Source organism: Alistipes sp. AF14-19, from assembly GCF_003461645.1.
Lineage (GTDB): Bacteria > Bacteroidota > Bacteroidia > Bacteroidales > Rikenellaceae > Alistipes > Alistipes shahii.
In genome coordinates, this window is the sequence record NZ_QTXM01000001.1 from 454083 (window position 1) to 511753 (window position 57671).

Here is a 57671-nt window from a genome sequence, read left to right on the forward strand (position 1 = left end):
AAAGTCCCCGCCAAGGCGGATGGTTTTCGGGCTGAAATTCCGGCCGCATGCGATAAGCCCCTCCCGAGGGAGGGGTTTGGGGTGGGGTCAGACTTGCAAACGACGCCAAAGGCGGCGACAAGGCGGCAAGGATTTCAGAGAGCGGGATTAAAAAAGAACAAACATACTTAATAAAAACAAACATTATGTCAAAAGTTACTGTCGTAGGTGCAGGCGCCGTAGGTGCAACCTGTGCAAACGTGATGGCTTGCCGCGAGGTGGCGAGCGAAGTGGTCCTCATCGACATCAAGGAGGGTCTCTCGGAAGGCAAGATGCTGGACATGTACCAGTGCTCGACGCTGATGGATTTCGACACGAAGGTCGTAGGCGCAACCAACGACTACAAGACGACGGCCAATTCGGACGTGGTGGTCATCACCTCGGGCATTCCCCGCAAGCCGGGCATGACCCGCGAGGAGCTGATCGGCACGAACGCCGGCATTATGAAGGGCGTGATCGAGAACGTCATCAAGTACTCGCCCCGCGCCATCATCATCGTGGTTGCCAACCCGATGGACACGCTGACCTACCTGGCCCTGAAGGCTTCGGGACTCCCGAAGAACCGTATCATCGGCATGGGCGGCGCATTGGACTCGGCCCGCTTCAAGTGCTACCTGGCCAAGGCCACGGGCGCTAACATCAACAACGTCGACGGCATGGTCATCGGCGGCCACGGCGACACGACGATGATTCCGCTCGTATCGAAAGCCACGGTCAACGGCGTTCCCGTTTCGCAGTTCGCTTCGAAGAAGAAACTCGAAGAGGCTGTCGCCAACACGATGGTCGGCGGAGCCACGCTGACCAAACTCATCGGCACTTCGGCATGGTACGCTCCCGGCGCAGGCGCAGCGATGATGGTCGAGGCTATCCTCAACGACCAGAAGAAGATGGTTCCCTGCTGCTGCTACCTCGACGGCGAGTACGGCCAGAAGGACATCTGCATCGGCGTTCCCGCGATCATCGGCCGCAAGGGCATCGAGAAGATCGTGAAGATCGACCTCACGAAGGAAGAGGCCGAGAAGTTCGCCGCTTCGGCCGAGGCCGTCCGCAAGACGAACAACATCCTGCACGAGATCAAGGCGCTCTAAACCGGGGGTGGGTGGCGGACCGGAATACGGAAAGCCTGTCCCGCAAAACCCAGGGAACTCCTTTACAAAAGCCGCTCCGACGATTCGGAGCGGCTTTTTCGTATCCGGAAAGGAGCGTCTATCAGAAGCTGACCTTCGCGCCGATGAACCAGCTGCGGGGCAACGAAGGTCCGTAAATGTAGCCCGAATCGCGGTCCACGCCCTTGTCGAAATCCTTCTGGTAAGCGTTGAACAGATTCTGCACGCCGCCGTAAAGCTGGAGGGTGATCTCCTTGTAGACCCGCAGGTCGTAGGCCAGACGCAGGTTCACGTCGCAGAACGCAGGCGTCGTGACGGCCACATCCCGCTCCACGCCCGATCCGGCCATGTGCTGCACGAGCATCTCGCCCGTGCAGGTTCCCGTCACGTCGGCCGTGAAATTGCGCAAGGGCTTCAGCGACGCCGTGAAATAACCGTACAGATCGGGCGTGCGAAACATCCGGCGCACGGGAGGCACCGTTTTGTCCTCGCTCCAGTATTCAGGCTCGACATAGCGGCTCCGCTGCCACGTCACGCCCGCCTGCAACTCGAACCAGCGGGTGAAAACCGCCCGGCCTTCGGCGTTCAGGCCCCTCACCGTGGCGCCCGAACCGTTGTAACGCTCCTTGATTTTGCCGCCGTCGGCCGTGTCCTCGATGTCGCGCAGGGCGAACACGTCGTCGAGACGGGTGTAGAATCCCTCGACGAGCAGGTTGGTCTGCACCCGGCCGAAAGTGTGGTAGAGGTCGGCCGAGAGGCTCACGCTGTGCGAGCGTTCCTCCTTCAGATCGTCGGCAAGCCGGATGCGGACCCGCTTGCCGCCCACGATGGCGATGTGCATGTCCTCGTCGAAGGCCTGCGGGGCGCGGTAGCCCCCGGCATAGCTCACACGCAGGTTCACCGACTCCGAAGGATTGAAGCGGACATTGGCCCGGGGGCTGAAGATCGCATGGTCCACGAGGCTGTGCTTGTCGAGGCGGCCGCCGATGAGCAGCGACCATTTCCGGGTCTTCCATTCGTTCTGGAGATAGGCCCCGACGATGTGCACCGTCTGGTCAGTGCGGATGTCATAGCCGATCGAACGGTCCGAAAGGTCGTCGTAGCTGTACTCCGTGCCGAGCGTCAGCTCCGAGGGCATGAAGAGCAGTTTGCGGAAGGCATGGACATACTGCATGCCCGCGGCGAGGGTCAGATCGTGCGTCGTGCCGTAGGCGTCGAGGTCCTGCTTGCTGCCGTAATAACTCTTGCGGGCCGTGTTCTGGAACGAGGCGTAGGCATTGAAGTGGTTGCTGCGGTCGGCCGACGAGATGTCGAACGAAAGGCTTCCGCCGTCGATGGCATGGTCGGTCTGCTCGGCGACGAAGGCTTCGTGGGGCGGCTGCTTCAGCAGGTCGCCGCCCCGGCGGTACTCGTCGATGTGGTGGTACTGCGCCGTGATGCGCGAATAGGCCCCCGTGCGGAAGAACGAGCGCATGCCCACGGACTGGCTGCTGATGACGGGCAGTTCGGTGAATCCGTCGCCGTCGTGGTCGTAGCCCGAACGGTGGCGGCTCTGGCCGAAGACGCTGATGCCCGCACGGCCGCTTTCGGAGACGATCGAAGCGTTGAGCATCGTGTTGTTGTCGTAGGAGTTGCTGCCTCCGAGCGAGGTCAGCGTATGCGACAGCTGAGCCGAACTGCGCGTCGGCTCACGGGTGATGATGTTAATCGTGCCGCCGATGGCCGACGAGCCGTAGAGCGCCGACCCGCCGCCGCGCAGCACCTCGACCCGCTCGATCATATTGGCCGGAATCTGCTCCAGCCCGTAGACACCCGTCAGGGAGGAGAAAACCGGATGCGAGTCGACCAGAATCTGCGAATAGTGGCCGTCGAGACCGTTGATGCGGACCTGCGTGAAGCCGCAGTTCTGGCAGTCGTCCTCGACGCGCACCCCGGGCTGGAACGAAAGGCCCTGGGCCAGGCACGAGGCGTTGGCCCGTTCGAACAGGCCGGCGTCCAGCACGCTCACCAGCGCCGGAGCTTCGCGCCGCAGCGTCTCCGAACGGCTGGCCGAGACGACCACTTCGTCCATCGAAATGCCGCTCTGCGCCACCTCGAAGTTGAGTTCCCGGGTCTCGCCCCGTTCGAGAGCGACGGTCATCCGACCGGAGGCATAGCCCAGCGCACGGACTTCGAGCGTCAGTTCGCCGACAGGGAGGTTTTTCAGGAAATAGTGGCCCGAAGCGTCGGTCGTCGTACCGAAAGCCGTGCCGACGACGGCCACCGAGGCGTAGGGAATGTGTTCATGGGTTTCACGGTCCACGACGTGGCCGAAAAGATTCGCGTCCGTGCTTTTGCGCGGCGCTTCGGCCGCGAGCACGACAAGGCTCTGGCACACGGACAGCGCCAACAAAATATATCGTTTCATACGAAAGTATTGAATAATGGTGAAAGTAAGTCCGCTCCGGCATGCGGATGATTGCGGCTTCCGGCCGCGTTTACAAATCCGGTCCACCCCTGAATCCCCTCCTCGGAAGGGACTTACGGCGTAAAAACACACGCCGCTTCCGCTTTGACGGCTCGGCAAACGATAAATCGTCGGCCCTCGCCTGTCGCCGCAGTTGTCGCGATGCAGCCGGACATGCCGATATTACGAAACGCAATTACGCCGCCGGAGGCGCCCGCAGGGAGAAACGCCGGACCTCGACCGCACATTTGCAGCGCGTGGCTTCGGGTTGCAGCACGGCCAGCACCTCGGCGTAGAATTCATGCGGAGGCTGGGTCTCGGCCAGGTAGGGGAAGAAATAGAAATCGTCGACGACACAGAATTCGACGACCTGTTCGGCAGCGCCGTTGTCGGGAACCAGATCGCCGCTGAAAGCCGCGAAATGGGCATGGTCCTCCAAATAGATATGCACCTTCTGACCCGCATGGGCTGCGAGCAGAACGGCCAGCATAAAGGCCGCGAGGCATTGTTTGAGGCGGAGGTGCATTGTCTTCACGGTGGCGAAGATACGAAAAAAAGGGACCGCGACAAGCGGCCCCTGCAAAAATACCTACAAATGAGGGTGTATGTCCTGTCCGGCACTCCCCGGGGGAAGCGGACACCCCCGGAAAAAGCCGGGCGGTTCAAATGCTGATGTCGAGGATCTCGAAATGGATCGTGCCGGCCGGAACCTCCACGTCCACACGGTCGCCCTTCTTGCGGCCCAGCAGCGCCTTCGCGATAGGCGTGCCGATCGCCAGTTTGCCTTCGCGCAGATTCGCCTCGTGCTCGGCGACGATCGTGTAGGTCATCTGCTTCTGATTGTTGTGGTTCAGAAGCGTCACCTTGCTCAAAATCTGCACTTTGCCCTTGTCGATCTTCGACTCGTCGATCACGCGGGCGTTGGCCATCGTATCCTCCAGTTTGGCGATACGCATCTCCAGCAACCCCTGTGCCTCACGGGCGGCATCGTACTCCGCATTCTCCGAAAGGTCGCCCTTGTCGCGCGCTTCGGCGATCGCCGCCGAAATCGCCGGACGCTCGACGGAACGCATGTGCTCGAGTTCGTCCTTGATTTTCTTGTAGCCCTCCGCTGTCAGATAAATAATCTCTTGTGCCATAATCCAATAACTCTCCGGAATCTCCCGCCGGAAGCCGGAAATTCCAAAAACCGAATAAAACGTAAAAAATAAGAATCCTGACCCGAAAAGGCCAGAACCCCGTTGCTATTGCATAGACAAAGATAGGAAGTAAAATCCATATTTCCAAATCTTTTTTCGCGCCTCGTGGCACGGATCGTGCCCGCCGTGCGGGGTATGTACATCGCCCTTACGCTTCATCTGCTGTGGACGCTCGGCGCGGCCGCCGTCATCACGCGTCGCCAACGGATACCGGCCTCGGCGGCCGCCTGGCTGGCGCTGGTCTTCCTGCTTCCCGTCGCCGGCACGCTGCTTTACGTGCTGGCCGGATACCGCCGCGCGGTCCCGGCGGCAGAACCCTACGACTGCCGGGGCGACGCCGTGGAGCAGATCGTCGCCCGCGGCTGCGGAACCCGCCCCGCGCCCCGCAACAGCGTCAGCCTGCTGCACAACGGCAGCAACGCCTTCACGGCGCTGATCGCCGCCCTGCAACACGCCGTCCGCTCGATCCACATGGAGTACTACATCATCCGCGACGACCGCATCGGGCGCACCATCGCCGAAATCCTGATCCGCAAAGCCCGCGCCGGACTCGAAGTGCGCGTCATCTACGACGCCGTAGGCTCGTGGCGGCTGAGCCGCACGACATTGCGCCGCATGCACGACGCCGGGGTACGCACGGCCGCCTTCGAGCCGGTGCGCTTCCCGTGGTTCACCACGCGCGTCTCGCGCCGCAACCACCGCAAAATAGTCGTCACGGACGGCCGTGTCGCCTTTCTGGGTGGCATAAATATTGCGAAATACTACCTCGACGGAGATTACATGGGCAAGTGGCGCGACGAGCACCTCCGCATCGAGGGCGACGCCGTGAAGGACTTGCAGCGGCTCTTCATCGCCGACTGGGCGCGGGTCACGGACGAATGTCTCGACCTGCGCCGTTACGTCGCCCCGCACGGCATCCGGCAGCGCCTGCCGATCCAGCTGGCCTGGTCCGAAGAAGGCCCCTCGCGGCTGACCATCGCCGAGGCTTTCGCAGCGGCCGTCGTCCGGGCCAGACAGCGGGTGCGCATCTGCTCACCCTACTTCCTGCCCCCGACGCTGATCCTCGACGCGCTGCGCCTTGCGGCGCGGGGCGGCATCCGGGTCGAAGTGATGATCCCGACGTGCAGCGACTCGCCGTTCTCGGACCTCGTGTCCGACTCCTACGTCGCGGACCTGCTCGACGCCGGAGTCGAGCTCTACCGCTACGACAACGGATTCCTGCACGCCAAACTGGTGATCGTCGACGACACGCTGGCGTCGGTCGGAACCGCGAACATGGACTACCGCAGTCTGACGGACAACCTCGAAGTCACGGCCTTCATCCGCGACCGCGAGACGGTCCGGCAGCTGGCGGCGACCTTCGACGACGACCTCGCCTCGTGCCGCCGCATCACGCGCGCCGAATGGAGGCCGCCGCTGTGGCGCCGGACGCTGGGCGACGTGCTCCGGCTCGTGTCACCCCTGATGTGATCCCGTCCTAAACATCAACGTCTTATGAAACACCTGGTCTTCACCCTCCTCGCCGCGCTCGTCTTCTCCGGCGCGGCCTCCGCCCAACGCCTGATGGTCGGCGTACGCGGCGGCGTCAACTTCGCCGACTACTCGTTCGTCCCGACCCGCATCGGCGACACCCGCTTCACGCCCGGCGCCGTCCGGGCCGGTTACGACGTGGGCTTCGTCCTGCGGCTCAACCTTTCGAAACACCTCCACCTGCAATCGGAACTGAACTACGCCTTCGTCAATTACAACGTGCTGGCCGAGAACTCCGGGAGCCGCCGCATCGCGCTGCGCACCGAGCGGTTCGAAATCCCCGTCCAGCTGGGCTTCCAGTTCGGCGTGCTGCGCCTGTTCGGCGGCGCGCTGTTCCGCGTCACGGAATCCGAGCGGAGCAGCGTCCCGCAGCTGCTCAAGGTCCGCTTCAACAACGGCGACGTGGGCGTCATGGGCGGACTGGGCTTCAACGTCCGCAAATTCTTCATCGACTTCCGCATCTCGGGCTACCCGCGTTCGCGCGTCTGGCACGATTTCACCTCCGAAGGAATCGCCCGGCGCGTCAAAGTGCCCCACGACATCGTCTACGGCGGGTCCCTGGGATTTTTCTTCTGACACCGTCGCCGAAAACGTCCCGGCACGGCGCGCCCCACCGCAACAAGCTGCAAATCGGGCATTTATCCACACCCCGAAACATCGTTCCGGCACCTTCGCCCCGCCCTCAAGCCCCCGCCCCGGCAGGGGCTTTTTCACGCGCCGCCGGAAAAAACGCCCCGCACGGCATCTTCGCAGCCTCCGCGAGCAATATTTTTTTTTGCAAATCGTTAATTTATGCATAACTTTGCGCGATAAAGCGCCGTAAAAGATTCATAAATGAAGCAGACTTTTTTATACGCCCTTTGCGGAGTGGCGGCAGCGATCATCCTCGGAGGATGCTCCGGGATGAACGCCCTTCTGAAAAGCGGGCAGCCCGAACTGATTTACAGCAAGGCGCTGGAGTACTACCAGAAGGAGAAATGGCAGCGCGCCTCGACCCTTTTCGAAGGCGTGCAGCACTACTACACGGGCTCGTCGCGCGAAGACAGCATCTCGTTCTTCAACGCCCGCTGCAAGTACAAGAACCGCGATTTCGACACGGCTTCGACCCTGCTGGACGACTTCCGCCGCAAATTCGGCCGCAGCGCCTTCATCGAAGACGCCGAGGGCATGTACGCGCTCTGCTTCTACTACCTCTCGCCGGGTCCCTCGCGCGACCAGACGATGACCGGGCACGCGCTGATCGCCATCAACGAATTCATGTCGCGCTATCCGCAGAGTGACCGCGTCGAGAACTTCCGCAAGATCAACACCGAGCTGACCGAACGGCTCCACGAGAAAGCCTACCTGAACGCCTACACCTATTATAAGACGGGCAAATACAAATCGGCGATCGTGGCGTTCAAGAACGCGCTGAAACAATACCCCGAGAGCAAGCGCCGCGAAGAGATCATGTACCTGATCGTCGATTCGGGCTACCGCCTGGCCAGCAACTCGATCTCCGAAAAGCAGACCGACCGCTACCTGTCGATGCTCGACTCCTACCTCTCGTTCAAGGAGGAGTTCCCCGAATCGACGCACATCAAGAGCCTCGACCGCATGGCCCAGCAGGCACGCGACTACCTCGACCGCAATAACAAAGACAACAACATATAAGATGGAAATCAAGAAGAACATTCCCAACAACACCATCACGCGCAAGCTGGTGGATCTGGACCGGGAGACGGGCAACGTCTACAAAAGCATCAACATCATCGCCCGCCGCGCCAACCAGATCTCGACCGAACTCAAGACGGAGCTTAACCGCAAGCTCGCCGATTTCTCGTCGCCCACCGACACCATGGAGGAGACCTTCGAGAACCGCGAGCAGATCGAGATTTCGCGTTACTACGAACGCCTGCCCAAACCGGTGATCATCGCCACCGAGGAGTTCCTCGACCACGAGCTGGTCTACAAGGAGGGCAAGGACGGCGTGATGAAGGAGATTTAAAATCCGCACGCAATGGCATCCCCGGGCACGCGTCCCCCGCTGGCGGGACGCCACATACTGCTGGGTATCACGGGTAGCATAGCGGCCTACAAGGCTGCCGTGCTTTGTCGTTTATTGAAGACGGCCGGCGCCGACGTGCGCGTGGTGATGACTCCGCTGGCGAAGCAGTTCATCACGCCCCTGACGATGGCCACGCTCTCGAAGAACCCGATTCTGGTGGAGTTCTTCGACCCCGAAAACGGCGCGTGGAACTCCCACGTGTCGTTGGGCGAATGGGCCGACTGCTACCTAATCGCCCCCGCCACGGCCAACACCCTGGCCAAAATGGCCTCCGGCATCGCCGACAACCTGCTGCTGACCACCTACCTCTCGGCCCGCTGCCCGGTCGCCGTGGCTCCCGCCATGGACCTGGACATGTACGCCCACGAGGCCACGCAGCAGAACCTCCGGACACTCGCCCGGCGCGGCGTGCACATCGTCGAGCCGGGCGAAGGCGAACTGGCCAGCGGTCTTCAGGGCAAGGGCCGCATGGCCGAACCCGATGCGATCGCCGCATTCGTCGGCGGTCTTCTCCGTGAAAAAAAAAAGAACCTGCAAGGTAAACGGCTGATCGTCACGGCAGGAGCCACGATCGAAGCCATCGACCCCGTGCGGTTCATCTCGAACCACTCCTCGGGCAAGATGGGCTATGCCATTGCCGGGGAGCTGGCCGACAGAGGGGCCTGCGTGACGCTTGTCACGGGCCGCACGGAGCTGCCGACGCCCGCGGGCGTGGAGCGCGTGGACGTGCTCTCGGCCACCGAGATGTACGACGCCGCGGTCCGGGCTTTCGAAGGGTCCGACGGGGCCGTGATGTGCGCCGCCGTGGCCGACTACACCCCCGACCGGGTTTCGGACACCAAAATCAAGAAATGCGACGGCGACATGTGCATCACCCTGCGCCGCACGCGCGACATCGCCGCCGAGCTTGGAGCGCACAAGGGCGGCCGCCTGCTGGTGGGATTCGCCCTGGAAACCCACGACGAACAGGCGCACGCCGAAGCCAAACTCGAAAAGAAGAATTTCGACTTCATCGTCCTCAACTCGCTGCGCGACGCCGGAGCCGGCTTCCGCGGCGACACGAACAAGGTGACCTTCATCGACCGCACGGGCCGCGAAGAGCTTCCCCTGCTGTCGAAGCGCGAAGTCGCCGAACGCATCGCCGAACGTATCGAAGAGTTTTTCGCCGAATAGCGCGCAATCGCACCCGGTTTTCGTTTTTTCATTTTTAATTCTTAATTTTGAATTCTTAATTCCGAATTGGTATGCTACGCCGTCTGTCGGTCGAAAACTACGCGCTCATCGACAAGCTCGAAATGGAGCTGGACCCCCACCTGAACATCATCACGGGTGAGACCGGGGCCGGAAAATCCATTCTGCTCGGCGCGCTGGGCCTGCTGCTCGGAGCCAAGAACGACGGGCAGGCGATGAAGGACGCAACGCGCAACTGCACGGTGGAGGGGACCTTCGACCTCGCGGGAAGCAGTCTGGAAGCGTTTTTCGCCGAGAACGACCTCGACTATGCCCCCGAAACGACCCTGACGCGCATGATCACCCCTGCGGGCAAGAGCCGCGCCTTCGTCAACGACGTACCCGTGCAGCTGGCGCAACTGCGCGAACTGGGCGCACGCCTGCTGGACATCCACTCGCAGCACCAGAACCTGATCCTCTCGTCGGAGGAGTTCAGGACTTCGGCGCTCGACACCGTGGCTGCGAACGGGGAACTGCTGACGCAGTACGCCGCGCAGTATGCCCGGCTTACGGAGCTGCGCCGCCGTCTCGCGGCCCTGCGCGAAGAGGCCGCCAACGGCCGCCGCGACGAAGAGTGGCTCCGGTTCCAGACCGAGGAACTCACCTCGGCCAACCTGCGCCCCGGCGAGCAGGCAGAGCTGGAGGAGGAGCTGGCGGTGCTCGAAAACGCCGACCGCATCGGCGAGGCGCTGACCTCCCTGCGCAACGCCCTCGACGCCGACGAGACCGGGGTGCTGGCGCAGCTCAAGAATTCGGAGAACGAACTCAACCATATCCGCAGCCACTACCCCGCCGCCGGGGAATATGCCGGACGGCTGCGCTCGGTGCTGGAGGAACTGAAGGACATCAACGGTTCGGCCGCCGCCGCATGCGAACGGCTCGATGCCGACCCCGAGCGGCTGGCGAAGTGCTCGGCGCGGCTCGACACGCTGATCGCCCTGCAACAGAAACACCGCGCGGCGGACGAAGCGGAGCTGATCGCCCTGCGCGACCGCTGCGCCGCACAACTCGCAGCCATCGTCCACAGCGACGAGGAGATCGCCCAAGCGGAAGCGGCCCTATCGGAAGCCGCCGAAAAGACCGCGACGCTGGCCGACCGTCTGCACAAGACGCGCGAAAAGGCCGCTGCGGGATTCGAGAAACACATCCTCTCGACCCTCGCCCGGCTGGGCATGCCCGAGACGGTTTTCCGCATCGCCCTGACACCCCTCGCAGAGCCGGGACGCACGGGCCGCGACAGCGTGCAATTCCTCTTCACGGCCAATCCGCGAATGACGCCGCAGCCCGTCGAGCGCATCGCCTCGGGCGGCGAGCTTTCGCGCGTGATGCTGGCCCTGAAAGCCCTGCTGGCCGAACGGATGCAACTGCCGACGATCATCTTCGACGAGATCGACACGGGCGTTTCGGGACGCATCGCCGACGCCATGGGCGAAATCATCGCCTCGCTCTCGGCCTCGATGCAGGTGGTGGACATCACCCACCTGCCGCAGGTCGCTTCGAAGGGCACGGCGCACTTCGTGGTCTACAAGCGCGGCGGGCGCACCGACATCACGCGCCTGGGCGACGAGGAGCGCGTGACCGAGATCGCCAAGATGCTCTCCGGCTCGGAAATCACCGACGCCGCCGTGGCCCAGGCCCGCATCCTGCTCGGCAAATAGCCGTACAAAACCGATTTCACACGTGACGGAGCGGCCGGACCGCTCCGCCCGCCGTTATAACCCCTAAAAAACACGACATGAACGACATCCTCGAAATTGCGGCCGCCAACCAGCAGCGCGCCCGCGAGGTCATCCGCGACACCGATCTGGAGGCCATCTGGCGCTCGGTGGGCGCCGAAGCGAACCTCGTAGGCTCGCTCCGCACGGGTCTGCTGATGAAGCACCGCGACATCGACTTTCACATCTACTCCTCACCGCTCCGCGTGGCCGACAGCTTCGCCGCCATGGCCCGGCTGGCCGAAAATCCCCGCATCCGTCGCATCGAGTACGGAAACCTGCTCGACGCGCAGGACCAGTGTCTCGAATGGCATGCGTGGTATGCCGACGCCGACGAACGGCTCTGGCAGATCGACATGATCCACATGCCCCGCGGCTCGGCCTGGGACGGCTATTTCGAACGCGTGGCCGACCGAATCAGCGCCGTACTGACCGACGAGACGCGCCGCGCCGTCCTGCAAATCAAGTACGACACGCCCGACGAGGTGAAGATCATGGGCATCGAATACTACCAGGCGGTCCTTCGCGACGGCGTGCGCACCTATGCCGAGTTCGAAGCATGGCGTGCGGCGAACCCCGTCGAGGGCATTCTGGAATGGATGCCGTAAGCCCGCCGGAAACACCGCTCCCCTGCACGGCCCTGCCGGCCGGCATATGGAAAGCATTGAACCGCAAATGCGGCAAGGAGAAATAACCGCCGCAGCCTCAAAGAAAACGGACCGTTCCTTTCGGGGGACGGTCCGTTTTGCGTCAATGCCGGCGCAGCCGCCACCGTTGCACGATCGTCTCGCCCCGGAAGTAGATGACCAGCGAACTGACGATGACCGCCATGCCCGCCACGGTGCTAAAATCGGGGTATTCGCCGGGCAGCATGATCCAGCTCAGCACGGCTCCCAGGACAGGATTGATCAAACGGCACATATTGATGTCGCTGACCTTCGTGCCCTCGGTGCGCAGGGCCATGAACCAGAAACTGAAGGCGAAGACCGAGATGAAGACCAGCACGCCGAGACTCGCATAAAACCCGACGGGCTTGGCCCAGAAGGGGTGGAAACCCTCCGCCGCGATGCCCACGCCGTAAATCAGCAGGCCGCCGAAAAACATCTGCACGGCATTCAGGAAGATCGGATCGACCTTGCCCTTGTCCTCCGAAACCGAAATCGCGGAATAGCCCTGGAACAGGATGCAGGCCAGCAGCAGGACGATACCCCCGATGCCGCGCCAGTCGAGCGGCGAACCGTCGCTGCCCGTGCCGACGATCAGCAGCAGTCCCGCGAGGCTCACCGCAAGACTCACGACCTTGTAACGGTTCAGGCGGTCGTTGCTGGCCACGAGGTGCGCCAGCAGCACGTTGATCAGCGGCGTGAGGCCCATGACGATCGAGCTGATGGCCCCGCTGACGAAATCGACTCCGAAATAGAAGGCCGTATAGCCCATGAACATATTGATCAGGATCAGGTTGCCGAAAAGCCGCCGGTGCTGCATGATCTCGCGCCACATGCCGCGATGCCAGGTGTAGGCGAAGAGAATGATTCCGACAACGGTGAAGCGCAGGCCCGCGAAATTCATCGGCGAGAAATCGTAGCTCAACCCCTGCTTGATGAACGGATTGACAATCGCCCACAATACCGAGGCCAGCACGGCGTAGAGTATTCCTTTTTTCATAACGTGCATCTTTCCGCCGCAAAGGTACGAAAAACGGCCGGCAAAACGAAACCGGTCCGGGCAAATGGACGGGCCGGTCCGGGAGCAGGCCGTGCATTCGCCGGAACGGCGCAGATGCCGGATACCGCGTCCCGGTCCGGGCGGATTCTGATTTTAAGCCGGATCCGTCCGGGCATCGTGAAGAACGGGACGAACGGATAGTACTTGAGGTACATTCCATTCGCCCCGTTCGAGAGATGTGCGGAAATATCCGCTTATAAATGGGAATCCGTTACATCATGCCGCCCATACCGCCTGCGGGCATCGCCGGCACGGCGGGAGCGTCGGACTTCTTCTCGGCCAGCACGCACTCCGTGGTGAGGAACATCGAGGCGATCGACGCGGCGTTCTCCAGCGCTACGCGCGACACCTTCGTCGGGTCGATGATACCGGCTTTCAGCAGGTCCTCGTACTTGTCGTCGCGGGCGTTGTAACCGAAGGCGTCCTTGCCCTCCTTCACCTTGTTGACGACCACCGAGCCTTCGCCGCCGGCGTTCTCGACGATCTGGCGGAGCGGCTCCTCGATGGCGCGTTTCACGATCTGGATACCCGTCGTCTGGTCCTCGTTCTGGCCCTTCAGGCCTTCGAGAGCCGCCGTGGCACGGATGTAAGCCACGCCGCCGCCCGGAACGATACCTTCCTCGACAGCTGCGCGCGTTGCGGCCAGCGCGTCGTCGACACGGTCCTTCTTCTCCTTCATCTCGACCTCCGTGGCGGCTCCGACGTAGAGCACGGCGACACCGCCGGCCAGCTTGGCCAGACGCTCCTGCAACTTCTCCTTGTCATAGTCCGACGTAGCCTTGTCGATCGACGAGCGGATCTGGGCCACACGGGCTGCGATCTCCTCCTTCTTGCCGGCGCCGTCGACGATGGTGGTGTTCTCCTTGTTGAGCGTCACCTTGTCGGCCGAACCCAGCATCTCCAGCGTCGTATCCTCGATCTTCATGCCCTTGTCGGCCGAGATCACGGTCGCACCCGTCAGGACGGCGATGTCTTCGAGCATCTCCTTGCGGCGGTCACCGAAGCCCGGAGCCTTGCAGGCGGCGATCTTCAGCGTGCCGCGGAGTTTGTTGACAACCAGCGCCGAAAGGGCCTCGCCGTCGACATCCTCGGCGATGATCAGCAGCGCACGGCCGCTCTGGGCCACCGGCTCCAGCACGCCCATCAGCTCCTTCATCGTCGAAACCTTCTTGTCCGTGATCAGGATATAGGGCTTTTCGAGCTGGGCCTCCATCTTTTCCGTGTCGGTGATGAAGTAAGCCGAAATGTAACCGCGGTCGAACTGCATGCCCTCGACCACCTCGACATGGGTCTCGGTTCCCTTGGCCTCCTCGACGGTGATGACACCCTCGTTGTTGACCTTGGCCATCGCCTCGGCGATCAGCTTACCGATCGTCTCGTCGTTGTTGGCCGAAATGGTGGCCACCTGCTCGATCTTGGCGAAATCCGAGCCGACCTCCTGGCTCTGCTTCCGCAGCGACTCCACGACCGTCGCAACGGCCTTGTCGATACCGCGTTTCAGGTCCATCGGGTTGGCTCCGGCCGTCACGTTCTTCAGACCGACGCCGATGATCGACTGCGCCAGCACGGTTGCGGTGGTCGTACCGTCGCCCGCATCGTCGTTGGTCTTCGAAGCGACCTCGCGGACCATCTGGGCGCCCATGTTGGCGAAAGCGTCCTCCAGTTCCACCTCCTTGGCCACCGTCACACCGTCCTTGGTGATCTGCGGAGCGCCGAATTTCTTGTCGATGATCACGTTGCGGCCTTTGGGACCGAGCGTTACCTTAACGGCGTTCGACAGCGCGTCGACACCCTCCTTGAGCAGTTCGCGCGCCTCTACGTTATATTTAATATCCTTTGCCATGACTATTTATCGAATTTAGATGATTGCCAAAATATCGTTCTGTTTCATAATGAGGTAGTCCACGCCGTCGACCTGGATTTCCTGACCGGCATACTTGCCGTAGAGCACCTGGTCGCCCTCCTTGACCTCCATCTTGACCTCCGAGGTTCCGGGACCTACTGCAACGACTTTGCCTGCCAGCGGTTTCTCCTTTGCCGTGTCGGGGATGATCAATCCGCCGGCCGTCTTCTCCTCCGCGGGATTCGGGAGAATCAGCACGCGGTCCGATAATGGTTTTACGTTCATAGCTTTGTGTTTTAAATTTGTTTGATATAATATGTTTCATTCGCTTTCGCAACCTCTATCCCATCAATAGATGTGCCAACCGTTTTTTGGCAGATTTTGCGTGACAAACGAGCAGAGGCGACTGCCATTTTGTCATTTCCGCCATTTCCGGACGATTTTTCAGCCGTTTTTTTTGCACGGACCGAAAAATCGTATTACATTTGCATCCCGATACGACGAACTCGTATCACACGGTGGATGTAGCTCAGTCGGTTAGAGCGTCGGATTGTGGTTCCGAAGGTCGAGGGTTCGAGCCCCTTCTTCCACCCGAAAAGGTCTTCTTGCGAAGACCTTTTTTCGTTGGCATGTGCAGACAGTTCAATTGGCCGACACGGAACATGCGATACGAATCCGTCGGGCGACATCGCCTCCGCGCTCCGGTTCCCGGGGCTGCATCATAAAAAAACCGGACGCCTCGCGGCATCCGGTTCTCTTTATATTCCGGCAGCAAATTACTTGCGGTAGATCTTCGTGTAGCCGTAGATAGCCTCGTCGCCGAGTTCCTCCTCGATGCGGAGCAGCTGGTTGTACTTGGCCATACGGTCCGAACGCGAAGCCGAACCGGTCTTGATCTGACCCGAGTTCGTAGCCACGGCGATGTCGGCGATGGTCGAATCCTCGGTCTCGCCCGAACGGTGCGACGTCACCGACGTATAGCCGGCGCGGTGAGCCATCTCGATGGCGTCGAGCGTCTCGGTCAGCGTACCGATCTGGTTTACCTTGATCAGGATCGAGTTGGCGCAGCCCATTTCGATACCCTTCTTCAGGAAGTCCACGTTGGTGACGAACAGGTCGTCGCCCACGAGCTGGCACTTGTCGCCGATCTCGGCGGTCAGCATCTGCCAGCCTTCCCAGTCGTTCTCCGACATGCCGTCCTCGATCGAGTCGATGGGGTATTTGGCGACGAGTCCCTTCAGGTACTCCACCTGCTCCTTCGACGTACGCTTGGCGCCCTTCTCGCCCTCGAACTTGGTGTAGTCGTAAACGCCGTCCTTGTAGAACTCCGACGAAGCGCAGTCCATGCCGATCGACACGTCGCCGCCCTCGCACTTGCGGCCGGGCTTGTAGCCGGCCATCTTGATGGCCTCGATGATCGACTCGATGGCATCCTCCGTGCCGTTGAGCGCGGGAGCGAAACCACCCTCGTCGCCTACGGCCGTCGAGAGGTTACGGTTGTGGAGCACCTTCTTCAGGTTGTGGAACACCTCGGCGCCCATGCGGATGCCCTCCTTGAACGAAGGAGCGCCCACGGGACGGATCATAAACTCCTGGAATGCGATCGGAGCGTCCGAGTGCGAACCGCCGTTGATGATGTTCATCATCGGAACGGGCAGCGTCTTGGCGTTCGCGCCGCCGATATAGCGATAGAGCGGCATGCCGAAATAGTCGGCGGCAGCGCGGGCAACGGCCAGCGACACGCCGAGGATGGCGTTTGCGCCGAGCTTCGACTTGGTGGGGGTTCCGTCGAGGGCGATCATGGCCTTGTCGATGCCCACCTGGTCGGCTACGTTCATGCCGATGACGGCCGGAGCGATCACTTCGTTAACGTTCTTCACGGCGTTCAGGACGCCTTTGCCCAGGTAACGGCTCTTGTCGCCGTCACGAAGCTCAAGGGCCTCGTTCTCGCCCGTCGACGCTCCGCTCGGAACGGCAGCGCGGCCGAATGCGCCCGATACGGTACGAACTTCGACCTCGATGGTCGGATTGCCTCGCGAGTCGAGGATTTCCCTTGCGTGAATCTCTACAATCTGCATAGTTGTAATAATTTGAATTTTATGGTGTTTGAATGCTAATTCCCTGAATCGGCACGGCAAAGGTACAAAATAATTGTGAATTGCAGTTTCATTATTGTTATTTTTTTCACGACAACAGCATTCGTTTCCGCGGATTTTTCTACAAATATCGTATCTTTGTGCCGCGGCACAGACGCATAACCTGTAAACGACTTTCAATCAATGCGAAAAGTTCTTTCGTTCTCGCTCTTTCTGATGCTGGGCCTCGTCGCCTCGCAGCTGCTTCCCGGCGCACTCGGCACGGCCTATCCGGGTTTCAAGGCGACTGCCGACACCCTGCTCTACATCTGCCTGGGATTCATTATGATCAACGTCGGACGGGAGTTCGAAATCGACAAGTCGCGCTGGCGCTCCTACACCGCCGATTACTTCATCGCCATGGCCACCGCAGCGCTGCCGTGGCTGCTGATCGTCCTCTACTATATTTTCGTACTGCTGCCCTCCGACCTCTGGACCGACTCCGCGGCGTGGAAGGAGAATCTGCTGCTGAGCCGTTTCGCGGCCCCGACCTCGGCCGGTATCCTCTTCACGATGCTCGCCGCGTTAAGCCTGAAAAACAGTTGGATATACCGTAAGATCCAGGTGCTGGCTATCTTCGACGACCTGGACACCATCCTGCTGATGATCCCGCTGCAAATCCTGATGATCGGCCTCAAATGGCAGATGTTCGCCATCGTGGGCGTGGTCGTCGTACTGCTTATCGCAGGCTGGCGGTGGCAGGCGCGGTGGAACGTCCGGCAGGACTGGAAACGCATCCTGGGGCTTTCGGCGGTGGTCTGCGCCCTGACACAGGCGCTCTACATCGTCACCGCGCGGTGGTACGGACCAGAAAACAGCATACACATCGAGGTGCTGCTTCCGGCCTTCGTGATCGGCATGCTGATGAAGCACAGGGAGATCGACACCCCGACCGAACGCCGCGCCGCAACGGGCATCTCGTTCCTGTTCATGCTGCTTGTCGGCATGAGCATGCCGCTCGTGACGGGCGCTTCGGCGGCAGACGCCGCCGCGGCCGCCACCTCCATCACGGCGTCGCAGCCGATGATGCCGTGGGGCGTGCTGATCCTGCACGTCGTGGCCGTTTCGGCGCTCTCGAACATCGGGAAGCTGGTCCCGGTCTTCTTCTACCGCGACCGGAAACTGAGCGAGCGGCTCGCACTCTCGATCGGCATGTTCACCCGCGGCGAGGTGGGCGCGGGCGTCATCTTCATCGCCCTGGGATACAGCCTCGGCGGCCCGGCGCTGATCATCTCGGTGCTGACGCTGGTGCTGAACCTGATCCTCACGGGCGGCTTCGTCGTCTGGGTCAAGAAACTGGCCCTGAAAAGCTGCACACCCGAAGCATAATTTCATCGACCTCCATGAAAAGATACGCATTCATCCTGCTCGTCCTGCTGTCGGCGGGAGCCGTCCGGGCGCAGCGGTATGAGAAGAACATCCTGGGCGTCCGCGCCGGCGTCAACGTGTCGACCTGCGACATCTCGATCGAAGACGTGCGGATAAACACCGGTTCGCGCGCGGGATTCCACTTCGCCGTGACGGACCAGATCCTGCTCCACCGCAGCCTGCCCCTCTACCTCGAAACGGGCATCGGCTTTTCGAGCCGCGGCGGCAGGGCCGCCGCTGAAATCTACGGCGACATCTACAACATGACCATGCGTCCGTTCTACATGCAGGCCCCCCTGCTCGTCAACTACCATTTCCACATCCGGGATCTCCTCACGATCCAGCCCTTCGCGGGCATATACGGCGGCGTGGGCATCCGGGGCGCGATGAAGACCGAATACGGCAACGAGGATATGTTCAGCGCCCCGGGCTTCCTCTCCCGCATGGATTTCGGCGTGCGCGCGGGCGCCGGGTTCGTCATCAGACGCATCTACCTGGGCATAAGCTACGACATCGGCTGCCGCGACCTGTTCCGGGGCGGCGAATTCTTCGGCTACGCACTCCAGCCCGAAAGCGCCGAAATACGCAACAACTGCCTGACCGTAAACATCGGTTACAATTTCTGACATCCGACAGCTATCCAGCTAAAGCAAAAGCATTTACGGATATTTTTTTTCATTATCCGTAAAAAATTTCGGGGGGGGGATTTTTCGAAAAAATTATCCTATATTTGCCACGTATACAAACCCAAACCCATTCATTATGAAAAAAGTATTGCTTATCATGGCCGCCATCCTGCTGGCAAATGCCGTTTCGGCGCAAAACTACGAAAAGAACATCCTGGGCGTCCGCGCCGGACTGAACCTGTCGAGCTACTCGATTTCGGCCGGAGGTGCGTCCATCAGCACCGACTCGCGGGCCTCGTTCCACGTCGCCGTGACCGATCAGATCCTGCTTTGCAACAAACTGCCCTTCTACCTCGAAACCGGGCTTGCCTTCTCGAGCCGCGGCGGCAAGGTCGACGGCGTGAGCTTCCGCCCCTCCTACCTGCAAATCCCCGTGCTGGTGAACTACCACTTCAACATCAAGGACATCGTTACGATCCAACCCTTCGCAGGTCTTTACTACGGGCTCGGCATCGGCGGCAAAGTGAAGGTCGGCGACGAGAAGGGCGACATCTTCGGAGACGAAGGCGGGTTGAAACGTTCCGACCTGGGCGTGCGTCTGGGCGCCGGCGTCGTCTGGAAACGCATTTACTTCGGGCTGGGCTACGACATCGGCTGCCTGAATCTGGTCAAGGAGAGCGACGGCGAGGGCACGATGCGCAACAACTGCTTCACGATCAGCGTCGGATACAATTTCTAATCCGCCCCTGCGCCAATAAAAAAGGGACGTCCTCGTCGGGCGTCCCTTTTCCGTTCCGCATAAACGGTCATTCCCGCAGCAGCACCGACGAATCGCCGTAGCTCAAAAAGCGGAAGCCGTGGCCGAGGGCGTAGTCGTAAATCCGCCGCCACCCGTCGCCCACAAAGGCCGAAACCAGCAGCAGCAGCGTCGATTTGGGCTGGTGGAAATTGGTGACGATATTGTGCACGATGCGGAACTCGTAGTCCAGCGGCGTGATCATAATCTGCGTCGAGGCTTTCAGCCGGTCCAGCCCCTCGCGCTCCATATACCCCGACAACTCCTGCAACGCCTCGCGGCCCGAAAACTCCGCGGGAATGTCGTACAGCTCCCACTGCCCCACGACCCGCCCGGCATCGGGCGTCCCGGCCGTGCGGATGCGCCACGCAAGGGCCGCAAGCGATTCCAGAGTACGCACCGAGGTGGTTCCCACGGCGGTGATATGCCCCCACTTCTCCAGCAGGCGGACCACCGTCGCACGGCGCACCTCGAAATGCTCGGTGTGCATCGGATGCCGCGCGGCGTCCTCGTCCTTGACGGGCAGGAACGTGCCCGCCCCGACATGGAGCGTCACCTCCTCGAAGGCGAATCCGCGCACCTTCATCTCCCCGATCAGCTCGGGCGTGAAATGCAGCCCGGCGGTCGGTGCGGCCACCGAACCTTCGAACTTCGAATAGACCGTCTGGTAGCGCGTGTTGTCGATCTCCTCGCTCTCGCGGTTCAGGTAGGGCGGAATCGGAATCCGCCCGAGGTATTCGAGCAGCTGCCCGAAGGTCATCGGGGCCGTCCACTCGAAACGCACGACGCACTCGCGGCCGTGGTCCTCGACGATCCATGCACGAAGGTGCTCGGCGCAGCCCCCGCGTTCGAAATTGATCTCCACGTACCCCTCTTTCCACTTCTTGCGGTTGCCCACGATGCACGACCATGTGCAGCCGCCCGTGACGGCGAACGCCCGCTCGTAGTCGGCCGGGTCGTGCGGCTCGAGACAGAAGACCTCGATGCGCGCCCCGGAGAGCTTGTGCATGACGATCCGCGCCCGGATCACCTTCGTGTTGTTGAAAACCAGCAGCTCCCCGGCCGGCAGCACGTCGCCGATGTCGGCGAAACGCTTTTCCGCGATTTCTCCGCCGCGCCAGACGAGCAGCTTCGAGGCGCTGCGCTCGGCGAGCGGGAATTTGGCGATCCGCTCGTCCGGAAGGTCGTAATCGAAGCGGCTGATGTCGATATGTCGTTCCATATTTTGCCCGAAATTATGCGGCAAAGTTACTATTTTTTGTAACTTTGCGGCGCTGCAAGGCAATAGAAAAAGGAAAAACCCATGAAAACCGACTTTCTGGTTATCGGTTCCGGCGCCGCGGGCCTTTCGTTCGCGCTGAAAGCCGCAGCCCACGGACACGTTACGATCGTCACCAAGGGCGCGATCGAAGAGTGCAACACCAATTATGCACAAGGCGGCATCTGCTCGGTAACGTACGCTCCCGACACATTCGAGAAACACATCCGCGACACGCTGGTCTGCGGCGCAGGCAAATGCGACGAGAAGGCCGTGGAACTGGTCGTGCGGCGGGCCCCGGAACTGATCGCCGACCTCATAGCCTGGGGCACGCGTTTCGACAAGACCCCCGACGGGCGTTTCGAGCTCAACCGCGAAGGCGGACACTCGGAGCACCGCATCCTCCACCACGAGGACCTCACGGGAGCCGAGATCGAACGGGCGCTCGTGCAGTCGGTGAGGGAGCATCCGAACATCACGGTTCTCGAACGCCACTTCGCCATCGACCTGCTGACGCAGCACCATCTGGGCGAATTCGTCACGCGCCACACGCGCGGACTGGCCTCGTTCGGGGCCTACGTCCTGAATCTCGACACCAACGAGATCGAGACCATGCTTTCGAAATTCACCGTCGTGGCCACGGGCGGCTGCGGCAACGTCTACTCCACGACCTCGAACCCCGTGGTCGCCACGGGCGACGGCATCGCCATGTGCCACCGCGCCAAGGCGATGACCGAGAACATGGAGTTCATCCAGTTCCACCCCACGACGCTCTACAACCCCGGCGAGAAGCCCAACTTCCTGATCACCGAAGCCATGCGCGGCTTCGGGGCCATCCTGCGGCTGCCCGACGGCAAGGAGTTCATGGACAAATACCACCCGATGAAATCCCTCGCGCCGCGCGACGTGGTGGCCCGCGCCATCTACCGCGAGATGACCAAACGGGGTTCCGACTTCGTCTACCTCGACGTGACGCACAAGGACCCCGAGGCCGTGAAGAGCCATTTCCCGAACATCTATGAAAAATGCCGCTCGATCGGCATCGACATCACCAAAGACTGGATTCCCGTGACCCCTGCGGCGCACTACTGCTGCGGCGGCGTGAAGGTCGACACCAACGGCGAAACCTCCGTGAAACGGCTCTACGCGCTGGGCGAGACCTCGTGCACGGGGCTGCACGGCGCCAACCGTCTGGCCTCGAACTCGCTGATCGAAGCGGTGGTCTACGCCGACCAGGCCGCGCGCCACACGGCGTCGCTGCTGGAGAAAGTCGATTTTCAGGAGGGCATTCCCGACTGGGATTTCGAAGGCACGCAGCACACCGAGGAGATGCTGATGATCATCCAGTCGAAGCGCGAGATGCAGACGATCATGTCCAACTACGTGGGCATCGTGCGGTCGAACCTCTCGCTCAAGCGCGCCATGCACCGGCTGGAAATTCTCTGGCAGGAGACCGAGGAACTTTACAACAAGACCAAGCCCAACCGCGAACTGTGCGAGCTGCGGAACATGATCGCCATCGCCTACCTGGTCATCAAGCAGGGCCGCGAGATCAAGGAGTCCGTAGGCTGCCACTACAACGCCGATTACCCGAAAGAATAACGCATGACACAACAGGAAGAGATAACCCGGCGGCGGACCTTCGCCGTCATCGCCCACCCCGACGCGGGCAAAACCACCCTTACGGAAAAACTGCTGCTGTTCGGCGGCGCCATCCACGTGGCCGGAGCCGTCAAGAGCAACAAGATCAAGAAGGGCGCCACGTCCGACTTCATGGAGATCGAACGCCAGCGAGGCATCTCGGTGGCCACGGCCGTGATGGGATTCGAATACCGGGGCTGCAAGATCAACATCCTCGACACCCCGGGCCACGAGGATTTCGCCGAGGACACCTACCGCACGCTGACGGCCGTCGACTCGGTGATCATCGTCATCGACGGCGCCAAGGGCGTCGAGGCCCAGACCCGCAAGCTGATGGAGGTCTGCCGCATGCGCCAAACCCCCGTGATCGTCTTCATCAACAAGCTCGACCGCCCGTCGAAAGAGCCGTTCGACCTGCTGGACGAGGTGGAGAAGGAACTGCATATCCGCGTGCGGCCGCTGGCCTTCCCGATCTCGAACGGACCCACGTTCAAGGGCGTCTACAACCTTTACGAGAAGAACCTCTCGCTCTTCACGTCGGACGAAAAGCTCACGGCCGACGCCTCGACGGCCGAAATCTCGGACCTCGCCTCGCAGGAACTCGAAGGCTACATCGGCGAGAAGTTCGCCGCCCAGCTGCGTTCCGACGTGGAACTGGTCGAGGGCGTCTACGACCAGTTCGACCGCGACGCCTACCTGCGGGGCGAACTGGCCCCGGTGTTCTTCGGCTCGGCGGTGAACAATTTCGGCGTGCGCGAACTGCTCGAATGCTTCGTGCGCATCGCCCCTTCGCCGCGCCCGGCGCCGACCGAAACCCGGCAGGTGGAGCCTGCGGAGCCGAAAATGACCGGCTTCGTCTTCAAGATCCACGCCAACATGGACCCCAACCACCGCGACCGCATCGCGTTCCTGAAGATCTGTTCCGGCACGTTCGAACGGAATAGGAACTACCTCCACGTACGCAGCGGCAAGCAGTTGAAATTCTCCTCCCCGACGGCCTTCATGGCCGAGAAAAAGTCGGTGATCGACTTCGCCTATCCGGGCGACATCGTGGGTCTGCACGACACGGGGAACTTCAAGATCGGCGACACCTTCACCGAAGGCGAGAAGCTCCGCTTCACCGGAATTCCGTCGTTCGCCCCCGAGCAGTTCCGCTACATCGAGAACGCCGACCCGCTGAAATTCAAGCAACTGGCCAAAGGCATCGACCAGCTGATGGACGAGGGCGTGGCGCAGCTGTTCACAAGCTCGCTCAACGGCCGCAAGATCATCGGCACGGTGGGCGCGCTCCAGTTCGAGGTCATCCAGTACCGTCTGGAGCACGAGTACAACGCCGCGTGCCGCTGGGAGCCGATCTCGATCTACAAGGCCTGCTGGATCGACAGCGACAACGCCGCGCAGTTGGCCGACTTCAAGCGCCGCAAGCACACCAACATGGCCGTGGACAAGCACGGCCGCGACGTTTTCCTCGCCGACACCAGCTACGGGCTGGCTCTCGCGCAGGAGAACTTCAAGGATATCCGCTTCCACTTCACCTCGGAGTTTTAGGACGCCGCCTGACACTAAAAAACCGCCGGAGCATTCGACTCCGGCGGTTTTTCACATCAGGCTGCCGCACATCAGATCATCGGGACCTCGATGACCAGCAGCCGTGCGTTTTCGGAAGCGCGGATCAGAAAATCGTCGGCGTCCGATATGCCCATGCCGTCACGGGGACCGAGCGGTTCGCCCGCGACCTCGGCCGTGCCTTCGATCACGAAAACATAGGCCCCGTTGCCGTGAAGATTCATGCGATACCGGGCTTCCCGCCCGGCGTCGAGGTCGAGCGTATGGAACCATGCCGTCTGGTGAATCCATCCCACGTGTTCCCCGCCGCGGCCTTCGGGAGCCACGATCAGCCGGAACTCGTTGCGCTTCGCGGGCGCGAGTTCGATCTGGTTGTAACGGGGCGTATGGCCCTCGGCGTCGGTGATGACCCAGATCTGCAGGAACTTCACCGGCTCCTCGCGGCTGGCGTTCATCTCGCTGTGCGTGATGCCCGTACCGGCGGTCATCACCTGCAATTCGCCCGGCTTGAGGAGCTGCATGTTGCCCATGCTGTCGCCGTGCCTCAAGGCGCCCGAGAGAACGAGCGAAACGATCTCCATATTCTCGTGGGGATGCGTTCCGAACCCCTCGCCCGGGGCCACGGTATCGTCGTTGAGCACGCGCAGGGCGCCGAAATGAATCCGCCCGGGATCGTAGTATCCGGCGAAGCTGAAAGTATGGTGGGTCCGGAGCCAGCCGTGATCGGCATACCCGCGGGTCGCGGCTCTGTGAATCGTCTTTTTCATAATTTGCATTCATTCAATAATCATTGAATACAAACGCAAATCATATGCCGGTTATTGCGTCACTCCAACTCCAGGTTGCTCACCCGGTCGGTCGTCGCGAACCCGAAATCGGGATAGACGTAAAGCCCGAAACGCGGCTCGGTCTCGCCGTGCGTATAGGCCCAGATCGAAGCGTAGTCCTCGGGGTCCTCGCCCATCTTGCCCAGCTGGCGCAGGTAGGCGGCCAGCGACTTGTTCTCGACGATGAAGATTTCGCCCATACTGTCGATGATCGGGCTGTGGCGGCGCGTCCGGTCGTGGTCGAAACGCAGCAGACGCTTGCCCTCGGCCGTGATGCCCACCAGCCGGAACGACATGCTCTTGCCGATGGCCGGAAGGTTCAGCACGCTGCGGTCCGTGGCCAGAAACGGCAGGTGGTGACGACGCATGAAGCAGCGGATTTTCGCAGCCGTATCCGTCCCGTCAGCCAGCAAATCGTCGAGTTCGGCCGCCTGCTCCGGAGTGAGCCGCCCGTAAACCTTCTCCTCGACCTGCTCCTGCATCGAGCGGCTGTTGGGGGTGAAAACGGCGTAATTCTCCTGAAACCCCTTGACCGAGAAGGTGTAGTAGCAGACCACACCGAGCGAATTTAGCACCTGGCGCAGGCGTGTGGTGTGCCCGCGGCGCGAAGCGGCCACGGTGTAGACCAGCTGGTTGGTGATGAGCCACCCCGCCGAAAGGATCTTCCGGATGGCCTCCTCGGCTTCGGGCGTCACTTCGAGCGGCGTCTGGAAATGGGTCTGGATGATGAACTGCTTCACGCCGACGGCCGAGGCCTTCTCGCGGAATTCGCGGAGGATTTCGACCAGTTCATCGTTGACGCGCATCGGCAGATAGGCCGGCAGGCGCGACCCGAGGCGCACACGCTGCAATTCGGCGTACTTCTCCCCGTCGGGGCGTCGGGCATTGGCCCGGCGCTTGCGGCCGGCCATGCGGCAGACCGCTTCGAGAATGTTACGCAGGGTTTTGTTCTGGCTCATCAGGGCGTCGCCGCCCGTGATGAGGATGTCGCGCAGCTGGGTGTCCTCCTCGAAATAATTCATCAGGCGGCGCAGCTTGTGGTCCCAGCTCTCCTTGGGGCGCAGGGTCTCGAATTCGAAATTGAGGCGTTCGCTCTGGAAGTCGTACATGCGCTGGCACGAGGCGCACAGCCCGCCGCAGGCGCGGCCCATCGTGTCGGGAATCAGGATCGCCACCTCCGGGTAACGGCGGTGGATGTTGTGTCCGTCGGGCAGCAGCCACCCGGCGGCATTGGGTCGTCCGGCCTCGACGACGTCCTCGCGCTCCCAGGCGCGGATCTGCCCGTAGGTTTCGACCAGCTGCGGCGAATAAAGAATGTAACTGCGGATGGCGGCATCGTCGTAGCCGCCGCCCGTGACGTCGAGCAGCGAAAGGTAATAGGGCGTGGCGAAGAAGGGCATTCCCTTCTTGCGGGCCTTCGAGAGCAGATACATCGTCTCCGACGAGAGCGAGCCAGCCAGAAAGCGGTTCAGTTCCGAGGGGCTTTTCACGGCCATCGCCAGCTGGAAGCGGAAATCGCCCCACCAGGCGGCCACCTGCCGGTACTTCTCCTCGTAGGTCATGCCGTCGGCGAACTGGAAGCGCGACGGAACCTTCGACTTGCGGTTCCCGATCTTCTGGATCAGCAGGTGGAGCATCCGTTCGCGGTTGTCGGCGCGGATGGCCCGCACCCCGTCGTCCTGTCCCGAGAGCCAGCGTTCGGTGCGGCTGCGCACGCGCCGGGGCGAAGGCAGCGGAATCTCCGGAGCATCCAGCAGGCGGAAGAGATGGTACAGATCGACGAACAGGTCGGAAGGCATTTCGGGGTTTTCGAGCCTTCCGGTAAGAAACTGCCACAGCAGCGTGAGGGTCCTGACTTCCAGCTGCCGGTCGGTGGATAATTCGCGGACGCTGCGTCCGTCGTAGTCGATCAACAGTCGAATCTGCTCCGCCGCTTCGCCTTCCGCCGCCCGGTGTGCGTCCACGAACTCCCGGAGGCCCATGCGAAACCGTTCGCCGTCGCCGCTGGCGTCGGCAAGGGCCGCAAGGCCGGGAAACTCCTGACGATAAAGCAGTACGAGTTGGGAAAGGGTCAGTGCAAGCATTTTCTTTTGTTTCATAAGCATTGTCTTTTTAGAAATGGAACCATTCAAAACAGGCCGGCAGGAGCGGGGATATTCCGGCCTTCGGGTTATATGCGGGGCAACAATATAGTAAAAATTTTTAAGATCACAAGAACCCTCCCTGTAAATTCCTGAACTTTCGGCCGAAAATCCGTCAAATTTTCAAAAACACGCCCTTGAAGGCCTCTTCACCGGGTAAAAACGAAAGGTTTCGTTATATAACTTGCGAAAGTTTCGTTTTTTTATTATTTTTGTTCCGACACAACATTTGCCACCCCCAAACCACCGAAAAATGAAAAGACTGCTGTTGCTCGCACTCTTCGCCGCCACGGCGGCCTCGGCGAAAGCCCCCGCCGAACGCTGGCTCGATCCCGAATGCTTCGAAGTCGGCCGCGCGCCGATGCGCACGAGTTTCATCGCCTTCCCCACGGCCGCCGAAGCCATTCCCGAGAACGACTACACCCGCTCGCCCTTCTACCGCACGCTCAACGGCGAATGGTCCTTCCTGCGCGTGGACCGACCGGGAGCCGAACCCGAAGGGTTCTTCCGCTCCGGACACGACGACTCGTCGTGGGGCACAATGCCCGTGCCGGGAATCTGGGAGCTGAACGGCTGCGGCGACCCGGTCTACACGAACAAACCCTACCCGTGGCACAAGTTCTTCGAGGTGAAACCTCCGCTGATTCCCCATGAACAGAATTACACGGGCCTCTACCGCCGCACGGTGACCGTTCCCGCCGACTGGAAGGGCCGCGACATATTCATTCACATCGGCTCGGCCACCTCGAACGTGACGCTCTGGGTCAACGGCCACGAAGCGGGTTACAGCGAAGACAGCAAACTCGAAGCCGAATTCGACATCACCCGTTACCTGACGCCGGGCAGCGACAACCTGATCGTGATGCGCGTCAACCGCTGGTGCGACGGTTCGTTCCTCGAAGACCAGGACTTCTGGCGGCTTTCGGGCATCGGCCGCGACTGCTACCTCTACGCCCGTGACAAACGCCGGCTGGCCGACGTACGGCTGACGCCCGATCTGGTCGACGATTACCGCAACGGCACGCTCCGCGCCGAAATCGCCACGACGCCGGGCATCGGCAGCGTACGGCTGACGCTCCGCGACGCGGCGGGCCGCACGCTCGACGCGCGCACGCTCCGCCCCCGCCGCAACGCAGCCGAAACGACGTTCGAAGTCGCCGCCCCGAAGCAGTGGAGCGCCGAAGCCCCGAACCTCTACACGCTCACGGCCGAAGCCCTGGCCGCCGACGGCTCGGTGACCGAAGCCGCGGCCTTCCGCGTCGGATTCCGCAAGGTCGAGATCCGCGGCGGGCAGCTGTTAGTCAACGGCAAACCGATCCTCATCAAAGGCGTCAACCGGCACGAAATGGAGCCGAACACGGGTTATTATGTCACGCGCGAAGAGATGGTGCGCGACATCCGCGAGATGAAACGCCTCAACATGAACGCCGTGCGCACGTGCCACTACCCCGACACGCCGCTGTGGTACGACCTCTGCGACGAGTACGGTCTCTACGTCGTGGACGAAGCCAACGTCGAATCGCACGGCTACCACTACCGCGACAAGTCGAAGAACCTCGCCGGCAACCCCGCCTTCGCCGCCGCGCACCTCGACCGCAACCGCCGCATGGTGCTGCGCGACTACAACCACCCTTCGATCATCGTCTGGAGCACGGGAAACGAGGCCGGAAACGGCCCCAACTTCGAACGCTGCTACGACTGGATCAAAGCCTTCGACCCGTCGCGCCCCGTGCAATACGAGCAGGCCTCCTACCACGGAGACTACAACACCGACATCGTCTGCCCGATGTACTGGAGCTACGGGCAGTGTGAGAAATACCTCGCCGAGAATCCCCAGAAACCCCTGATCCAGTGCGAATACGCCCATGCCATGGGCAACTCGATGGGCGGATTCAAGGAGTACTGGGACATGATCCGCCGCGAACCCAAATACCAGGGCGGATTCATCTGGGACTTCGCCGACCAGGCCCTTGCCTGGCGCAGTCCCGAAGGCCGGCTGACCTACCGTTACGGCGGCGACTACAACGACACGGACGCTTCGGACAGCACCTTCTGCTGCAACGGCGTGCTGGCCTCCGACCGCTCGTGGCATCCCCACGCCTACGAGGTGAAGCACCAGCACCGGCCGATTCACACCACGCCCCGCGACCTGAAAAACGGCGTCGTGAACGTCTATAACGAGAATTTCTTCACAGACCTTTCGCCCTACCGCCTGCTCTGGGAGATCACCTCCGACGGACAGCCCGTGTTGAGCGGCACGGTCGAGCGTCTCGACGTGGCTCCGCAGACCACCGCCGCCGTGACGCTGGGCTACAAACCCGAACAGGTCTATGCCTTGGGCGGCGAACTGCTGCTCACGGTGCGTTACCAGCTCCGCGAACGGCAGGGACTGCTCGACGCACTTTATGAAGTCGCCGCCGACCAGTTGACGCTGCGCGGGGACGACCCCGCGGCACGCTTCGCCGCGACCGCTCCCGCCGGGACGCTCCGCGTGGCGGACAAAACCGTTTCGGGCGAAGGATTCTCGGTCTCGTTCGATCCGAAGAGCGGCTTCATCCGTTCCTACCGCCTGCGCAACGTCGAGCTGCTGGCCGGTCCCGTGCGGCCCAACTTCTACCGCGCAGCCACGGACAACGACCTCGGCGTGCGCCAGACCGGGAAATACCCCGACAGCCAGATGTGGGCCAAAGCCGAACCGCAGCTCACAGGCTTCGCCCTTACGCCCGGCGACAGCGAAGTGAAAGCCATCGCAGACTACACGCTCCCAAACGTCGGTGCGAAACTGAATCTGACGTATTCGATCGCTGCCGACGGTTCGGTCCGCGTCAGCGAAACGATGACCGCCGACCCCGCGCGCAAGGACGTCGCCGACCTGATGCGCTTCGGCATGGCCTTCGAAACCCCGGGCATGTTCGACGCCGTGGAATATTACGGCCGCGGCCCGATGGAGAACTACGCCGACCGCTCCGGCGCCGCCTTCGTGGGGCGCTACGCCCAGCGTGTCGCCGACCAGTTCCATATGAAATACGTCAGCCCGCAGGAGTCGGGAACGCGCAGCGGACTGCGCTGGTGGCGGCTGACCGACGACTCGGGCCTGGGCGTGGAGATCTGCTCCGACCGCCACTTCTCGGCATCGGCCATCCCGTTTGCCATCCCGCAGCTCGACAACGGCTCGCCGGAATATGTCCGCCACCCGGGCGACCTCGTGCCCGACGGCCGCACGCACGTCAATATCGAGAGCGTCCAGTCCGGACTGGGTTGCGTCAACAGCTGGGGACGGCTCCCCCGCCCCGAATACCTGCTGCCCTACGGCGACTACTCATTCAACTTCCTGCTGCAGCCCGTCACCGGAGGACGGTAGCCGACGGACAACCAACGCAAAAGCCGCAACCTAAAAAGGTTGCGGCTTTTGCGTTTACATATAACGGACAAGTCCCAAAGCATGAACTCCGGGACCTGCCAATACACCGCCGTTACTATTTTTACCTTTTCGTTTGAAGATATGCTTCGTGAAGACAGTAATATTTCATTTTGAACAACACGTAGGCAATGGAAAGCAATACGACTACAATCCCGAAATAAACCCATCCGTTGACTGGCAGATAGATGGCTCCGAACGAGATCACAACCTGCAAAAGTGCATAGGCCGCAGAAACAACTACATAATGTGGCATGCTCGACAAATGGGCTGCAAAGTGAACGGACTTCCTCAAGGAGTGTACAACCGACAGCAAAACCGGTAAGACCACCTACATCCACAAACGCCTCAAAACGCCTATCTGAACTTAAAACGAAACAAGCCGCGGCTGTGGACATTTTTCCCGAATACGAACAATGCGCTCGAAGGGATATCTACGATACATTAAAACCAAATTGAGGGAGCACAGCGATATTACTAAACTACGCAGAATCAGTCTCATTCAGGAATATACAGCACGTCATTGAATGTAACCTACTTTTTTACAATTAAGCTCACAACGTACATTTGCGACACACAACAAAAAAGAAAAGCGGACGACAATTCATTGATTACCCCCCCCTCAAAACAGGGATCGGACCCAAATGTTTTTGCCCTTTATGCATCAATATGTTATAACAGTTCTTTATTTTTAAGGTCACGGGGTTGTAGCGATCGTTTTACACTTTATGACATCTCTATACTGTGATATAAAAATGCGAATTATTTTTAATATTTCCAATAGGTAGATAATTGGCAATGTTTCGGAATTTTCAGAGTTATCCTTTTTTGCAATAAATTCATCAAGCGTCTCGCAGCCACTTTCGTCTCATAAATTACTGATGATTCTATTACTTCAACCGTGTGCCATGTTCCTGCAAGTATTACACAACCGAAGTTACATACTGATGGGGCAAGATGAAAGCGTTTTATCTCTATTGTCCATTTTTTAAAGACGCAAGGTATTCTTCATGCAAATGATAATACTTCTTTTTAAACAACACATATATCAATGCAAGCACAATAATTGCGCTTATCAAATAAATCCAATGCGCTACGACCGTATCAGGACACAAGTACACAAAGCCAAGCGAAATCACCAATTGCAGCAACGCATAGAAACTCGAAACCTTAACGTGACCTATCTTCAACTCATTCGCCATAAGTTGGTACACATGCTTACGATGCGCCTCACCAAGATTTTCATGCAACAGAATACGATGCACAATAGTCAAGCAGCCATCCACACCATATACGAGAAGGAAGATCAGGAAGGTTACATCTCCAGTTGCGAGTACAAGATTACCAATCAGAAACAGAAGTATATATGCAATCCCGATTGAACCCACATCACCAGCAAAGCATTTTGCCTTTCCCTTTTGGCGAAAATTGAAGAAACAGAATACGATATCAGCCAACACTACTGTCACAATCAACGACTGTTCCACAAAATCCATTGTATTATTCAGCAAGGCGAGTGGAATCAAAGATGCCATAGCATAGGCACCCGTTATACCATTTACGCCATCCATAAAGTTAATCACGTTTGACGCACCCACACATACGATAAGAGCCAAAATTACTATCCGCCACATATCCAAGTGCAAAATGTCCAACTGATAAAACATCATCGCCATGGCAATAAATTGAGCCACTAGTCTTACAAAATCGGGCAGAGATCGGATATCATCTATGAAACTAACACCGGCAACGAGAGTCACAGCCAAAAGGAACCAGATATATGGGAAGCTCAAAAATACGCTCCATATCCAAAGACTAAAAAGAAAAATAATTCCACCACCCCTCAGAACAATCGTCGAATGGCTCGACCTCTCATTAGGCTTATCAATAATGTTGAATGTATCAGCAATCTTAAAGTATACCAACTCTAAAGCAATAAGAATTACGAAGATGATTCCGTATATGAGAATAGTATTCATAAACAATATTACATTTTATGATTATCGTTTTAACATCCTACTATCTCATCAAGGTTCCTCAAACATTTCTCCTTCATAAAATTTTCTTCATAGAAGGCTCTACCAGAGGCACCCTTTTGAGCCAACGTCTCCTTGGCGGTTTCGGAGAGCCGGACTACAAGTTTAGCAAGCGATTGTGCATCACCAGGTGCCACATGCCATCCGCATTCAGCATCCTTCACCACTTCAGCGCCCTCACCATTTAGACTTGCAATGATAGGACGACCCGCAGCCATATACGAACTGATCTTTGCAGGAGCATACAAATTGAATAGAGGCGAATCCGTAAGCGAAACCAACATTACATCTGCTTTTTTAAAAAACAGAGGCATAGTTTCAGACGGATACCTTCCCAAAGTCAATACCGTCTCTTCAAGCCCATGTTCCTTTACAAACTGCTGTACCCAAGACATCCTGCGTCCATCACCCACAATCACCCATTTAATATCTTTGCGCTCTTTTGTCAGCAATGCAGCTTGTAGATTGCATTCCATTCCGTGAGCTTCTCCTACAGCACCAGCAAACATCACCTTGAAGTTTCTTTCATCAAAAACCATTTCTTCATCAATCCCCTTCTCATTTAAAATATCCGCGAGATTCGTGCAATCCATGTTCGAACCATTACCATCTGACCATTGAGGATAATACACAATCTTATCCTTGTAATTCCCATACTTCAGAATATTCAGATCAAAACTCTTCGAACTAGTCAGTATCTTATCACTCCACTTGTATTCACTCTTTACAAAGTGATTAAAGAATCCCAGAATATGTCTATTGTTGATACCTCCTGCAGCAGCCAGACTCTCCGGCCACAAATCCAGCACCCAAGTATAGAGAGGCACCTTACGAAGTTTCTTATAAAGAACACCAGGAGCTGACATCATAACTGGCGATAACTGCTGCACAAACACAAAATCGTACTTATGGCTGATAGCGAGAAACAGCACATATCCCCAAGCCACTATGAAATAGCTGAAATAATTCAGAATCAGCATAATCTTATTGTTGCCACGAGGAAAGATAGGCAGACGTGTCACTCGTACTCCATTCACCACCTGATTTCTGTTCTTAAACATCCCATACCCTTTATGGAATACCCCATCCGGATAGTTCGGAATGCCGGTCACTACATGCACATCATGTCCCTCCTCTGCCCAATGAAAGGCGACATCATTACCACGAAATATCTCAGGGTAGAAATACTGGCACACGAACAGTATTTTCTTCTTATTACCCATATACCTTACTTTATGCGATTATGCGATATTTACCTAACCAATTTTTGTATGCAACGGCAACTACCATCAGTCCATCGAAGAGAATCTGGCCGAAATATCGGCGATTGAATTTTGTAGCAGAATGTTGAGATAAATCCGTAAGTACTTGGAATTGATATGATACTATACATCCAGCAACGCTAAAAGTCTGTTGCCGGCAAGATGATTTAATGGAGATAGTCTCTTCCACAAATGAGGAGACATTTGTATTATATGGATCTTGAATTATCCGATATGATTGCAGAATTGGAGTTAACATACAATTAATTGCAGCAAGACTCCTCCTACTTTTTCTTAAAAAAACAAACGACCAGAAAAAAATAGAGATATTATAGATTAAATATTCTTTACAGCCCTTTTTTCCGATGCAAGATTATCTATCGTTCTTTTATAGGAATTTATTCACCAAATAAAATATTCTTTTACTTAAGAAATAAGAATGAGATAAAGTTCTTACAATAATTGACGGATATGATTTTAGGGTTGTGCAATGCTTATTTGCTTCAAATGTTACAAGAACCAATTTATATTCAGAGTATGAAATAATTTTGGCAGATGAGTGGAGTATTCCTCTTACCCAGAGCGGCAGCAAGTATTTCTTCACAAAAGGAGCAGCATTCTCTGACCTCTGATAAAGATTTTGCAAGTCTAGGAAGAAAGGATATGCTTTTATAATTTTCTGTACACCGGATGCTGTCATTATCGAACCAGGGCGGTGAAGGTAGTTGTACAAAGGTTTTTTGATATGCACAACCTCATCTACATGAAGAAGGGCTTTCCAAATGAATAATTGATCTTCTCCATATGGATTATTTTCAAAAGTCAAATTGTTATCTTTGTACCAATTGATATTCAGCAATGATCCAGGAGCTAAAATCCTAATCTGACGTTTTAGGAACAATACTTGTATTTGAGAGCGTGAATATATTTCGATACCATGATCATATCCAGCAGCCTTGAATGCCTCTTCTTCTGTTACATCCTGAAAATCTGAAATGATATACTTCACATTGGGTACTGTTTCTATTACTCTTTTGAAATAGTCCAACGTGTCAGGGTGAATAATATCATCACTATCAGGAAAATACACAAACTCACCCTTTGCTATGGCAAAGCCTGCATTTCTGGCACTTGACAAACCAACATTCTTTTGATGGACAACTCGCACCTGAGGATATTGAGCAGCATACTCATCACAAATTTTAGGGCAGTTATCAGGTGAACCATCATCCACTAATATCAACTCATAATCTGATATGGTTTGGTTGAGAATTGACTGAATTGAATTTCGAAGATATTTCTCAACATTATATACGGGCATTACAACAGAGAATTTAGGTTGCATGTTTCATCTGTTTTATTGTTAAGCAATTAGAGATAAACATATGCTTTATGGCTTCATATAACCAATCAATATGACTATGAAACGGTATAATGACACTTACTGTTTTCATCATAATAAATTCAAGAATTCCATGTCGACATTAATCCTTGGCAAATAGTATATCTTCAATAGCGAAGGCTTCGTGATAGGACAAGCCACAGTACCAAAGGCATATTTATACACATCTCCCGCCAGGTGCTTGTTAGCATAACCACAAGCGTAATACGAACCATACGGAAAAGCAAACATCTCAACTGGCTTTCCAATTATCTGCTCCAGTTCACATTTGGAATCTTTCAGATCACGCAAGGCCTGTTTCCAACTGAACAAGGCAAACTCTCCATGGCTAACCCCGTGAGAGCCTATTGTGCAAAGTTCACATTTAGACATTTCAACGAGTTGCTCCTTTGTAATGAAACCATCCTTATTCAAAAGCGATACGTTCACAAAAAGGGTGAAAGGAATACTTGCTTCTTTCAGCAGAGGATACGCATTGTAATAGAAGTTTTCAGGCACATCGTCTATGGTAAGAGCATAAAAATCTTCCTCTCGTTCCCAATTCTCCAGGCGGATTGTATTCTTGGATTTCAGCCACACGAGGAATCGTCTGCATTGTTCAGTAGAGATGCGATAGGGTTCTGTCTCTTCATCCTGTATTTCGTCCCCTACCCAATGCAGCATCAGTACTCGTCCTTGCGGAGCAAAGATTTTGGAAACATTTATATGGAATAGATGACAACATTTCCCCATGAAACGTCTTAATAATTTCATTAAATTGGATTTTTTATAAACATCCCAGGATAATTATAATGCAAAATCTTAGCAGGTACGCCTCCCACAGTTGCATTATCAGGCACATCCTTCGTCACAACAGCGTTTGCTCCTACTGTTACATTATTACCAATCTTTATGTCACCAATAATTACAGCCCCAGCACCAACAAAACAATTATCTCCGATTATCGGGGCTTTTCCTCTGCCATTACCACCTATTGTCACAAACTGATGCAACGTGCAGTTTTTTCCGATTTTGGCGTTATAGTGAACAACTATCGGTAAACAATGTGGTAGTTCCAACCCCGGTCCTATAGTGCACATTTCCGAAATCTGGACACCGTACTTTCTTGTTAGTCTAACTCGTTGAATCTTTGCAAATGTGCGAATAACGCGATTATTTGACTTACAGCACCTGAACCAAAAAATAAATTTTAGACTGGAGTTCCTTGCGAGAAAGACGTTACGAAAGATGCGCGCGAAGGCCCCCATCACATCGAGACATATCATTAAAAATCAAGTATTTAATATCCATTGATTTCATTTACCCTCAAACACTTTTTTAATGAGATTCAACTGATAGTGTGGATTCCAATAGTCATCAATCTCCTTGTAGCATGTCTTACGAACCTCCTCACGGCACCCGCTTTTTAAAGCAAACCACCGCGAGATACTACGAGCAAGGTCATCAACGTTGTCATATTCAAAGAAGTCACCCGTCTGCCCAGGAATGATTGACTCAAACTCAGGCATCTGCCGCTTAAAGTTATTGTGGGAAATAGCAGGACAACCGAACATCAGCACATGCATCGCTGTAAGTCCGATATTGCCAGGAGCTACACAAAGGTCTGCATTATATATGAGTTCGGCATTCGTTTTCTCATCGAAGCATGCACCGTAGAACCACGTATTATCCCGAAGTTGATATTTAGCAACTTCTGCTTCCAATAATTGACGCATTTCACCATCCCCAACAAAAGCGATATTATAGTTCTCGCCCTTTTGCTTGAGAATGCCTACGGCCTTTACAATCTGATCAAGTTTCTTGACGGAAGTTAAACGGCCAATGAAGACGACTGTTGGAAAGTCATTCTTGAAATGCTCTTTGTAAATATTAGACTCAACTATGCTATTGCGAAGTTCCAACTGCTTATCGTAATCAAGCGAGTTCCTAATAACATGAAGTTTTCTAGCATCGAAGCCATTCTTAATCATTTCACTTTTGGCATAGTTTCCATATAAGAAGAAACCATCCACCTTTTTGAAGAAAAATTTTTTGACGATCTTTTGAAAACGAGATTCCTTGCCATACCATCCATGAGTCCATAGATAAATCTTGGAATAATTCATACCCTTTCCCATTCTCTGAAGGAGCCACCACTCAGATAAACTTCGAATAACTCCTGGGCAAATAATAGCGTCATACCGCTGAAGGTTTAGCTTCTTGATTCCTTTATAGTACACGACTGTGCCTAGAACTTTCGTCTCTTCCATGGATAGGTCACAATGCTTGAGCAAAGAGTAATCGAACAACTTCAGATTACGCTTCGCATTACCACAGAAGAACCAATCCACATCCAGTTCTTTGTCCATCAACTTATATATCGCTTCCCTATATGATGGTGCATAAGGGAAGAGCATCGCAATTTTCTTTGCCATATAATTACATTTCTATTTCGGCTTTGGCAGACAGCATCGAATTGCAATGTGTCGCATCCACTTATGCTATTAGAAATCTATATTTGATGTTACTGCATTCTTAACATCCTCTCAATTGCCCACCGATGGCTTTCGCATTGAAAATTATTGAGCATCATCGGGATATCCGGACCTTTCAGCAAACCATAGGCTGCATGAGAAAGAACGTGTATGTTGGTAGTTGGAGCAATCGCTGCCAAACCTCTGAGCAGGTAGAGTTTATATTCTGGCCAAAGAGCTTTGAGGTCCCTATTCAAATAATCCCAATACTTGTCTTCATTGCTCAAGAGTTCGCACAAGTAGTCATTGTACTTCTTACATTCCATACTTTCATCATGTTCAAGACTAAATTTTGAGAATTTTGTATTATGCACATCGAAGGAAAGATTCTTGTTCTCATCGATGTTCATCTCAACTACCAAACCCTTATACCAATTTGCTCCATGCTGACTAGAGAAGAGTTGGAAGAAAAAGTTGCCAAGGCTGTAATAGATCATTTTCCCCTTGTACTCTTCCCATCCTTGTGGAGTATGTGGATGAGATGCGATAACTGCATCGGCTCCCATGTCGACAAACTCCCTGTAGCGAGCTCTCCACTCTGGAAGAGGAACGACCATATCTTCCACACCTGCATGAGGAAGCACAACCAAAACATCACACACCTTCTTTGCATTCAGGATGGTCTTATTTACCATAGGATGATTGATCCATGCAGTACCGTAATCCAATGACGTTGCATCAAGCCCTAAAGCACCAAACTCCTTATGAACAAAACATAAGAGGCCAACCTTAACACCATCTTTCTCTATAACATGCAGACGGTATGCATCATCAAAACAGCCTGCACCAATGATACGTGTTTCACCCTTGAATGCCTTAATAGACGCCTCACATCCTTCCTGATCTTGATCCATCATGTGATTGTTCGCCAGCATGATAATATTGACGCCAAGATTTTCAATGAATGCTGGAGAGTCTTCTGATTGAGTCAACGAAGGACCACTTTTGCATATCGGCTTTCCCACACCTCTCACAGGGGCTTCAAAATTGACTGCCACATAATCTGCATCTTTAAACAAATTCTGTAGTCGCAGGTCAACCTGTATGCTTTTAGGATCTTGGCTTACGAAATCGCCACAAAAAATAAACTTCATACTGAAGATTATTCGTCAAACTTACGCCCGAGGATTTCTACCCCCTCGTTCGAGTATGAATTCATGATGCCACCCCACGGGCTGAATGTCAGCTCACCGAAATAAATCTTTCCATCGAAATCGTAGAGATCTACTCTGACAAATTCGAAGTCGCTGGAGAGTGTTTCTGCAAGGGTTACCATCTCTTTCAAGTGTTCAGGTTTTGGCGGCATGCTTGCTGGCATAAATTCAGGCTTGGTGTAAGGGAGTTGTTGCCAGTTAGTGTCCAATGTGCAATATTTAGCTCCGGACTCACGCCCGCATACCACGAATACATCTGCCACCTTGCCTTTGATGCAGTGGAACTTATAGTCAGTAGGAAGAGTAGCACCATCACCCATCAGTTCCTCTGCTAGAATCATCGGCTTAATGGCGCAATAATGAGGCTCTGTATTACGAAGATGTGAGACTTCCAGAAGAGTTGCATCCATATTCTTGACGACAGTAAGAATATCTATCTTTGACTTATCAGTACAAATATAGTGTCCACCACTACCGTTATTTGCTTTTAGGATGAAGCGGTTAGGCAGTTGGTCAAAAGGAATCTGACTGGCATTCTCCCAAGCACCAAACTGCTTCAGGAGAATCCCTTCAAGCCCCTTCGCCTTCACATACTCACGCACCTTCACTTTATCTGCATAATCCGCATACTTCAAGAAATCCTTCGAGAGCATTGATGAAAGGATTCTCTCCGACAGATCTTTAGGATGCTTGAAATTAGGCAGATGTCCACGGTGACGATAATAACGGATAGTGTAATTCACGCGCTGTCCCAACACATTAGCGATAATGTTCGCTAATTTAGAATTCAACTGGCTTCTCCAATTGCCTTTATCTTCAACTACTGGCATATTAATTTAGTTTGGTATAATACATGTAGAATTTGATTGCACAAGGCAAAACTTCTTTCATGTGATTTTCGATGAGATTGCATTTATCGAGCATTTTGAAACGCCACACGACCTTTCTAAATGCAGACTTTGTTATTGCCGTCCTTTGCTTATGAGTTGCAGAATTCTCAATTATAACAGAGTGAATATGCTTTCTCCAAACGGGGAAACTCAACTCCTCAATAAAAGTTTTATAGGACTCTTCATATACTCTCTTATAGTTCTCATGATTCTTAACAATATCAGAAAGCCGATCAACAAATGCCTTTACATCCTTGTGAGGGATAACGTAGCCATTTATTCCGTTTCGAATAATCTCCTGATTTGCAATTTTGAAGTCTGACACTACGGGAATACAACCTATTCTCATTGCCTCCAACAAAGCCATTGGAAAACCTTCTCTTCGAGAAGGAGCAAGGAATACATTACATGAGGCTATGATTTCCGCTGCTTTCTGTTGAGGGATAAGACCAGCTACTATCACTCTTTCATCTTCTGGCAATACCTGGCGAATATCATCAAACGGTTGGAATTTCTTAAGCGGAGGAGTCGTAATACCTAACCAATAGAACTCGAAAGGCAAGTCTGTTTTACACAACTTATGTACAATAGGAACCACAAGGTCTGGAGATTTGCTTGCTGCAGACCCTCCGGCAAAAACAATCTTTACTTTGTCAGCTGCCATCTTGGACTTTTTCATAGCCTCTGCTTCAGGGTTATCTGCAACAGAATTGAACACTACCTTGATTTTGTCGTTATTCTTTATACCGAAGCGATGGCTGATGTAATCCTTACAACTGCTGGACAATGCTATAATATTGTCAATATACTCGTTATTGAAGGCTGCATTATCGCAATCCATTGTACCCAATGAATGAGATACTGTAATCAAACGTGTCTTATCATCTACAAATGCCGCTAACAACGACATGATATGTGAATTACTATTGATTATCACATCATAGTTCTCAACCTGCAATTTGTTCAGAAGTTCAGACGCATCTTCAAAATTATAGATATTGATTCCGGTTATAGAATATATCTTTGCATATCCTCTATACGACTCAATATTTTCATCGACCAATAAATGCATCTCATTCTCCACATTCAAAAGGCGACAAAGCTCTCTATTGAAGGAAGGAATGCCCGCATTAGGTGTTACGGATGAGGTCGCTAATAGTATTTTCACCTATTTTCTACTTTTTATTAGTTTTGCAGGATTTCCACCTACAACGGAATACGGCGGAAAGTCCTTGGTTAGAACTGATGCCATTGCTATGATGGATCCGTCTGCAATAGTTCTTCCAGGAGTCATATGTACATCTCTGCCAATCCATACATCATTACCTATTTGAGTAGTCTTTTTTTCTGTACTTCCTTGTAATGCCATTGGTAGAGACACATCAGAGACATCATGATTAACATCGAGAATAAAGCAATTGGGGCCCATCATTACATAATCCCCTATGATTGTTCCGTTGGGGATTTGGGCATTTATTCCGATACCGGAATAGTCGCCAATCTCAATATCTACTCCTGAAGCAAAATAAGCTTTACGCTCAATGTTCACATGCTTCCCACACCTCTTAAATATCTGTTTACAAATTAGGTAACGAATTTCACCCCCTATATTGCCAAATGTGTTGGATTTAGGTAAATACCGAGCGAAGCCATAGTACAAAACCAAATAGAATATCTGCTTTATCTTGATTTCTTTTCCTTTAATTCTCATAGCGCACTATTTCTCTAATTCAACAAACCGACGAGCAACATTCTCGATTCGATAGTTATCCAAGAAGTCAACCTTACGCTCGCCCGAATAATCTCCTTCATAGAACTTCAAGAAAGCAGAAGCGTCAGAGAAATCATTCGTCACATCCAGCACAGGGCGGCCTGCTATGCCATAATCAATCAACTTACTTGGAGTTTGGACCATCGATGGATTTGTGACGTTGATCAGAAAGTCTGCCTTACTACACTCCCATACCACGTCCTCGCGACCTTTGCCTGTGATGTACTCTATCTGACCGTTAGACTCCTTTACATACTTTTCTTCAAGAGGAGTGCGCATCATCATAATAAATCTATAAGGCTTATTAAACTTTAGGAGATAGTCCATAAATGAATGAGGATCGCGAACACCAGGATATATAGACCCCATAAAGAGAAAGGTAGGAACAACATTCTTTTTGTACTCCGCAATTGGAGTCTTTGAGATATCAAAACCTTGAGGGATCACTCGGATCTTACCCCAATACCGCTCGTAGTAGCCCTTATAACTCTCCTTGGTAGGTACTGCAATATAATCACACATTGAGCACCACATATCCTCAAAACGCTTCATGAATTTTGGTGCTTTGATAAACGGATTGAGCATAAACGGGTCTCCGCAATCGCAAATCCAGGTCTTTGGGAAAATTTCTGGATAGAGTTTTTTGGCACGGGCAGCCCCGGAATGAATTGAATGTGGATATGCAATGGTAATCAGCATATCCATATTCGGATTTTCTTTGATAATCTTCCCTACTGAAAAATGGAATTCGCATTGAGGCCACATTAATAAACGATGGAAAAAGTGGAACATAAACTTATCAAAGTGATTGTATCTCTTTGTCTCATCATTAGCGGCTGTCGCAAATTTCGGATTTATGTCGCGTCTGATTACTCCCGTATCTTTGACATATTGGGTATAGTCATATTTGCCGTGAACCGTATAGAGAATCACTTCATGCCCCATCTTCACAAGTTGTTCAGAGAGTTCAGTCGTGCGAAACGCTCGAGGCCCCTGTGCGGGATATGCATGATTTGATATAATCAAGATCTTCATAAGAAAAGATATTTTATTACTGTTAATGGAGCTGGAAATGCGTATAGATAAAGTTCGGTAATAGCGCTCATTCGTCGATACCAATAAAGAAGAGAGTAAGCATAAATGAACGGAACTACATAGAAGTATTTATCATATTTCTTTAAGATTTCATAGTTCTGCGCCCAAACAATAACCAAGAATGGAATTACAAAATATTGAAATCTCCCCATCGATGGAATTCCAGAAAGGAAGTTGGTTATAGCTGCCAATGCAAGCATGATAGTCAATAGATGACCCGCATGTGGATTCCGGTTTATCTTCCTGCGATTGATAATAAGTAAAAAAGACAATAGTATATGAAAATATCCGGGCAATGCAATCAAGAAGTCTGCATAAGCAGCCCCATATTCACTCACACCACTCATTCGCTCCAACGCCATCTCTGACTCTGTATACGACCATATCTGATTTTGCATGAATTGTGGCAATAGAAAAGAATAGTCGTTTAATACATTCAAATAGGAAACTGCAGATACAAAGGACGAAGCAATAAAAAGTACTATTGTCACACTCTGGAATCGGCTCAACAATAATGCAATTGCCATAATTACCACCCAGACGACTGAAGCCCCATGAATTAATGGCATCAGCAACAGAAGTACAATCTTCTTATAATCTTTTTCGACAAAAAAATTGAGCGCAACATATACACCTATCCAGGCTGCCGTCCAGAAACGCACTCCATTGATATTGTATATAGGATTACTATAACAGAACATGAAAAGCAATACATAGAATACTATGTTATTACTTACCTTATTATGGCGTAAGAATATCTTCAGCGACTTGATGTAAAAGAAACCGAAGACTGCTGCATATATTAGGTAGGTCCAATGGTAATTATCGGAGAATCGTCCAACAAGGAAATTCACCGTCAACGTATAAATATCCTTGATATTCGACTCAAACGCGAAATACTCATTGATCTCTAATACATATTGAGACCAGGTATAGCTATATTCTACTAAAAAATCTTCTACATATCTAAAAGAATCCGCAGCCTCACTTACTGCACAGAAAGCGACACCAAACACTAAAAACCATAAATATAAGAACCAGTGTGATACTCCATCTCTAATATCTTTTATCGATGTTATTGCTGAAATGAATGGATTTATGAGGAACAATATGAATTTTTCTCCTCTATTATTATTGCCTACCATCAATTAAGTATGATTTTTATGGTAAAATTTTCACAACTGCATTTAGTCTTGATTTGTTCTTTAAGAACCCACCTGCAATATCTCGATAAGTAACTTTGCAAATCCAACAAAGCACATAGTAATCTACCAAAAAAAATCCCAAGCAGACAAACAACACAATGAACTTATTCATGTTTAGAAAGTCTAAAAGAAGAAATGGTGGTAATGACGCTAAAGCCGAAATCATAATTAGTATCGTCATCGGCTTTGGTGGCAACAGCTCTGTAATCTTCATGTGTGCATAGTTTGCAATAACACGCAGCAAGAGCCAGATTTTAACCAGATTGCACAACTCTGAAGTTATCGCAACATAAACCGCAGAATCAAAAGTTTTACATACGACGTATTCTGCTATTACAATCATAAATGCTGCTATCATGTGCGCATTGGCATAAGAGTTAGTCTTACCAATAGCAAGAATGATCGGATAAAATGGAATAATATAAAATAGTCCGCTCAAATTCTTAATGACAAAGTATATTGATGATTGAGCATATATATCTCCGTACATACAGGTCATAATCGGTTCAGCGAAGAAGACGCTAAAAATCAGCATCGGAAAAATGAGTTTTGCGGACTTCAAGAGAGCTGAGTTCCAAACAACCAGAGTCTCATTGCTCATTCCATTTCCTTTGTCCATTCCAGAGAAAACCGGGAGGAGAACGGCGGATATAGAGCCCAATATCATTCCTACCAATGGTAGCTCCATGAATCCATTCGAAAACTCTGCAAAAGTCTCGTTACCGAAATATCTACTAATAAAAAGCTGGGTTGCCGACGATATGATCACGCCCCATAAGGATGCGTATAAAAGCGGGAGTGCAAACTTGAATATCTCCTTATATGTCAATGAACTCTTTTGATGCTCTACATCTTTTACTGGCCAAGATTTCAAATAGAGAGCGAGGAAGAACGTTATCAGAGAAGCAATATCAAATCCAATAATAGCGCATATATAGTTTCCTGAGAAAATAACCACCGGAAAAACAATGCATATAATAGTCAGAATTCTGGTAGCTATCGTGTAATATGCCAAATACTTAGTCTTGCGAAAAGATGCGTAAATAGCATCCAGTCCCATTGTAGGCAACAGAAGAAATGGTGTTGGAGAAAACACGATCAATGCCGACCTCAGATCCGGATTGTTCATTACGGATGCTATCGGGCCTGCACAACACAGGAGAAATAGAGAGAATGCTGCTCCAAGAATAAAAAAGATCTTCGTTACCTTGGATATGATATCCCTTGAATAGTTTGTCGCGTATTTTGGCAGAAAGTATGCATATGCTTTAGGCAGACCAAGTGTAAATACTGCAAGCAGAGTGCTATACACATACATCACCTGTTTGTAGGTTCCGTAGTCTCCTTTGTCGAAAAATCGACTCAGGATCATAGAACTGATGATACTTACAATGAATGAAAAGAAACTGCCAATAGCCACCCAAGCGGCTTGTTTGGAATTTGATGTTTGCCCGAGCGACATTCTATATATCTAAATACTTCGTTCTTACGGATTCGAATTTCTCCTTCGGAATATATCCGTAATATTCATTTTCTAAATGCCAAGGTTGAAAACACTCCTTGTCGAGATACTTGACGACTTTGGCAGGCACTCCTGCCAATATGCAAAAGCCATCAGGAAAACTTTTGGTTACTACAGCTCCCGCTGCCACGATTGTCCTTGGTCCCAAAACAACACCTGCTGTAACAATGCTATTCATGCCTATCCATGAGTAATCCCCTATCACTATCGGAGCTGCATTATATTTCCTCTGATCATACAAATCATGATTAGCACTCAAGATTCCTACATTTGGCGCTAACTGCACATAATCTCCGAAATGAACTGTTCCTGCTCCTTGTATATAGCATCCCGGCCGTGCTATTGATGCGTTACAACCCACATAGACCTTTCTTGCATTTGCAATCGTACATGTCGGATGAACTGGATAATACCCCCCCCCTCTACCACAACTACCTATTAACCTGAACCTTATATAATTCCAATAGGACTGATTATGCACTCCTGAACTTGCAGATTTAACGAATGATGAGTAGAAAGGAATTAATACTTTGATAACTTTCTTGATTGAATTCATCTCATTTTCTTTTTTAATAACGCCCTAACAACCACTTGAATGGTTTATACTGGAATAATTTCATTAGAAGGCAGCATAACATGTATTCGGTTGTTAACAGCAATAACAAAGCGCCGACGAAGGATAGTATGCTTATTGGCTGTATCCAAGCGTAAAACAATTTGAAAAAGTATACCAGAGGAGCAAAGTGAAGTGCATATACCACCAGACTGTTTTGGCCCCAAAATTCAAGGAAACTGCACTTTTTTATCTTCTTACATATTACTATGAGGAACAAAGTTCCGCAGACTGAAAGTATTAAGAAGAGAGGTATGGTCTTGAGTGAAACCGATAGAGAGGCCGTGATATTTGGGCTGCGCCAGAAGTTGATCAATGCCAACAAAGGATATGAATACAAACAATACTTCAATGCTTTCTCGTAGATCGACTGATTTTCTTTGAGAAAGAGGCCAAGAGCTACGAAGAAAGATGCTACCAATCCGTGTTGATAATAGAACGGATTGCTTCCGAGATTGAATTGGTTCAAAGCCACTCCTGCTATCAATAAGACGAATGTAGCGATAAGCATAATAATTAGAGCATCAGTGACCTTTTGAATACTGTAGCAAATTACTTTAGCAATGACAAGAGCCTGAATGAACCATAGTGTACCACCACTCTTTATTGTTTTCAATAAAGTTGTGGAAATGTCTTGATGAGTCACCATCAAAGCATACATAGTGTCATTCACCAATGATAGTGCAAAAAGCGGAAGGACTAAACTTTTAAGTAAGGATTTAAGAAATGTCTTGGGGTCTTTCCTGAAGTTCGAGCAATAGCCGGAAATTAAGAAAAATGCCGGCATGTAGAAACACGTGAAAATAGAATTCCATCCATACACATATTCGAAATAATCATTCTTAAAATCAGTTCTATTGAGTGCCGACCTGAAATGTGCAAACACGAGCAAGATTATCAGCGCACCTTTCACAACATCTAAATAACTGATTCTATGCGAATTCCCCCCCCCCGAAATTCCGGCAGTCGTCACCCTTATTGAGTTAAGTCGGGTCTTATCTTTCTGCATTCTATTATGTTTATATCAATCTGAATATTTTGACAATAATGTACTTTATTTTTGTCTTAAACGAGAGTCTTCCGATACGTAATTTTATCTCTGGCAAGAGCCTCTCTGTTAGCTTTATATGCCTGTAATGAAGCCGCTTGCTGTATAAAGAATCCAGTTTAACCGGTAAGTACTTGCTGTAGAAATAATCATTGATGATCGCCGTTGAACCTGTTGCCAAGAAAGCTTTGTACACAATATTTATACATCGAATGATGTCGTCACTTGTATCTTTTGACGTTCTTGTTATCGAAGATTCGTTACCAGAATAATAGAAATAATTTCTCGGCTGATCGAGTATCAGAATCTTCTTTGCATGGGTCGCACACGCTATTGAAAATGCCTGATCCTCTAACATTACCATCTTTTCAGGGAACGAAACCTGATGGTCATCTACAATACCCTTTTTGACGAAAAGGCTGTGAGTATAACCTCCTACACTCTCATTGACAAAATATTCTTCTCTTGTGACTATCTTATAATTAACATTCTTGCTTTCATCAGAATTGACGGCTTGTGGATTATATCTTTGCGGTGTACGACGACTGAACAATCTCACATAGTCGATATGCTCATTTCCGATTGCTTTGAAAATGGATTCATACATAGAAGGTCCGATGTAGTCATCTGCGTCTATGAATGAAATCCATTCTTCATCTTCTATTTTGTTCAAAGCAAAGTTTCTTGCACTTGCCGCTCCTGCATTGGGTGTATGAAAGACTCTGATTCTCGCATCCTTCTTTGCATAGTCATCAAGAATGGATGCTGTATTATCTTTCGATCCATCATTGATGCAATATGCTTTCCAGTATGGATAAGTTTGCGCGAGAATGGAATCCAGGCAATCCGTAATATATTCTTCAGCATTATAGACGGGGAGAACTATCGCCCCCTCATTTCATGCAAATTTCTTATAATCATATATTTGCACTTATCATCAAATGTGGTATATCTTCTCAATCTTATGCAGCATATTGCAACAGTCGAGAATGACCTTGCCTTTCAGGCGCTCTTCGTTGTCGAGAATGTGCTGGTGCTTAATCAATACAATTATCATATCCATATCGTTCAGGAACTCATCGAAGTTGTTGTATTGGTTCTCGGCAATCTTGTGCTCCTCGAGGAACGGATCGTAGCAGCAAAGAGGCCGCGCAAGGTGACGCTCTTGAGCCTCGAGCATCTGGAGAGCTGGTGACTCGCGATAATCGTCGACATTTTCCTTGTAGGTAAGGCCATAGAGACCTACCTTGCGGTTGTCGGTGATGTTGTTCTCCTCCATGATTTCATAGATGCGGTTGAGAACGAAAGCAGGCTGCGAATCGTTGGTCTTCATTGACTCATCGATTACCTTTGCGAGCTGAGGATAGTCGCCTACGAGGAACCAAGGATCAACAGAGATGCAGTGACCACCTACACCTGGACCTGGCTGGAGGATATTGACACGTGGGTGCATATTGCAGATACGGATAATCTCGTATACGTCCATGGCGTCGTGACGGCAGATGCGTGCAAGCTCGTTGGCGAAGGCGATATTGACAGCACGGAAGGTATTTTCAACGACTTTAGTCATCTCAGCTGTACGAATATCGGTAACTACGATATCGCCTTGGCAGAAACTGGCATAGTAAGACTTCACTTTCTTGCCAATCTCACGAGAGTCAGCACCTACGGTACGATTGTTATGGATCAACTCGTAAACCATATTGCCAGGGATGATGCGTTCAGGTGCATGCACAAGGTTGATGTCTTCGCCAATCACGAAGCCATTCTCCTCGATGATAGGACGCACGAATTTGTCGATAGTACCAGGGCTAACGGTTGATTCTATAACTACGGTTGCACCTTTAAGACAAACTTTCATCACTTCCTTAACAGCTGTTACTACATAGCAAGCGTCAACTTTCTTTGAGAACTTGTCGTATGGAGTTGGAACAGAGACAATGTACATATCTGTCTTCTGGTACTCGGTGGTGAACTTGATACCTGCTTTGAGGGCATTTTGAAAGAGTTCGTCGAGGCCGTCCTCCTTGAAGGTCGTGTGACCTGCGTTAAGGGTGTCAACAAGCTGCTTATTATAGTCAGTCCCGATAACTTCCACTCCGTGAGAAGCCATCATAAGGGCAGTCGGAAGCCCAATGTACCCCAATCCAATTACATTAATCATATTATTAAGTATTATTTTAATTATCTTGTTGATTATTTCACGCCATAACGATCTGTCTCTTTGTCGGCAAGAACGTCTGCAATTCGGCGGCATGCCTGACCATCACCATAAGGATTTACAGCCTTGCTCATCTTCTCATATGCGGCTGCATCGTCGAGGAGTATACTGACCTCATTCATGATTTTATCATAATCGGTACCTACAAGATGTACAGTACCAGACGCAAGAGCTTCAGGGCGCTCGGTGGTATCGCGCATCACAAGAACTGGCTTGCCAAGACCTGGCGCCTCCTCCTGAATTCCACCAGAGTCGGTAAGGACAATAGTAGCCATGCTCATGAGGTGAACGAACTCGAGATACTGAAGAGGTTCGATAAAGAAGAAGTTTGGACGGGTGAGGTCTTCACCAAACACCTCGTGAATTGGTTTGCGCACATTTGGATTGAGGTGCATTGGGTAAACGAAATCAACCTCAGAATACTTTTCTGAAAGGTCCTTCATGGCGGTCACCATACGAATGAAGCCGTCGCCGAAGTTTTCACGACGATGGCCTGTGATAAGGACAAGTTTCTTTCCGTTTGAAAGTCTTGCAACATCGTAACCAGCTTGTGCAAGTACGTTATCCTGCTCTTTAGCAAGAGTCTCATCGGTCTTGAGCTTGTCAACTACCATATGGAGGGCATCAACAACCGTGTTGCCCGTTACGTAGATATTGCCATGAGCCTTTTCGTCAAGGAGATTCTTCTCGGAGAGTGGTGTCGGTGAGAAATTGTAGGTAGCGATACGACCGGTAATCTGACGGTTCATTTCCTCTGGCCAAGGACTGTATATGTTGTGAGTGCGGAGACCTGCCTCTACGTGACCTACGGGAATCTGGGCATAGAATGCAGCAAGAGCACCTGCGGTTGAAGTAGTGGTATCACCATGTACGAGCACTATATCAGGACGACACTCCTTGAACACATCACGAAGCCCTGTGAGCACGTGTGCTGTCACATCGGTAAGATCCTGGCCCTGTTTCATGATGTTGAGGTCGATGTTTGGAGTAACCTCAAAGATTTTGAGCACCTGATCAAGCATTTCACGATGCTGGCCGGTTACGCATACGATAGTCTCAAACTCCTCTGAACGCTTCTGAAACTCCTTCACCAACGGACACATCTTGATTGCCTCTGGTCTCGTTCCGAAGACTAACATTATTTTTTTCATATATTATCCCTTTCTATTTCTCACGTGCACGATTATATGCCTGCCAATGTAGTTATAACACATCCTTACGCCATACCATCTTATTTACTACACCAACGTAGCTCTGAATGATCTTGACAACCTTGCTGGATACATCATCGACATAGTCAGGTACCGGAATACCATGGTTGCCATTTGCAGTCATTTGGACAGCAAGGTCAATAGACTGAAGAAGTCCCTTGGTATCGATACCGCTCAAAATAAAGCACGCTTTATCGAGAGCTTCCGGGCGCTCTGTTGATGTACGAATACAGACAGCAGAAATTGGCTTACCAATCGAAGCATAGAAAGAACTTTCCTCGGGAAGTGTACCCGAATCGGACACCACGCAGAAAGCATTCATTTGCAAGCAATTATAATCATTAAACCCAAGAGGCTGCTGAATCTGCACGCGTGGATCGAGTTGGAATCCAGATGCAGCCAGACGATTGCGCGACCGTGGATGGCAACTGTAGAGAATTGGCATATCATACTTTTCTGCCATCTTATTAATAGCGGTGAAAAGAGAGGTGAAATTCTTCTCTGTATCAATATTCTCCTCACGATGAGCAGAGAGGAGAATGTATTTGCCTTTCTCCAATCCAAGACGCTGGTGTATATCTGATGCCTCAATTTCTACAAGATTCCCGCGAAGCACTTCTGCCATAGGAGAACCGGTCACGTATGTACGCTCACGAGGAAGTCCACATTCCGCAAGATAACGACGTGCATGCTCTGAATAAGCCATATTAACGTCAGAAATGATATCAACGATACGGCGGTTTGTTTCCTCTGGAAGACATTCGTCCTTACAACGGTTACCTGCCTCCATATGGAAAATAGGAATATGAAGACGTTTAGCCCCAATCACGCTCAAACAAGAGTTAGTATCACCAAGAACAAGGACACCTTCAGGTTTTGTCTGAACAAAAAGTTTGTATGAGCAGTTGATGATATTACCGCAGGTAGCACCAAGATCATCTCCTACTGCATCCATATAAACCTCAGGATCCTTCAATTTGAGATCCTTGAAGAACACTCCATTCAGGTTGTAATCATAGTTTTGGCCTGTGTGAGCGAGGATAACATCAAAATACTTGCGACACTTGTTGATGACAGCAGCAAGACGGATAATTTCAGGGCGAGTGCCGACAATAATGATCAGTTTCAACTTACCGTTTTTCTGCCACTTAACGTCGCTATAATCAAATTTGGGAGTTTTAACAGCCATAGTTTATTCCTTTTCGACTGGATCAAAATAGGTATCTGCTCGATTGGGGTTGAATACCTCATTGCAATACATTACTGTCACCAAGTCTTCGGTTTCACTTAAGTTAATGATGTTGTGAGTATAGCCTGGAAGCATGTGGACGGCCTGAATCTTCTCGCCGCTTACTTCATAATTCCAGATCTCGTTGGTACCCTCCTCACGAAGTTGAATAAGACCATGTCCGGCCACTACGATAAAAGTTTCCCACTTGCTGTTGTGCCAATGTTCTCCCTTTGTAATACCAGGCTTGCTGATGTTGATGGAAACCTGACCATTATTGAGCGTATGAATAAGTTCAGTAAATGAACCACGCTGATCAACGTTCATTTTGAGGTCGTGGATAACTTTGTGCCGAGGCAGGTAGCTGAGGTAGGTAGTCATAAGCTTGTATTCGAGGCTGCCTTGAGGCACAGCCATTGCGGTCTGCACCTTACTCTTTGGTGGATTTACAGAAACAGCGCATTTATTGATGATGTCCACAATCTCTCCGAGAGTGGTTCTGTGGGTAACGGGACAAAAGCAATATTTTCCTCCAGCAGTTGGAACAACGTTGAGACCTTCGAACTCACAACGATGTTCCTTGCCGATGAGGGCTCCAAGCATTTCATCTACCAGATCATCAATGTAAAGGACTTCCATCTCTACACTGCGGTCGTTAACCTGAATTGGGAGATCATTGGCAATATTGTTACAGAAGGTAGCAATGGCACTATTATAATTAGGACGACACCACTTACCGAAAAGGTTTGGGAAGCGGTAGATGAGCATTTTGGCCCCTATTTCCCGTCCGTACTGGAGAAAGAGGTCTTCACCAGCTTTCTTGCTACAACCATATTCAGAATTGCCAAAACGACCAGTGAGGGAAGCTTGGGCAGAGCTAGAGAGCATCACGGGACAGCTGTTTTTATGTGCCTTCAGTGTGTCAAGCAGGACGCCGGCAAAACCGAAATTGCCTTGCATGAACTCTTCCTGATTCTGTGGACGGTTGATACCGGCAAGGTTGAAAACAAAATCAGCTTCAGCACAAAAGCGGTCAAGTTCTTCCTGGGTATTACCAAGGTCATACTCGAAGACTTCATCTACCTGTACACCTTCGTACCAGCGAGCCTTGCCTTCCCTGATGTTATTGAGTTGAGAGCAAAGATTTTTACCGACAAAACCTTTTGCCCCTGTAACCAAAACCTTCATTTATTCTATTTAGCAAGATTAAAAATACCGTTCAATTCGTTCTGAACATACTCAAGAGCGGCAATCTTAACTTTAGTTTCCGTAAGGTTCAGGCGACGAGTGTTATCAGAGTTGAACTCTTTAAGTTCACAACGTTTATTATCGCCCTCTGTAAAGAACTTGTCATAATTAAGAGAGCGATTGTCGGCTGGCACACGATAGAAATCTCCCATATCCTCTGCCTTGGCACACTCTTCGTTAGTCAGGAGAGTCTCGTACAGTTTCTCACCATGACGAATACCGATAACCTTGATATTTTCCTTCTTACCACCGAAAAGTTCGCATACAGCCTCTGCTTGAGTCTGAATAGTACAAGCAGGCGCCTTCTGAACAAGTATATCTCCGTTCTGGCCATGTTCGAAGGCGAAGAGGACGAGATCAACGGCTTCTTCGAGCGACATGATGAAGCGGGTCATTTTAGGTTCGGTCAGTGTAATCGGGTTGCCGTTGCGGATCTGTTCGATCCAAAGTGGAATAACAGAACCACGTGAGCACATTACGTTGCCATAGCGAGTACAGCAGATCTTGGTGTCGCCGGAATAACGGCTCTTTGCTACTGCGATTTTCTCCTCAATGGCTTTGGTGATACCCATCGCATTAATTGGATACGCTGCTTTATCCGTTGAAAGACAGATTACTGCACCAACCTTTGCCTCAATAGCAGCAGTAAGGACATTGTCTGTGCCAATTACATTAGTCTTTACGGCTTCCATTGGGAAAAACTCACAGGAAGGAACTTGCTTTAAGGCTGCTGCATGAAAAATATAGTCAACACCAGGCATAGCATTTCGACATGACTGAAGACTTCGTACATCACCGATAAAGAACTTGATTTTGTGCGCAACATCAGGATACTTTATCTGATATTCATGACGCATATCATCCTGTTTCTTCTCATCACGAGAGAAAATACGGATTTCTGCAATATCAGTCTTCAAGAAACGATTCAATACTGCATTACCGAATGAACCTGTCCCTCCGGTAATCATAAGGGTCTTACCTGTAAAGATGCTCATATTAACTTTTTATTGTTATTAATTAACCATCGTGCAGTTAGCATGAATCCATAAAACGTTATTCTCACCGGCTGAAATCCTTGACTCAGGATGTCAGCTATTTCGAAGGCTGACCGATAGTTTGAAAGTTCAGATTAACGTGGGCTTACAACTCCATCACAGAATATTGTGTCTATACAAATATGCTTCACAAGTGCTTGACAGAACCTTGGAATAGACGTTTGCTCGTACATAGCATGTGTTAGAAATGATAGGGATCAGCCATAATTCGCACTTCCCTGTTTACAAGGAAGCGATTCACGATGTTGCATTATTTATCAAAATGTCAAAGAACTTTACAATCATCGTATCTTACCGGGAGACCAAGGGTATTTGAGTGCCGACGCATAGTTAAATCTATTCAAGAGTAGCCATATTATTGGGGAAAATACCTACGCAACGCAATCAATACGATTATTGCCAGCAGCATCCAAATATCGCCATTGCCGAAAATGTATCGGAACCATTCTCGCAACTCTGCGACTACTTCATGATCCGATGAGACTATACGAAATTTTTAAGGAATTCAGAATTAGATCGCTCTATAAAATTATGCCAATCAATTCCACACAGTTGACCGTTAAACACAACAATATAAATACCAATTACTTAAGCACATGCACTTCTCAAATACACTATGGATTATTATTATCAAATCATGCAATTAATCGCGACGAAATATATCACGTGTATAAACTTTCTCCTCCACATCACTCAAGTAATCATCAAAACGATTTGCAATAATTACATTAGACAGAGCCTTGAATTTAGCAAGGTTGTTCACTACCAGTGACCCGAAAAAGTTTTCACCATCAGCAAGTGTTGGCTCATAGATTACCACATTAGCACCTTTTGCTTTGATACGCTTCATAATGCCTTGAATGGCACTTTTACGAAAGTTATCGGAGTGTAATTTCATCGTCAAACGATATACTCCAATAGTAACAGGCTCTTTTTTGCCATCATACTGATTATTTGTGCTATAATCGTACCAACCGGCTTTGCGAAGTACTGCATCTGCGATATAACCCTTACGGGTACGATTACTCTCTACAATAGCAGTTATCATGTTCTGTGGCACGTCTGCATAATTGGCGAGCAACTGCTTTGTGTCCTTTGGCAGACAGTAACCACCATAGCCGAACGATGGATTGTTATAGTGAGTACCGATCCGAGGATCGAGACCGATGCCCTGGATGATGGCAGCTGAATCAAGTCCCTTCACTTCTGCATAGGTATCGAGCTCGTTGAAATAGCTGACACGCAGAGCAAGATAGGTGTTGGCAAAGAGTTTTACAGCTTCGGCCTCCTTCAATCCCATGAAAAGAGTGTCGATATTCTCTTTGATGGCACTTTCCTGAAGAAGCTTTGCGAATATCTCGGCAGACTCTTCCATGTGATTGCCTTGAATCTTGCGGATTGCCTCATTCTCTTCCTCCCATTCCTCTGACATCATCTTTGGATAACCAACGATGATACGTGAAGGCCAGAGATTGTCTTCGAGTGCCTTACTCTCTCGAAGGAATTCAGGAGAGAACAGCAAACGGAACTCACGACGTTTGCCATCTGCAAGAGGTTCCATCTGTGCAAACTTTTGAGCATATTTCATATAGAGTGAACGGCAATAGCCAACAGGAATCGTTGACTTGATTACCATTGTCGCCTTTGGATTAACAGAAAGAACGAGGTCAATCACATCCTCAATATGGTGTGTATCGAAGAAGTTCTTTACAGGGTCATAGTTGGTAGGTGCAGCAATAACTACAAAATCTGCATCTTTATAAGCGGATGCTCCATCAAGGGTTGCAGTAAGGTTGAGTTCCTTTTCTGCGAAGTATTTTTCAATATACTCGTCCTGTATCGGCGAGATACGATTGTTAATCTTCTCCACCTTTTCAGGGATAATATCAACAGCAGTCACTTTGTGGTGTTGTGCCAAAAGAGTTGCAATACTCAAACCGACATAACCGGTACCGGCTACAGCAATTTGGAGGTCTTCAAAATTTCTCATATTCTCGCGGATTAATTTGGTTCTGATGGCCGTATTGAACGACACCACGAAAAGCTCTTTACAAGCGATTTAATCAGATTACCTGTACAGTAGAAATAACAATAGAGGTATATGGTTAAATTTTCTTAAATATTTGGAATTGAAAATGGTGCTATTGCAGAAAAGGGCATCGGGGAGCGTAATTCATACAAACAGTGGATAATAAACATAATGCCTCAATACTGTTGCGTAGAAAATATGGTCAATACCAGGAAGAATATCTTTGATGCCTGATTAAGATAGTAGCAGCACGCCGTTAGAAGTGTGCAACTAATCAAGAAACTAAATAATCAAAAGAATAACAATCTAAAAACAAACGTTGCTTAAATACAAACCGGGTTGTTACATATAATCCAGCGCAATACTTACTTCTGGCTGATCAATGGCCATATCGTGGCACTTGAAGATTATTTGTCATATACCTCGAACCTCGAATTTTTCGACTTGAACTCGGGTACCGTCCGCTTCATAAGCCGTATCATGTCGGGAATCTCCACCTTTCGGGACAGCGTCTCCAGCTCTTCGGCAACGCCGCAGGCCTCCCCGTAGTCATACTCCCGAACCTTGGCGATACGGATCCGGTCGTGCGTCGTCGGAAGCGTGTTCTCCTTGTTCGACAGAACCTCCTCGTACAGTTTCTCCCCCGGACGCAGACCCGTGTATTCGATCCTGATGTCCTTCTCCGGCTCGAAGCCCGCCAGGGAGATCATCCGCCGCGCCAGGTGCGCGATCTTAACCGATTCGCCCATGTCGAAGACGAAGATCTGATTGCCCGTCGACATCGTGGCGGCCTCCATGACCAGACGGCACGCCTCGGGGATCGTCATAAAGAAGCGCGTAATGTCCGGATGCGTGACAGTCACCGGACCGCCCTTGGAGATCTGGTCCCTGAAGCGGGGAATGACCGAACCGTTCGAGCCCAGCACATTCCCGAAGCGCGTGGTGACGAAACGCGTCTTCCCCGGCGTGCGGCCCTGCTCGATCGACAGACCCAGCGACTGCACGTAGATCTCCGCAAGGCGCTTCGTGCAACCCATCACGTTCGTCGGGTTCACGGCCTTGTCCGTCGAGATCATAACCATCTTCTCAACATCGTATTCGATGCACTTGTCAGCGACGTTGCGCGTTCCCGCGACGTTCACCAGAACCGCCTCGCATGGGTTCTCCTCCATCAGCGGGACGTGTTTGTAAGCCGCAGCGTGGAACACCACCTGCGGATGGTACGTCCGGAACACGAAGTCCAGACGGGCGGGAATCCGGACGTCGCCGATGACAGGGATGAATTTCAAGGCCGGATAGCGCTCCTCCAGTTCCAGGCGAAGGTTGTGCATCGGGGTCTCCCCGTTGTCGAAAAGGATAAGCTCCTTCACCCCGAACATCGCCAGCTGACGGCAAAGCTCCGAGCCGATGGAACCTGCCGCCCCCGTAACCAGGATCGTCCTGCCGCGGAAGTTGGCGATGATCTCATCCATCGAAATGCGGATCTCGGGACGGCCTAACAGGTCTTCGATC

Annotated in this window: 48 protein-coding genes and 1 tRNA gene (1 of these 49 only partly in view); 15 read left to right on the top strand and 34 right to left on the bottom strand. The window is 52.3% G+C overall.

The features are described from left to right. Nucleotides 1-185 precede the first annotated feature (185 nt). Nucleotides 186-1127: a malate dehydrogenase gene (mdh, locus tag DWW03_RS01935; protein WP_022062254.1), complete on the top strand. Its 942-nt coding sequence runs from the start codon at nucleotides 186-188 to the stop codon at nucleotides 1125-1127. A gap of 121 nt (nucleotides 1128-1248) precedes the next feature. On the opposite strand, the gene DWW03_RS01940 is transcribed toward mdh, so the two are convergent. From DWW03_RS01940 to greA, 3 genes are all read right to left on the bottom strand, one after another. After that, nucleotides 1249-3552 carry a TonB-dependent receptor gene (locus tag DWW03_RS01940; protein WP_118406188.1) on the bottom strand — a complete coding sequence of 768 codons (2304 nt, stop codon included), beginning with the start codon at nucleotides 3550-3552 and terminating at the stop codon, nucleotides 1249-1251. Nucleotides 3553-3787: 235 nt separating this feature from the next. Further along, nucleotides 3788-4117 (bottom strand): hypothetical protein, encoded by a 330-nt coding sequence (locus tag DWW03_RS01945; RefSeq protein WP_171024685.1) that lies wholly within the window; start codon nucleotides 4115-4117, stop codon nucleotides 3788-3790. Between the two features lie 136 nt (nucleotides 4118-4253). After that, nucleotides 4254-4730 (bottom strand): transcription elongation factor GreA, encoded by a 477-nt coding sequence (gene greA, locus DWW03_RS01950; RefSeq protein WP_118406189.1) that lies wholly within the window; start codon nucleotides 4728-4730, stop codon nucleotides 4254-4256. Nucleotides 4731-4895: 165 nt separating this feature from the next. On the opposite strand from greA, the gene cls reads away from it, so the two are divergent. The 7 genes from cls to DWW03_RS01985 all read left to right on the top strand — a co-directional run bounded on the left by cls (nucleotide 4896) and on the right by DWW03_RS01985 (nucleotide 11920). After that, nucleotides 4896-6260: a cardiolipin synthase gene (gene cls / locus DWW03_RS01955; RefSeq protein WP_259301965.1), complete on the top strand. Its 1365-nt coding sequence runs from the start codon at nucleotides 4896-4898 to the stop codon at nucleotides 6258-6260. Between the two features lie 24 nt (nucleotides 6261-6284). Beyond that, nucleotides 6285-6896, top strand: a complete 612-nt coding sequence (locus tag DWW03_RS01960; protein WP_022062258.1) for a porin family protein — start codon at nucleotides 6285-6287, stop codon at nucleotides 6894-6896. 258 nt (nucleotides 6897-7154) lie between these two features. Continuing rightward, nucleotides 7155-7973 (top strand): outer membrane protein assembly factor BamD, encoded by an 819-nt coding sequence (locus tag DWW03_RS01965; protein WP_044054464.1) that lies wholly within the window; start codon nucleotides 7155-7157, stop codon nucleotides 7971-7973. A 1-nt stretch (nucleotide 7974) separates the two neighbouring features. Continuing rightward, nucleotides 7975-8307, top strand: coding sequence for a DNA-directed RNA polymerase subunit omega (locus DWW03_RS01970; RefSeq protein WP_015547382.1), 333 nt, complete (start codon nucleotides 7975-7977; stop codon nucleotides 8305-8307). A 12-nt stretch (nucleotides 8308-8319) separates the two neighbouring features. Next, a complete protein-coding gene (gene coaBC, locus DWW03_RS01975; protein WP_118406190.1) occupies nucleotides 8320-9540 on the top strand; it encodes a bifunctional phosphopantothenoylcysteine decarboxylase/phosphopantothenate--cysteine ligase CoaBC in 1221 nt (406 codons plus the stop codon). 71 nt (nucleotides 9541-9611) lie between these two features. Beyond that, complete coding sequence (gene recN, locus DWW03_RS01980; RefSeq protein WP_015547381.1) at nucleotides 9612-11255, top strand: DNA repair protein RecN; 1644 nt, start codon at nucleotides 9612-9614, stop codon at nucleotides 11253-11255. 77 nt (nucleotides 11256-11332) lie between these two features. Then, nucleotides 11333-11920 (top strand): histidine phosphatase family protein, encoded by a 588-nt coding sequence (locus DWW03_RS01985; protein ID WP_015547380.1) that lies wholly within the window; start codon nucleotides 11333-11335, stop codon nucleotides 11918-11920. Nucleotides 11921-12062: 142 nt separating this feature from the next. On the opposite strand, the gene DWW03_RS01990 is transcribed toward DWW03_RS01985, so the two are convergent. The 3 genes from DWW03_RS01990 to groES all read right to left on the bottom strand — a co-directional run bounded on the left by DWW03_RS01990 (nucleotide 12063) and on the right by groES (nucleotide 15165). Continuing rightward, nucleotides 12063-12977, bottom strand: coding sequence for a DMT family transporter (locus DWW03_RS01990; RefSeq protein WP_015547379.1), 915 nt, complete (start codon nucleotides 12975-12977; stop codon nucleotides 12063-12065). 271 nt (nucleotides 12978-13248) lie between these two features. Further along, nucleotides 13249-14880: a chaperonin GroEL gene (gene groL, locus DWW03_RS01995; RefSeq protein ID WP_022062261.1), complete on the bottom strand. Its 1632-nt coding sequence runs from the start codon at nucleotides 14878-14880 to the stop codon at nucleotides 13249-13251. 15 nt (nucleotides 14881-14895) lie between these two features. Then, complete coding sequence (gene groES / locus DWW03_RS02000; protein ID WP_022062262.1) at nucleotides 14896-15165, bottom strand: co-chaperone GroES; 270 nt, start codon at nucleotides 15163-15165, stop codon at nucleotides 14896-14898. 232 nt (nucleotides 15166-15397) lie between these two features. On the opposite strand from groES, the gene DWW03_RS02005 reads away from it, so the two are divergent. Continuing rightward, nucleotides 15398-15473 (top strand) — tRNA-His (locus DWW03_RS02005). Nucleotides 15474-15656: 183 nt separating this feature from the next. On the opposite strand, the gene eno is transcribed toward DWW03_RS02005, so the two are convergent. Then, nucleotides 15657-16958 carry a phosphopyruvate hydratase gene (gene eno, locus DWW03_RS02010; RefSeq protein WP_015547377.1) on the bottom strand — a complete coding sequence of 434 codons (1302 nt, stop codon included), beginning with the start codon at nucleotides 16956-16958 and terminating at the stop codon, nucleotides 15657-15659. Nucleotides 16959-17159: 201 nt separating this feature from the next. Between eno and DWW03_RS02015 the strand changes: the two genes are divergently transcribed. The 3 genes from DWW03_RS02015 (at nucleotide 17160) to DWW03_RS02025 (ending at nucleotide 19748) form a co-directional block, all read left to right on the top strand. Continuing rightward, on the top strand, nucleotides 17160-18344 hold the full coding sequence (locus tag DWW03_RS02015) for a hypothetical protein (RefSeq protein WP_015547376.1): 1185 nt from the start codon (nucleotides 17160-17162) through the stop codon (nucleotides 18342-18344). 14 nt (nucleotides 18345-18358) lie between these two features. Then, entirely contained in the window at nucleotides 18359-19009 is a 651-nt protein-coding gene (locus DWW03_RS02020; protein ID WP_022062263.1) for a porin family protein, read from the top strand. 136 nt (nucleotides 19010-19145) lie between these two features. After that, nucleotides 19146-19748: an outer membrane beta-barrel protein gene (locus DWW03_RS02025; RefSeq protein WP_118406191.1), complete on the top strand. Its 603-nt coding sequence runs from the start codon at nucleotides 19146-19148 to the stop codon at nucleotides 19746-19748. A 67-nt stretch (nucleotides 19749-19815) separates the two neighbouring features. Here the strand turns inward: DWW03_RS02025 and DWW03_RS02030 are convergent, their stop codons facing one another. Continuing rightward, nucleotides 19816-21027: an S-adenosylmethionine:tRNA ribosyltransferase-isomerase gene (locus DWW03_RS02030; protein ID WP_022062265.1), complete on the bottom strand. Its 1212-nt coding sequence runs from the start codon at nucleotides 21025-21027 to the stop codon at nucleotides 19816-19818. Between the two features lie 81 nt (nucleotides 21028-21108). On the opposite strand from DWW03_RS02030, the gene nadB reads away from it, so the two are divergent. Together nadB and DWW03_RS02040 are read left to right on the top strand one after the other, a co-directional pair. Then, a complete protein-coding gene (gene nadB / locus DWW03_RS02035; protein WP_019151483.1) occupies nucleotides 21109-22665 on the top strand; it encodes an L-aspartate oxidase in 1557 nt (518 codons plus the stop codon). 3 nt (nucleotides 22666-22668) lie between these two features. Beyond that, nucleotides 22669-24252 carry a peptide chain release factor 3 gene (locus tag DWW03_RS02040; protein WP_015547371.1) on the top strand — a complete coding sequence of 528 codons (1584 nt, stop codon included), beginning with the start codon at nucleotides 22669-22671 and terminating at the stop codon, nucleotides 24250-24252. Nucleotides 24253-24323: 71 nt separating this feature from the next. Here the strand turns inward: DWW03_RS02040 and DWW03_RS02045 are convergent, their stop codons facing one another. Both DWW03_RS02045 and DWW03_RS02050 read right to left on the bottom strand, forming a co-directional pair. Then, entirely contained in the window at nucleotides 24324-25037 is a 714-nt protein-coding gene (locus tag DWW03_RS02045) for a pirin family protein (protein WP_015547370.1), read from the bottom strand. Between the two features lie 59 nt (nucleotides 25038-25096). Beyond that, nucleotides 25097-27196 (bottom strand): KamA family radical SAM protein, encoded by a 2100-nt coding sequence (locus DWW03_RS02050; protein ID WP_022062267.1) that lies wholly within the window; start codon nucleotides 27194-27196, stop codon nucleotides 25097-25099. Nucleotides 27197-27491: 295 nt separating this feature from the next. On the opposite strand from DWW03_RS02050, the gene DWW03_RS02055 reads away from it, so the two are divergent. Further along, a complete protein-coding gene (locus DWW03_RS02055; protein ID WP_022062268.1) occupies nucleotides 27492-30599 on the top strand; it encodes a glycoside hydrolase family 2 TIM barrel-domain containing protein in 3108 nt (1035 codons plus the stop codon). An 825-nt stretch (nucleotides 30600-31424) separates the two neighbouring features. Here DWW03_RS02055 and DWW03_RS16740 read toward each other — a convergent pair. From DWW03_RS16740 to DWW03_RS02170, 24 genes are all read right to left on the bottom strand, one after another. Continuing rightward, nucleotides 31425-31661 carry a DUF6016 domain-containing protein gene (locus DWW03_RS16740; protein ID WP_220399774.1) on the bottom strand — a complete coding sequence of 79 codons (237 nt, stop codon included), beginning with the start codon at nucleotides 31659-31661 and terminating at the stop codon, nucleotides 31425-31427. Continuing rightward, nucleotides 31631-32635: an MraY family glycosyltransferase gene (locus DWW03_RS02060; RefSeq protein ID WP_022062269.1), complete on the bottom strand. Its 1005-nt coding sequence runs from the start codon at nucleotides 32633-32635 to the stop codon at nucleotides 31631-31633. Before DWW03_RS02060 ends, DWW03_RS16740 begins: the two co-directional genes overlap by 31 nt. A 29-nt stretch (nucleotides 32636-32664) precedes the next feature. Continuing rightward, nucleotides 32665-33915: a glycosyltransferase family 4 protein gene (locus tag DWW03_RS02065; protein ID WP_022062270.1), complete on the bottom strand. Its 1251-nt coding sequence runs from the start codon at nucleotides 33913-33915 to the stop codon at nucleotides 32665-32667. Between the two features lie 427 nt (nucleotides 33916-34342). Continuing rightward, nucleotides 34343-35299, bottom strand: a complete 957-nt coding sequence (locus DWW03_RS02070) for a glycosyltransferase family 2 protein (protein ID WP_022062271.1) — start codon at nucleotides 35297-35299, stop codon at nucleotides 34343-34345. A 108-nt stretch (nucleotides 35300-35407) separates the two neighbouring features. Further along, on the bottom strand, nucleotides 35408-36109 hold the full coding sequence (locus DWW03_RS02075) for a polysaccharide deacetylase family protein (protein ID WP_022062272.1): 702 nt from the start codon (nucleotides 36107-36109) through the stop codon (nucleotides 35408-35410). Further along, nucleotides 36109-36414 carry a serine O-acetyltransferase gene (locus tag DWW03_RS16515; RefSeq protein WP_181989592.1) on the bottom strand — a complete coding sequence of 102 codons (306 nt, stop codon included), beginning with the start codon at nucleotides 36412-36414 and terminating at the stop codon, nucleotides 36109-36111. The genes DWW03_RS02075 and DWW03_RS16515 overlap by 1 nt, the downstream gene beginning before the upstream one ends. 237 nt (nucleotides 36415-36651) lie before the next feature. Further along, nucleotides 36652-37770, bottom strand: a complete 1119-nt coding sequence (locus DWW03_RS02085; RefSeq protein ID WP_118406192.1) for a glycosyltransferase — start codon at nucleotides 37768-37770, stop codon at nucleotides 36652-36654. An 89-nt stretch (nucleotides 37771-37859) separates the two neighbouring features. Then, nucleotides 37860-38963, bottom strand: a complete 1104-nt coding sequence (locus tag DWW03_RS02090; protein WP_022062275.1) for a CapA family protein — start codon at nucleotides 38961-38963, stop codon at nucleotides 37860-37862. Between the two features lie 8 nt (nucleotides 38964-38971). Further along, nucleotides 38972-39853 (bottom strand): ATP-grasp fold amidoligase family protein, encoded by an 882-nt coding sequence (locus DWW03_RS02095; RefSeq protein WP_022062276.1) that lies wholly within the window; start codon nucleotides 39851-39853, stop codon nucleotides 38972-38974. Between the two features lies 1 nt (nucleotide 39854). Next, entirely contained in the window at nucleotides 39855-41081 is a 1227-nt protein-coding gene (locus DWW03_RS02100; protein ID WP_118406193.1) for a glycosyltransferase family 4 protein, read from the bottom strand. After that, entirely contained in the window at nucleotides 41082-41624 is a 543-nt protein-coding gene (locus tag DWW03_RS02105) for an acyltransferase (RefSeq protein ID WP_181989593.1), read from the bottom strand. Nucleotides 41625-41630: 6 nt separating this feature from the next. Continuing rightward, a complete protein-coding gene (locus DWW03_RS02110; RefSeq protein ID WP_118406194.1) occupies nucleotides 41631-42719 on the bottom strand; it encodes a hypothetical protein in 1089 nt (362 codons plus the stop codon). Further along, nucleotides 42716-43924 carry an EpsG family protein gene (locus DWW03_RS02115; protein ID WP_118406195.1) on the bottom strand — a complete coding sequence of 403 codons (1209 nt, stop codon included), beginning with the start codon at nucleotides 43922-43924 and terminating at the stop codon, nucleotides 42716-42718. The genes DWW03_RS02110 and DWW03_RS02115 overlap by 4 nt, the downstream gene beginning before the upstream one ends. Nucleotides 43925-43940: 16 nt before the next feature. Continuing rightward, on the bottom strand, nucleotides 43941-45446 hold the full coding sequence (locus DWW03_RS02120) for an oligosaccharide flippase family protein (RefSeq protein WP_118406196.1): 1506 nt from the start codon (nucleotides 45444-45446) through the stop codon (nucleotides 43941-43943). 1 nt (nucleotide 45447) lies between these two features. Then, nucleotides 45448-46062: an acyltransferase gene (locus DWW03_RS02125; RefSeq protein ID WP_118406197.1), complete on the bottom strand. Its 615-nt coding sequence runs from the start codon at nucleotides 46060-46062 to the stop codon at nucleotides 45448-45450. A 13-nt stretch (nucleotides 46063-46075) separates the two neighbouring features. Beyond that, nucleotides 46076-47128, bottom strand: a complete 1053-nt coding sequence (locus DWW03_RS17030) for an acyltransferase family protein (RefSeq protein ID WP_118406198.1) — start codon at nucleotides 47126-47128, stop codon at nucleotides 46076-46078. Nucleotides 47129-47138: 10 nt separating this feature from the next. Next, nucleotides 47139-48053, bottom strand: a complete 915-nt coding sequence (locus DWW03_RS02135) for a glycosyltransferase family 2 protein (RefSeq protein ID WP_118406199.1) — start codon at nucleotides 48051-48053, stop codon at nucleotides 47139-47141. A gap of 51 nt (nucleotides 48054-48104) precedes the next feature. Then, a complete protein-coding gene (locus tag DWW03_RS02140) occupies nucleotides 48105-49331 on the bottom strand; it encodes a nucleotide sugar dehydrogenase (protein WP_118406200.1) in 1227 nt (408 codons plus the stop codon). A gap of 32 nt (nucleotides 49332-49363) precedes the next feature. After that, nucleotides 49364-50539, bottom strand: a complete 1176-nt coding sequence (gene wecB, locus DWW03_RS02145; RefSeq protein ID WP_118406201.1) for a non-hydrolyzing UDP-N-acetylglucosamine 2-epimerase — start codon at nucleotides 50537-50539, stop codon at nucleotides 49364-49366. A 52-nt stretch (nucleotides 50540-50591) separates the two neighbouring features. Then, complete coding sequence (locus tag DWW03_RS02150; protein WP_118406202.1) at nucleotides 50592-51788, bottom strand: UDP-N-acetyl glucosamine 2-epimerase; 1197 nt, start codon at nucleotides 51786-51788, stop codon at nucleotides 50592-50594. 3 nt (nucleotides 51789-51791) lie between these two features. Continuing rightward, entirely contained in the window at nucleotides 51792-53015 is a 1224-nt protein-coding gene (locus DWW03_RS02155; protein ID WP_118406203.1) for an NAD-dependent epimerase/dehydratase family protein, read from the bottom strand. A gap of 5 nt (nucleotides 53016-53020) precedes the next feature. Next, the gene (locus DWW03_RS02160) at nucleotides 53021-54070 is read right to left on the bottom strand and encodes a polysaccharide biosynthesis protein (protein WP_118406204.1); all 1050 of its coding nucleotides are present in this window, start codon (nucleotides 54068-54070) and stop codon (nucleotides 53021-53023) included. Between the two features lie 703 nt (nucleotides 54071-54773). Then, complete coding sequence (locus DWW03_RS02165) at nucleotides 54774-56120, bottom strand: nucleotide sugar dehydrogenase (protein WP_118406231.1); 1347 nt, start codon at nucleotides 56118-56120, stop codon at nucleotides 54774-54776. A 446-nt stretch (nucleotides 56121-56566) separates the two neighbouring features. Next, nucleotides 56567-57671: the 3' portion of a polysaccharide biosynthesis protein gene (locus DWW03_RS02170; protein ID WP_118406205.1), read on the bottom strand. Its footprint extends 836 nt past the window's final position; 1105 of the gene's 1941 nt are visible here — the last part of the coding sequence; its start codon lies beyond the right edge, outside the window; it ends in the stop codon at nucleotides 56567-56569.

Coding starts and splice junctions, on each gene's coding strand:
- DWW03_RS02155 (WP_118406203.1), bottom strand. CDS start 53,015: ATGAAGGTTTTGGTTACAGGGGCAAAAGGTTTTGTCGGTAAAAATCTT.
- DWW03_RS02160 (WP_118406204.1), bottom strand. CDS start 54,070: ATGAGCATCTTTACAGGTAAGACCCTTATGATTACCGGAGGGACAGGT.
- greA (WP_118406189.1), bottom strand. CDS start 4,730: ATGGCACAAGAGATTATTTATCTGACAGCGGAGGGCTACAAGAAAATC.
- DWW03_RS02015 (WP_015547376.1), top strand. CDS start 17,160: ATGCGAAAAGTTCTTTCGTTCTCGCTCTTTCTGATGCTGGGCCTCGTC.
- DWW03_RS02110 (WP_118406194.1), bottom strand. CDS start 42,719: ATGAAGATCTTGATTATATCAAATCATGCATATCCCGCACAGGGGCCT.
- DWW03_RS02125 (WP_118406197.1), bottom strand. CDS start 46,062: ATGAATTCAATCAAGAAAGTTATCAAAGTATTAATTCCTTTCTACTCA.
- DWW03_RS01945 (WP_171024685.1), bottom strand. CDS start 4,117: ATGCACCTCCGCCTCAAACAATGCCTCGCGGCCTTTATGCTGGCCGTT.
- wecB (WP_118406201.1), bottom strand. CDS start 50,539: ATGAAAAAAATAATGTTAGTCTTCGGAACGAGACCAGAGGCAATCAAG.
- DWW03_RS02065 (WP_022062270.1), bottom strand. CDS start 33,915: ATGGGTAATAAGAAGAAAATACTGTTCGTGTGCCAGTATTTCTACCCT.
- DWW03_RS02115 (WP_118406195.1), bottom strand. CDS start 43,924: ATGGTAGGCAATAATAATAGAGGAGAAAAATTCATATTGTTCCTCATA.
- DWW03_RS01990 (WP_015547379.1), bottom strand. CDS start 12,977: ATGAAAAAAGGAATACTCTACGCCGTGCTGGCCTCGGTATTGTGGGCG.
- nadB (WP_019151483.1), top strand. CDS start 21,109: ATGAAAACCGACTTTCTGGTTATCGGTTCCGGCGCCGCGGGCCTTTCG.
- DWW03_RS01940 (WP_118406188.1), bottom strand. CDS start 3,552: ATGAAACGATATATTTTGTTGGCGCTGTCCGTGTGCCAGAGCCTTGTC.
- DWW03_RS02095 (WP_022062276.1), bottom strand. CDS start 39,853: ATGCCAGTAGTTGAAGATAAAGGCAATTGGAGAAGCCAGTTGAATTCT.
- DWW03_RS02105 (WP_181989593.1), bottom strand. CDS start 41,624: ATGAGAATTAAAGGAAAAGAAATCAAGATAAAGCAGATATTCTATTTG.
- coaBC (WP_118406190.1), top strand. CDS start 8,320: ATGGCATCCCCGGGCACGCGTCCCCCGCTGGCGGGACGCCACATACTG.
- DWW03_RS02165 (WP_118406231.1), bottom strand. CDS start 56,120: ATGAGAAATTTTGAAGACCTCCAAATTGCTGTAGCCGGTACCGGTTAT.
- DWW03_RS17030 (WP_118406198.1), bottom strand. CDS start 47,128: ATGCAGAAAGATAAGACCCGACTTAACTCAATAAGGGTGACGACTGCC.
- DWW03_RS02055 (WP_022062268.1), top strand. CDS start 27,492: ATGAAAAGACTGCTGTTGCTCGCACTCTTCGCCGCCACGGCGGCCTCG.
- DWW03_RS02050 (WP_022062267.1), bottom strand. CDS start 27,196: ATGAAACAAAAGAAAATGCTTGCACTGACCCTTTCCCAACTCGTACTG.
- DWW03_RS02030 (WP_022062265.1), bottom strand. CDS start 21,027: ATGGAACGACATATCGACATCAGCCGCTTCGATTACGACCTTCCGGAC.
- DWW03_RS02120 (WP_118406196.1), bottom strand. CDS start 45,446: ATGTCGCTCGGGCAAACATCAAATTCCAAACAAGCCGCTTGGGTGGCT.
- DWW03_RS02020 (WP_022062263.1), top strand. CDS start 18,359: ATGAAAAGATACGCATTCATCCTGCTCGTCCTGCTGTCGGCGGGAGCC.
- DWW03_RS02150 (WP_118406202.1), bottom strand. CDS start 51,788: ATGGCTGTTAAAACTCCCAAATTTGATTATAGCGACGTTAAGTGGCAG.
- DWW03_RS02140 (WP_118406200.1), bottom strand. CDS start 49,331: ATGATTAATGTAATTGGATTGGGGTACATTGGGCTTCCGACTGCCCTT.
- DWW03_RS01985 (WP_015547380.1), top strand. CDS start 11,333: ATGAACGACATCCTCGAAATTGCGGCCGCCAACCAGCAGCGCGCCCGC.
- eno (WP_015547377.1), bottom strand. CDS start 16,958: ATGCAGATTGTAGAGATTCACGCAAGGGAAATCCTCGACTCGCGAGGC.
- DWW03_RS01970 (WP_015547382.1), top strand. CDS start 7,975: ATGGAAATCAAGAAGAACATTCCCAACAACACCATCACGCGCAAGCTG.
- recN (WP_015547381.1), top strand. CDS start 9,612: ATGCTACGCCGTCTGTCGGTCGAAAACTACGCGCTCATCGACAAGCTC.
- DWW03_RS02075 (WP_022062272.1), bottom strand. CDS start 36,109: ATGAAATTATTAAGACGTTTCATGGGGAAATGTTGTCATCTATTCCAT.
- DWW03_RS02045 (WP_015547370.1), bottom strand. CDS start 25,037: ATGAAAAAGACGATTCACAGAGCCGCGACCCGCGGGTATGCCGATCAC.
- DWW03_RS01960 (WP_022062258.1), top strand. CDS start 6,285: ATGAAACACCTGGTCTTCACCCTCCTCGCCGCGCTCGTCTTCTCCGGC.
- DWW03_RS01965 (WP_044054464.1), top strand. CDS start 7,155: ATGAAGCAGACTTTTTTATACGCCCTTTGCGGAGTGGCGGCAGCGATC.
- DWW03_RS02085 (WP_118406192.1), bottom strand. CDS start 37,770: ATGGCAAAGAAAATTGCGATGCTCTTCCCTTATGCACCATCATATAGG.
- DWW03_RS02090 (WP_022062275.1), bottom strand. CDS start 38,963: ATGAAGTTTATTTTTTGTGGCGATTTCGTAAGCCAAGATCCTAAAAGC.
- DWW03_RS02040 (WP_015547371.1), top strand. CDS start 22,669: ATGACACAACAGGAAGAGATAACCCGGCGGCGGACCTTCGCCGTCATC.
- DWW03_RS02070 (WP_022062271.1), bottom strand. CDS start 35,299: ATGCAACCTAAATTCTCTGTTGTAATGCCCGTATATAATGTTGAGAAA.
- DWW03_RS02060 (WP_022062269.1), bottom strand. CDS start 32,635: ATGAATACTATTCTCATATACGGAATCATCTTCGTAATTCTTATTGCT.
- groL (WP_022062261.1), bottom strand. CDS start 14,880: ATGGCAAAGGATATTAAATATAACGTAGAGGCGCGCGAACTGCTCAAG.
- mdh (WP_022062254.1), top strand. CDS start 186: ATGTCAAAAGTTACTGTCGTAGGTGCAGGCGCCGTAGGTGCAACCTGT.
- DWW03_RS02025 (WP_118406191.1), top strand. CDS start 19,146: ATGAAAAAAGTATTGCTTATCATGGCCGCCATCCTGCTGGCAAATGCC.
- groES (WP_022062262.1), bottom strand. CDS start 15,165: ATGAACGTAAAACCATTATCGGACCGCGTGCTGATTCTCCCGAATCCC.